The following is a 54,663-nucleotide window of genomic DNA, read 5'->3' on the forward strand; positions in this document are numbered from 1 at the left end:
CCGGGGGGGGGTGGGTTGGGGTGTGGTGTTTTTATCTGGTGGGGGGTGTTGTGGGGGGGGGGGGGGGGGGGGGGGGGGGGGGGGGCCGCGCGGGGGGGGGGGGGGGGGCGCCCCCCCACGGGCGCGGGATCAGCGCTGCGCGGCCGACCTGCGGCGCAGGACATAGGCGCCGCCGGCGAGCGCCGCCACTCCCGCCACCGTGCCGTACAGCGCGGTGTCGCCGGTGCCTCCGGACGCGCGCTCCCCCGCGTCGACGCCGCCACGCGGCATCGTGCCCGGGGGCACGGACTCGGCCGGTACCGGAGTGGCCGCCTCGGAGGGCTCCGACACCGTAGGGGCGGGGGTGGCGGTGCGCTCGGCGGGCACCGGCGTGGGGGTGCCGTCGGCGACAGCCGCGGCGGCCGGGAGGAGGACGGCTCCCAGGGTGACCGCGCTGAGCAGCGCGGTGCGCAGGGTGGGACGAAGGGACATGACTGACTCCGATTCCAGCTCGGCGTTGGTGGTGCCCGCGCACGGATGCGCGTCGGGCGCCGGGCATGCCCTCAGCCTGGAGTGGAGTTGTGAGGAAGCTGTCAGACCGCTGTGTCCATCGCATCAGGGCCCGCCGGGGGGAGCCGCAGGGTGAACACCGAGCCCCGCCCCACCGTGCTGGCCACGGCGGTCGTCCCGCCGTGCGCCTCGACGAGTTTGCGGACGATCGCCAGCCCGAGGCCACTGCCCCCGGTGCGGCGGCTGCGCGACTTCTCGGCGCGCCAGAAGCGGTCGAACACGTGCGGCAGGTCCTCCGGCGCTATTCCGGTGCCGGTGTCCTCGACCTCCACCACGACTTCGTCGCCCCCTGCCGCGGTCCGGGCCCCGTGAGCGCGCAGCGTCACCCGTCCGCCCGCCGGGGTGTGGCGGACGGCGTTGGCCACCAGGTTGCCGACCGCCTGACGCAGCCTCACCGGGTCGGCGTCGAGTGCGGGGGCCGGATGCCCGTCCGCGGAGACCTCGACCGCGAGGCCGACCCCCGCCGCGTCGGCCTGCGCCTGGTGGGCCGCCGCGACGTGTGCGAGCAGTTCTCCGATCCGTACCGGCTCGGGGTGCAGTCGCAGGGCTCCCGCGTCGGCGGCCGACAGGTCCTGGAGGTCGTCGATGATGTGCTGGAGCTGCACCGCCTCCTCCAGGAGCGAGGAGACGAAGGTGGCGTCCGCCTCGGCGACGCCGTCCTGCGCCCCTTCGAGCCAGCCCCGGATGTTGCTCAGCGGTGTGCGCAGTTCGTGCGCGACGTCACTGACCATCACCTTGCGCTGTTCCTCCAGCCGGGCGCGGTGGGCCGACATGTCGTTGAAGGCCGCGGCGAGCCGGCCGATCTCGTTGTCCGCGGCCACCACCACCTCCGAGGGGTCGGCGCCGTCGCGCATGCGCTGGGCCGCTCCCGTGAGCGCGTGCAGCGGCCGTACTAGCCGGACCCCGGCCAGGACCGAGGCGCCTACGGTGAGCGCGAGGACGAGGGCCGCGACACCGATGATCTTCGCCGTGTTCGCGGAGGACAGTTCGAAGCCGGGGACGGCGCCGCCGCCCGGGTCACCGATGAACAGCAGTGCGGGTGAGGCGACGTACGAACTCAGCTGTTCCTGGCGGGCGATGCCGACGCAGGACGCGATGTCGCGGTCGTTCTCGCTGTCCAGCGGCGAGGGGGTGGCGAAGGGCGTCGGCACGGCCTCCTGGGGGACGCTGATGCTCGGCTCGGGCACGGCCACGGGCTCGGGGACGGCGGTGGCACCGGGCTCCTGGGATGTGCTCCACGAGAGGTCGAGGTCGAGCCGTACGGCTTCGCGCCCCTGGCGGTCGAGGCACGCGTTGACGAGTTCGTCGAGCGCCTTCAGCGCCTTCTGCTCGGTCGCGGTGGGGCTGTCCAGCGCGTCGGTCGAGCAGCGGCTGCCGTGCAGCCGGTCCGGATCGCCCACGACCTGGACGCGGGACCGCCCGCTGGGTGCCTCGACGACGTCCGAGGCGATCCCGGAGCGGCCGAGGCATTCCACCGTCTCCTCCGCCGCTCGCCTCAGGGACGCACGTTCGGCGGCGGGGAGCCGGAAGGGTCCCACGGCCCGTGCGTCGATCCGGTCGTCGCCCGGGCTCCTCGCGCCCTCGGCACCGGGTGCCGCGACGGTCACCGACGCCGGCCCGGACCCCTCGCCCGTACCGGCCTGCACGGCCGTGACGGACAGCGGGTCCACGACGGCGGACGGCTGGGGCGGCAGACCCGGCGGCGGGGTGGCCTCGGACGCGTGCGCCGAGTCGGCGATGATCCGGCGTCCGGGGGTGGTCAGGGTGATGCGCCGCCCGGACGTCTCGGCCAGCTCGTCCACGGTGGCACCCACCTCGTCCCAGGTGGGGTGTTCCGCGGCATGGGCGAGCAGGGTGTCGAGGACCCGGGTGTCGGCGGCGAGGTTGCGGCCCTGCTCCTGCTCGATCGCACCGGACGTGGTCTGTACGGCCAGCCAGGCGGTCGCTGCGACCGAACACGCGGCGACGAGAGCCGACACGGCGAGCAACCTGCCGAGCAGGCTCTTGCGGAGCGGCAGTCGCTCGGGGGACCGCTCACCGCGCCGGCGCACGCCCGGCCCCCTTCAGCGGGTCCATGAGCTTGTACCCGACACCGAAGACGGTGAGCAGCCGGACCGGGCGGCGGGGGGCGCGCTCGATCTTCTTGCGGAGGTTCATGATGTGTACGTCCACCGTACGACTGCTGATGTACCGGTCGAAGCCGTGCAGTTCGGCGAGCAGTTGCTCGCGCGTGAACACGCGCTCGGGCTCGGCCGCCATCGCCTCCAGGAGCCGGAACTCGCCCGGTGTGCACTCCACCCGCGAACCGTCGACGGCCACCTCGTGCCGCCGGGGGTCGACGACGAGCGTGCCCACCCTCAGGACGGGGCCTTCCTCACGGACCGCGTCCCGCCGGATGCGGCGCAGGAGCGTGCGCACGCGTGCCATCAGTTCGCGAGGGCTGTAGGGCTTGGTCATGTAATCGTCGGCGCCCAGGTCGAGCCCGAGGAGCAGGTCGTCCTCCGTGGCGCGGGCGGTGAGCATGAGCACCGCCGTCTCCCTGCCCTCGGCGCGCAGGACGCGGACGACGTCCAGGCCGTCGGCGCGCGGCATCATCACGTCGAGCACGAGCAGGTCGGGCTCCCCCTGACGGGCCTCCTCCAGCGCGGAGAGGCCGTCCGCCACCACGGTGACGGCGTGACCCTCGCGTTCGAGGTAACGGCGTACCAACTCGGCTTGCTTCGCGTCGTCTTCCGCGACTATGACGTTTGCGCACACAGGGGGAAGCGTAGAGGAGCCCTGGTCGGCGGCCTCCCTCCCACCCGACCACGCGGAGCGAGGACCCGGGGAGGTTGTTGCCGAGGCCGCACCCCACGCCGGCCCGGATGCGCGTACCCGTCAAGGGTTGCGGGCGGATCGTCCCTGCGGGTTCGCCCGCAACGGGCGGACCGGCCCTGCGGGTTCGCGAGCGGGTGCGGGTGCGTCCCGGCAACCGAACGCCCGGGCCGGCCGCGCCGTCGGGGGCGCGACCGACCCGGGCGGGCCGTCCGTCCGGCGCGCGTGCCGGACGGGTTCAGCAGACGCCGTCACCCGGCTTCGGGTTGCCCAGGCCGAACAGCGGGCGCAGCTTGAGGCCCACCCAGGTGCCGGCCAGGGCGAAGGCGCCCCACACCCAGCCGCTGAGGCTGCCGGAGGCGATTCCAGCGAGGTAGGCGCCGATGTTGCAGCCGCCGGCCAGCCGGGCACCGATGCCCATCAGTACGCCGCCGAGCACGGACGCGGCGGCGGTGCGCCAGGGGATGCCCCGGTGGAGGGCCCAGGTGCCGCCGAGCGCCGCGGCCACCGCAGCGCCGATCATGATGCCGATGTCGGTCAGGCTGTTCTTGTCGGCCAGTACCGGGCCCGCCAGCATCTCGGCGTTGCCGGGCTGCTTCCACCAGGTCCAGTTCTCCGGGGTGCCACCGAGCGCGCCCACCAGTTCCGAGCCCCACAGGCTGAACGCACTCGTGATCCCCCAGGCGCCCCCGGAGACGAGCAGCACGGCCGCCCCGAGCACGGCCAGCACCAGCGCGCCGGCGGCCAGGGGCCAGGAGCCCCGCAGAGCGCGGACGGCAGCGGTGCGGGCCGAGGGAACCGCCCCGAGGGGCGGCGGGTTGCGTCGGGCCTGGACGCGACGCGTGACCACGACCACCACGAGCAGCACGGCGATGGTCACGGCCCATGAGCCGAACCAGCCGATGTGATCGGACAGGACGACCGGTTCCCAGGCGGGAAGGTCCTTCCACAGGTCGAACTGCCAGGCGGCGAGCGTGGCCCCCGCGATGAACCCGCCCAGCGTCAGGAGCACCGAACTCTGCCCCGAACCGACGGCGAAGAGCGTGCCCGAGGCGCAGGCGCCGCCGAGCTGCATGCCGACGGCGAAGAGCAGGGAGCCGAGGACCAGGCCGGTCCCGAGCGGCCCGGCCGAGGGCGCGGGCTGGGAGCCGAACAGGCCGGTGCCCGTGCCGATGATCAGGGCGAACAAGGTCGCCGTGGTGCCGAGCAGCAGGGCGTGCGCGCGCAGCCCCGTTCCGTTGCCGACCGCCATGAGCTGCCGCCAGGCGGACGTGAAGCCGAACCGGGAGTGGAACAGGGCCACACCCAGGCCGAGCCCCACGAGGAGCAGGACGCCCGGCTCGGCACCGTGCGCGCTCCATACGTAGGCGGTCAGAGCCACGGCGAGCAGCCCGGACACGATGAGAGGTGTCCGGCGCACAGGGGGCAGCGGCGGGGCCTCGGGCCTCGGCACGGATGTGGGAGAGGGGACGAACAGGGCGGGCAACGCACGCGGCGGTGCGGCGGGCCCGGCAGGGGGCGCGGTGGTCACGAAGGTCTCCGGGGTGATGCACGACGGACGGTGGCACTGGCTGTCGACGGCGCGGAAACGCGCGCCGGACGGGGACTCAGCGGCAACAGAGACCGTCGTCGACACACCACGCCGACTGCGCGAACAGCGCGTGGCACAACGACGGAACCGATACAGACATGCGTGCGAATATACGGACGGGCTTGCTCCGCTTGCCGATCCGTCTCGCCATGCGGATGCGTTCCCGAGACGCCTACCCCTTCCACCGGGGCGCCGCACCGAGGCCGCCGCCGGGAAGACGGCGGCGAGAACCGGCCCCGAACGGGAGTTGCCGAACGGGAGTTGTTCCCCTTCCTCGCAGCGCTCGGGAACCGCACGGCGGCGCGCAGCGTGACACGAGAATCATGCGACCATCAGATGAATCGCGTTGCGCCCAGGGGGCGCGCGAGCACGAGTTCGACGCCTTCTACGCCGCGAGCGTCGGCCGGCTCATCGGCCAGCTGTACGCGATGACGGGCGACCTGGCGGAGGCCCAGGACGTGGTCCAGGAGGCCTTCGTCAGGGCGTGGGAGCGCCGGGCGGAACTGGATCTGGACGGCGCCCCCGAGGCATGGGTGCGCACGGTGGCCTGGCGGCTCGCGGTCAGCCGGTGGCGACGGGTACGCACCGCGCTCGCGTTCGACCGGCGCCAGGGGCCGCCACCCCCGGTACCACCACCCGAACCGCACCACGTGCTCCTGGTCCAGGCGCTGCGGCGGATTCCCGAGGCTCAGCGACGGGCCGTGGTGCTCCACCATCTCTGCGACCTGACGGTCGAGCAGGTGGCTGCCGAGGCCGACTGCCCCATCGGTACGGTGAAGGCGCACCTGAGCCGGGGCCGTGCCGCGCTGGCACGGCTGCTCGCCGACACCGAGCTGGATCGCCGGACGACCCGCCTGCCGGAGGTACGTCATGGCTGACGAGACCGTGCTCGAAACCCGCCTGGCCGACCTCGCCGCGTCAGGACGGCGGCTGGCGGCGCCGATGGCAGCGGACCGCATCCGGGCGCGTGGCGAGCGGCGCGTGCGCCGCAGACGCGCGGTCCTGGTGTCCGGTGGCGCGCTGCTGGCGGTCGCGGTGGGCGTGGGCGGCCTGTCGCTGACCGGCGTCCCCCGGGGACCGGAGCCGCCCGCGGTCGTCCCGACCTCCACCGCTTCGCCGTTCGCCCCACCGGCACCCGCTGCCGGTGAGGAGTACGCCGCCGAACTGGGCCATGTGTACGGCGCGGTGGTGAAGGGGGACGCGGTGCAGGTCACCGTCGAGCAGCTCCGCTCCGAGGGGGGAACCGCGGCCCCCACCGGCGTGGTGCACACGCTGACCCTGCCCCGGGGGACGCTGGTGGAGACCCGGCGGCTCCTCGACGGCAAGCCCGAGGACGTGGAGTTGGGCGCACTGGTGGACCGACTGGCCTCGAGGCCCCGGTGGGCTTTCGCGATCGACTACGACAGCGAGGGCCGGGTGCACTCGCTGCGGGAGGCGTACTGGCTCACCGGCTGATTTCACTCGGGAGCTCGCGAACCTCCGTGCGGACGGGCGAAATCGGTGCGCCGGTGGTGCAACCCGCAGGGTGGGGCGGCGCGTAGAGGTCATGTATCCGGAACACACCTGATCCGTGGGGGACCTTGACCATGCACGTCACACACCGCCGGACCGCCGTACGCGGGCTCACCGCTCTCGCCCTCAGCCTCGCCACCCTGACCGGGTGCGGCGGTGGAGGTGACGGGCGGACGGACGCCACCGCTCCGGCGGCATCGGCGACGCCCTCCGCCGCCGAGGCGTCGCCGGTCGCCACGCGGAGCGGGGACGCGGCCCCCGACGGCACGCCGTCCCCGGCCGGCGCGGCCTCGGCGTCCTCGTCCCCGGCCGCTGCCGCCCCCTGGGCCGGCACCAAGCAGTTCGTGCAGATCGACGACGCCCGGACCAGCGGCGGAGTGACCGTCCTGTCGGTGCGGCCCGCCCAGAAGAAGGCGCACCCCCAGTTCGAGGCATGGGTCATCGTCCCGGGCGAGGGGCCTTACACCGAGGTGCCCATGGCCGAGGACGCGACGGTGCTGCTGTCCGTCCCGCTCGGCGACGCGAAGCATCCCGCGTCGTACACCCAGGCCGAGTTCGTCGAGCGCCTGGAGACCCGGGCGCCCTCCGCCCCCGCACTCTTCGGGTTCGACCTGAGCTTCGACGGAGAGGGGCGGGTGACCCGGCTGCAGTCGCTGTACACGCCCTGACGAGGGGAGGGTCCCGCCCCGGGTGGCCCGCGACGGCAGCACGGGCGCTCGGCGACGATCGCGCCCGGCCTGTCCGGTCGCCCGGTGCGGCGGCGTGCACCCGCCCGGGCCGAGCCCGCGCACGCCGGCCGCGCTGCGGTCCGCCGCGACGCGGGCCTCCGGCACTCGGCCGGGGAACGAACGCGCACCTGTCACGACCGCCGGGTGGGGCCCCCGCCCCTCCGGCTCAGCCCGCCGGGGGACTCCTGACCGTCGGCCCCTACGACCGCGCCCTGCCTCAGTCGCGGCTCAGGTAGTGCACGGCCACCTGGTCGGCGTGCGGAGCGAGGAGGTCCTGGAGCTCGTGCGCGGCGGTCTCGAGGAGGCCGCCGTCGCGCGTGGCGTGGAGGGTTTCGAGGAGGAAGGCGACACGGGTGGAGTCCTCGGTGACGCGGGTGCGGTGGGCGTCGCGGTGGTTCCAATGGCGGGTCAGGACACCGGCTGCGTCCGTGTAGACGATCTCGCCGGGCTTGGGGTTCTCGATGCTGCCGGGTTCGCCGAGCGGGGTGAACTCCTCCGTGCCGTCGGCGTACCGGATGTCGACGTCCCCGCTGACGTGGTCCAGGTCGAACGCGCCGGCGGGCAGCCCGTGCCGCACGGAGACGGCGTTGTACGAGTCGACGGCCGGGCTGATCCGCGGCATGGCCCCCTTCTTCGCGAACCGGCGGCCGAGAGCGTCGACGCTGGGGCGGATCCGGCGGGGGTTCGTGCCGAAGGACCGGTAGGCGGTGTGCCACGCCTCGATCCTCGCGTCGGTCTCGTCGGCGGGCTGCCAGGAGCCGTCGGCGAGCTGCCGCTCCATGGCCTCCAGGGCACTGACGGTCTCCGGCCAGGGCTCGTGACCGCGCAGACCGATGGCGGTGACCACGGCGATCAGGGTGTCCGGGAAGGCGTCGGCGACGTCAGGGGAGATGCGGAAGGTGGTCATGAAGGGTTTCGCTCCTCGATGGTGCGTACAAGAGGTGGGGGTCAGAGGTCGGGGCCGATGCGGCCCAGGGGACGGGGCCACCGGGCGGCGGGGGACGTCGAGGCCCTGCCGTGAGCGGTCAGGCGGGCGGCGGCACCGGCACGCCGGCCGAGCGGCCGGGCCGTCGCCGTACGTGCATGTGGCCCCCGCCACGGAGAGGGGGCAGGCGCAGCGGTCCGGCCTTCGGCGGCCCAGCCCTTCCGTACGCCTGTGCCCTGGGGCGGGACGAACGTGCTTCACGGTCGAGATCCTCAGGTCAGGGCGAGAAGGCTGACGGCCGCGGCTGCGGTGCCGAGCCCGACGAGCTGGCCCCGTCCGATGCGTTCGGCGAGCACGCCGCGGGCGAGCAGGACCGTGCCGGCCGGATAGAGGGCGGTGATCACGGCGACGACCGCGAGGTCCCCGCTGCGGACCGCGAGCAGGAACAGCAGGTTCGCCACCGAGTCCAGCACTCCGGCAGCCGCCGACATCGCGTACGCGGGCCTCTCCGCGCCCAGCCGGCGATACATCAGGCCCGCCGCGGTCAGGGTGACCAACGAGGAGACCGCCCTGCCGACGATCAACGGGCCGACACCGCTCCCGGACGGCGCCTGATGCAGGAAGATCAGCTGGAGGGCGATCGCCGCGCCGGCGCCGAAGGCCAGCAGCAGCGCCGTACGGGAGGGGCGTCCGCCGGCGCCGTGCCCGGCGCTGACCAGCACCACGGCGGCCAGGGCGAGTGGCAGGCCGATCACCCCGGCGGTTCCCAGGTGCTCACCCTGGAGCAGGCCCACCCCGACGGGGAGCACGGCGGAGACCAGCGCGGTCACCGGGGAGAGCACGTTCATGGGGCCGATGGCCAGGGTCCTGTAGAGCAGGGCGAACGCGGCGGCCGACGCGACTCCCGAAGCCGCTCCCCAGGCGAGCGTCCGAGCGTCGAAGGAGGCACCGAGGAACGGCCACAGCAGCAGCTCGACCGCGAGAGAGGCCGGGGCGGCGATCATCACGGTGCGCAGGACATGGGCCTTGCGGGAGCCGAGTCCACCGAGGAAGTCGGCGCACCCGTAGGCCAGAGAGCTGCCCAGGGCAAGCAGCAGAGCGATCACGGTACATCCCTTACTATGCAATGGAGCGACTGAACAGTACAGTGAACCGACCGGTACTTTCAACCGACCGACCGAACGGTGCATTGCACTGGTCCGCTCGTGAGGGGTGCGGGGCCCCGATCGGGAGGAAGGATGAGGGAATGACCGAGACAGACGCTGCGCTGCGGGCGCTCGCACACAACGTGAGGGGAGCACGCACCCGCGCCGGTCTCTCCCTGGACGAGCTCGGCCGCCGGGCCAAGGTCAGCAAGGGCGCCCTGGTCGCCCTGGAGAAGGCGCAGGGGAATCCGAACTTCGCGACGCTGGTCCGGCTCGCGGACACCCTGGGCGTCTCCGTGTCCGCCCTCATGGAGGGCCGGGCCGAAGGCCGCGTCCGCGTCGTGTCCGCCGAGAGGGTGATGCCCCTGTGGACCGGGGAGCAGGGCAGCGAGGCCCGGCTCATGCTCACCACCTCGGGTGCGGCGCCCACCGAGATCTGGCGCTGGCGGCTGGAGCCCGGCGAGGAGTATCCGAGCCATCCCCACCAGGCGGGCGTCGTCGAGACCGTCAGCGTGACCGCGGGCCGGATGACGCTGGTCGTCGACGGCTCGGAGCACCCCGTCGAGGCCGGCCAGACCGCGACCTTCGACGGGGACTCCTCCCACACCTACCGTGGCGAGGGCACCGGCACCTGCCACCTGATCATGACGGTGCACCTCCCGCCCGGTCCCTCCTCCGCCCCCTGAGCCCTGCGATCCGCGGGTCCGGCCCGTCGGCTCGGCCTGCCGCCGAGGGGCGAACTCGCACATCGGCCTGGCCGACGGATCGTCACCGGGGCGCCTGCGTCGTCCGTCCTCCCGTAGAGGTGCCGTGGTGACCGACGGACGGTGCACCGCACGGAGCATCACCGCCGGACCCGGCATGCGGCGCGCCAGCCCTGCCGGCACCCGGCGCGCGGGTCCTCGGTACCCGTCGGGGACCCGGCGGGGACCCGGCGGGGTCCGGACACGAGGTGCGGCTGCGGCGTTTGACCGTCCCGGAGGCGATCGCGCCACGATCCGCACGGCCGGACGAGACACTCACTCGATGGTGACTTCCTGCGATCCCGTGTCCCGCGCGACGCGATCCTGAGCAGGACGGCGCTCGACCGACGCCGTCCGGATGCGCGTGGGGTGCGGGGAGACGGCATGACGCAGGAGTCACGAAGGCCCGGGGGCCCGGACGGGCAGGCGGTGCTGCTGGTGGCGGGGCTGGCGGATCTCGCGGTGAGCACCGCGGGTTCGGCACTGGGCGCGGTGCGGGGGTTCCTTCGCCGCTCGGACGCCGCCGAGCTGGCGACGGAGGCGGAACGGGACCTGATGGCGCGGGGGCGCCTGGCCCTCGACCGGTACGCCGCGCCTCCCCCGGCCCATCTGGAGATCCTCGCCCGGGCAGCCGTGGAGCGGCGGGCAGCCGATGGGGCCTGACCGCTGGGAGCCGGCCGCGTTCAAGGCGCGCGTCGACGACGTACTGCATGGATTCGTCTCCCAGGAGGCCCGGCGGTTCACCGAGATCGACGCGGCTCTGGGGCCCGTCGCCGAGCAGCTGGAGGCCACGGTCGCGGACGGGAAACGGCTGCGGGCGGCCTTCTGCTACTGGGGCTGGCGCGCGGCGGGACAGCCGGACAGCCACGCGCTGGTACGCGCGGCAGCCTCGATGGAACTGGTGCACGCCGCCGCGGTGGTGCACGACGACCTCATCGACGACAGCCCGTTGCGGCACGGCAGGCCCACGGCACACGTCGCGCTGCGCGAAGCCGTACGCCGGCGGCCACGGGCCGCGGCTGCCGCCGGGTCGCTGGCCATGCTGGTCGGGGACCTGCTGATCGGCCTCGCCGGGGAACTGTTCGCCACCAGCGGACTGCCCGCGGCCTATCTCTCCCGGGCCCGCCCGCTGTGGTCGGTGCTGACACGGGAGCTGATCGCGGGTGAGTGTCTGGAGATCCTGCGCACCGGCAGGAACCCAGACACCGCGGACTCGCTGAAGGTGATCCGGTACAAGACCGCCAAGTACACCGTCGAGCAGCCGTTGTTGATCGGTGGCGCCCTGGCCGGCGCGGGAGAAAGGCTGCGCGGCGGTTTCTCGGCGTACGGAGTCCCGCTGGGGGAGGCCTTCCAGCTGCGGGACGATCTCCTCGGCCTGTTCGGAAGTCCCGAACGCACCGGCAAGGCCAACACCGACGATCTGCGCGGCCACCGGCCCACAGCGCTGCTCGCCGAGACCTGGCGGGCGGCCGACGCGGGCGAGCGACGGCAGTTGCGCGCCCTGCTGGGCCGGCGCGACCTGGGCGAGGAGGGTCTGCACGCGGTACGCGAGGTGATGCTCCGCCTCGACGCCCCCGGCCGCATCGAGGACATGATCGCCGAGCGGACCGAGGAGGCCCTCGGCGTGCTGCACGGGCTGGATGTCCCCTCGCACGCCTCCGACGCCCTGACCACGCTGGCGCACTCCGTGACGGCCCGCAGGTCCTGACCGCAGGAGCATGTGCGTACCCCGGCCTGCCCTCGTCCCGTCGGTGCCCGGACACGTCAACGGGCGCATCCCGCCTGCCCGGCCCGCCCTCACCCGATCGCGATCCCGACGCCGGTCCCGTACCGCTCCCGATCCCCCTCCCGAACAGCACGAGGAGTCCACCATGACCAGTCCCGATGAGGAGTCCGCGAACGCCCTGCGCCGCGTCGGCGACGAGCTCGCGGACGCGACCGTCGCCACGCTCTTCGAGCGAGGGGAGGTGGGAAAGTTCAACACCCTGATGCGCTACGTCTCCACCGTCGGCGCTCCCCTGCCGGACGGACTGCCCGATGTCGCGCGCGAGTACCTGGAAGCCACGGCGGCACCGCCGGACTGGGTGGACTGGGACGAGATGGAGAGGGCCCGGCTGTTCTTCACCGACAACAACGTGCACATCGCCACCGCCCTGTCCTTCGCCTCCATGCCCGCCTGCTACGTCGTGCCCCACGTGGCGAAGTTGCTCTCGGCCTCCCACGGGCTCTCGTACCCCTCCAAACGGATGGCGGAGACCGGCCAGTTCACCGTCTACCTGATGCAGCCGGACGCTTTCGAGGCCGGCAGCCGTTTCGTCCCCGCCGCGCAGAAGGTGCGCCTTCTCCACGCCTCCATCCGCCACCATCTGAAGCGCGGGGGCCACTGGGACTCCGACGCGCTCGGTACGCCGATCTGCCAGGAGGACATGATCGGCGGCCAGATGTTCTTCTCCCTGCTCGTGCTGGACAGTCTGCATCGCCTCGGTGTCCACATGTCGTCGGAGGGCGCCGACGCCTACTACTACGCCTGGCGCGTGGTCGGCGCGATGCTCGGTGTCGACCAGGACGCGGTGCCGAAGACCCTCGACGAGGCCAGGCAGTTCCTCGACCTCTACATGGTCCGGCACATGGGGCCCTCCCCCGAGGGCGCGCATCTGACCCGGCAGCTCATCGACCTCTACGAGGAGGTCGTCCCCGGGACGCTCTTCGACCCGCTGGTGTCCGCGCTGATCCGCCATCTCGTCGGCGACACCTGCGCCGACTGGCTCCAGGTCCCCCGCACCTCGTGGGACACCGCCGTCCGTGCCGTGCCGCACCTGCTCGGTGTACTGGAGTCCATCGAGGACCACTCGCCCCTGGGCGCCTGGGCGTTGGACCGGATCGGCCATCTGACCACCCTCTTCGAGCTGTCCTCGCTCACCCGCGGACGCGTCATGCACTACGCCGTCCCCGAACAGCTCAGGAAGGAGTACGACGTCTCCACCACGGTGCGCCGCACGAGCCGCTGGGTTCCACCGGCCGCGACCATCCCCCGGCGGCCTTCCCACGGGTCCGGATGACTCTCCGCCGTACGCACGTGATCGGCGGTTTCCCCGACGGAACCGCGCGGTTCGCGGTTAAGGTCTCCTGGCCGCTGCATCGCGGCCGGCGGCACCTGCGCGGAGCGGGCCGGGTACGGGGCGACCGGCCGGGGCAAGGCTCCCCCGTCGTGGCGGGACAGGGGGCGGACCATGCGGTGGGAGAAGGCCGAGACGATACGTCCTGGACAGCGGGTGGGCCGCTTCACCGTGCTGGCCGAATTGGCGAGCGGCGGTATGGGCCGGGTGTACCTGGCGCGTTCACCGGGGGGACGCACCGTCGCGCTCAAGACGCTGATCACGGACAGCGCGGACGACCGCAGACGCTTCGCGCGCGAGGTCGAGTGCGCGCGGCGGGTGCACGGGGTGTACACGGCGAGTGTCGTGGACGCGGACCCCGGCGCCGCTGTGCCGTGGATGGCGCAGGAGTACGTACCCGCACCCTCTCTCCGGGATCTCGTGGAGGCCTGCGGCGTACTGGACTCCGACGCGCTGCACTGGGTGGCCGCCGGAATGGCGGAGGCGCTCGCCTCGCTGCACACCGCGGGTCTCGTCCACCGGGACATCAAGCCCTCCAACGTGCTGTTGCCCGTCGAAGGGCCGAGGCTGATCGATTTCGGCATCTCGCAGGCGCACGACCTCACCAGGACCCAGTCCGCCCTGGGCACCGTCGCGTACGCCTCACCCGAGCAGGCCCGGGGCGAGCCGACCGCGGAGGCGTCGGACGTGTTCTCCCTCGGGGCGACGCTCTTCTACCTGGCGGCGGGCCGGCCCCCGTACGCGGACATCGAGCAGCTGTCGGCCATCGAGCTGCTGATGCGGGCGGCCTCCGGCCGGACGGACGTCTCCGGTCTGGACCCGGAACTCCACGGTCTGATCCACCCTTGCCTCGAACCCAACCCGGGGATGCGGCCCACACCGGCCGAGCTCGTCTCGTACTGTGCCGGGCACCTCGGGACGGGTCCGGCCGGCCGGGCGGGTGGCGGTGTGCTGGACGCCCGGTGGACCGCCGCCATCGAAAGGCATCGTGCCGAGCGGACCGACGCGCTGCGGGCCGCGATCCTTCACCTGGGCGAGGACGGCCCGGCCGCGTCCGCTTCTGCTGAGGCGGGGCGGGAGGAAAGGACCCGGCCGGCACCCTCACCGCCCCCCACCGCCCGCCTCACCGGCCCCGCGCGCACGGGCGTGCTCGGGCGCGTGCGACGGCCACGGGTGCTCGCGGGCGTGTCGGCCGTGGTCGCCGCGCTGGTCGCGTTGCTGGTGTTCCGCCCTTGGGAGGATGCGGGGAGCACGGGCCGGGCGGGCACCCCCGATCTGCCGGTGCGCATCCTCGAAGTGGAGAGCGAGCAGCCCGGGGTCTGCCCCGACGGCGAGGCGACGTCGGCCGACGGCTTCGCTACGCCGCGGCCCGCGGTGCCGTCCGGCCGGGGCTTCACCTCCGACGACCGCAAACTGTGCGTCGTCGTCTCCACCGCGCCGGGAATGACGGTGAACAGGTTCCGGAACGTCACGGCCTTCGAGGACACGGAGGCGGGCGGTCAGGGCGGATGGTCGGTGCGGGTCGAGTTCGGGGACCGCGACGCCGAAGCCTTCGCCGAACTGACCGGCAGGGTGGCGGGCCGGTCCGGGGACTCGGACTCGCTGGCGGTCGTCCAGGGGGACGACCGTCTGCTGGTGAAGGTCAGGATCATCGGTTCCATCACAGGCGGCGAGGCCGTGATCGCGACGCGACTCGGGCGCAATCAGGCCGCGTTCCTCGCCAGTGCCCTCGGCGCCGAGTGAGCGGTCAGGTCACGACACACCCGGTCCGGAGGGCTACGGCGTGCGGGCCGATGACACCCGCACCCTCGGCGCGGGCCACCGGCAGAGCCTGATCCGTGTCGGCGGGTCCGCGAGGAAGCGAGCAGACGCGGTCCGGTCGACCGGTCCACGGCGGGTCCGGTGAGCAGGAGTACGACCCTCACGCGCAAGCGGTCCCGCTCGGGCGTTGCGGTGGGGATCGACGGCGGACCACGGGAGCCGGGCCGGCGCGGGATCATGGTGCTCAGCCGTGGCGTCCCTCCGGTGCAGAACGGGGGGTGCAGGGCGGCCGGGCGATGACGCCAAGGCTTGTCATCCCGTCACACGGATTTCCGCCGATGCACCGCCGGACCACCCCGGCCCCCGCCTTCCGCCGTCGGCCTCCCGAACGGCCGCTTTCAACCCATGCGCCACGTCGCACCCGTGCCCCTCCCGCCGCTCCACCGAAAACCCTGCGGGGGGTGCCGCGCCGGAGGCGGTCGCCGTTCGGAACCGGCACCGCAGACAGAGCGCCGCGCCGCGACGCGCCACGGACCGACATTGTTGAAGTTTCACGCAGATGATACGTTCGACTAATAGCTTGAACATTCAAGCTTTCCTTGTCCGCAACAGAGAGACCAGCGCGCATGTCTGCCACCCTCCGCACGACCGACTCGCCCTCCGGCACCGCACAGCTCAACGGCACCTCGCCCCACGCCTACGACGGCGGACTGCTCCTGCTGCGTCTGGCGCTCGGCCTGACCGTTGCCGCGCACGGGGTGCAGAAGCTCTTCGGCTGGTTCGGTGGCGGTGGACTCGAGGGCACCGGCCAGTTCTTCGAAATGAGCGGCTACCCGGCCGGCGAGACGATGGCTCTGATCGCGGGCCTCAGCGAGACCCTCGGCGGACTCGCCCTCGCTCTCGGGCTGCTCACACCTCTCGCCGGCGCCGCCGTCTTCGGCACGATGATCAACGCGCTCGCCGTGAAGTGGGGCGGCGGCTTCTTCGCACCGCAAGGCGTCGAGTACGAGCTCCTTCTCGCCGTGGGTGCGGCCGGGCTGGCGCTCACCGGGCCCGGACGGCTCGCGGTGGACCGTTTCCTCCCTGGTCTGCGTGCACACCGTCTCGGATACGGGGTGGCCGCCGTGGCGCTCGGCGCGGTCTCGGCCGGGCTCGTCCTTCTCATCCGCAACTGAGCCCTGGCCTCTCCGCGACCGGACACCGGACCGTCCGGATCCGGCAGGATGCCCACCGAGCCGCCCCTCGCCCTCGGAGCGGCGCGAGGGAGGGGCGGCGCAGGCGCTTGCCCCTACGGGCGCGAACTCAGCCCCGGAGGAGGAGGCGAGGACCCGCCCCCGGCCCGCCTGCGAAAGTGGCGCGCCCTCCGCGCCTACCTCCGGGGTCCGGAGCGGGTCCGCCACAGGTCACGGAGCAGAGCGATCTCGGCCATGTGGTGGATGAATTCGAGGTTGGCCCCCGCGAGCACGGTGATGAAGGGGTCGTCGGGGTCGGAGCCGTACGGATACTGCGAGAACCCGACCGTGTCGAGCTGTTCCTCGGTGACGACGGCCACGCTCTCGCGCCAGCGGTCGATCAGGGCCCAGAACCGGTCGAGCCCCACGGCGGCGGAGGGGGTGAAGTCGACCAGGAAGTTCGGATCCTGCCGTCGTTCGCCGAACGTCCACTCCCACTGACCGGCGAAACAGGAGTGCAGGTGCCCCAGCCGCCAGGCGATGGTGGTGAGGGGCACGTCGTCGGGCTCCGGCTCGCCCACGTGCGCGAGCACCTCCTCGACCCGCTCGACGCCGACGCTCCAGTCCTCGGCGATCTTGGCGACCGTCATGCCACTCGCGGCCTGCCGGGCGATCTCGGCGTACTCGTTCGCCGGGATGTCCGGAGCCCCCTTGTCCAGCACCCACTCCCCCGGACCGTACGCCCTGGGCGTGGGCGCCTCGCCCCGGCGGCGGACGGACCAGGAACCGGGCGCCGGCTCCCAGAGGTACTCCTCGTCACCGAGCCCCGTGAGCCTCACCTGAGCCATTTCCCTGGCCTGGTCGAACTGGTCGAGCAACAGGCCCAGACGGTCGGTCCGCGGTCCCTCGGTCTCCATACGTGCCCTTCCCGTCACGATCCACCTCGCCGCGCCGCACTCCGTCTCGCGGCGCCCGGAGGGAAGTTAACCGCTCACTGGGTGGGGCGCGAACGAATTCCTCGCGTACGAGGCGGAGTCCACGCAAGGACGGCGTCCGGGACCACGCCGCACCGGCCGGGCGTGACCGGCGGCAGCCGCCCGTCGGTGGGGTGCGGGCGAGTGGGCCACGCGCTCGCCGGCACCCCCCACCGGGGGCATCAGGCGTTCTGCCCGCTGATGTTGACCATCCAGGCGATGCCGAACGTGTCCGTGCACATGCCGAACACATCACCCCACATCTGCTTCTCCAGCGGCACGGAGACGTTGCCGCCCGTACTCAGCTTCTCCCAGTAGCCACGCAGCTCGTCCGGGTCGTCGCCACTCAGACTGACGGCGAAGTTGTTCCCGGCCTGGTGTTCCGTCCCCGGGGGATTGTCCGCGCCCATCAGCGTGAAGCCGGCGGGCGTCTCGAGTGTGCCGTGCATGATCTTGTCGCTCTGCCCGGCGCCCCCGCCCATGTCACCGAAGGTGTGGAGTGTCAGGTCGCCGCCCAAGACGCTCTTGTAGAACTCCATGGCCTGCCGTGCGTCGCCGGCAAAGCTGATATACGGGTTGAGGCGAGATGCCACGATTTTTCCCCTTTCATGACGGATGGTCAGCGTCGGCAGCCTACGCGCGCGAGGGGAGAATTCGGACGAGCCGCAGGCCCTCGGTCGCCCGGCCGGTCGATCCCCGCCCTGGGACGGTTTCGACCTGGTGCACGTCGTCGAGCGCGCCGCGGCGTCCCATGTGCCAGGCGCTCCGCCCCGGCGGCGTACCGCTCCTGAAAACGCCGACCCGGGCCTTCAGCTGTGCCCGGACGAGTCGGGACCCGAGCCGCGGCCGGCCAACCGTCTGCGAGGGGATCCGTGAACACGTGCCAGGTGGCCCGGTCCCGGATGCCGGGTGGCGCCGGTCAGGGCGCCGGAAGGGGCCCCCCGGGCCGGAAGCGCTCGACGCCCACGATGTGCCGCACCTTCGTCGGGCGCACGATCACCCCGATCCGCCGCTCGCCCGGCATGGTCCACTCGAACCGCTCGCTGCCCAGGTACTTCCGGGCCAGCCGGTCCATCCGGTCGTGAGCTTCCGCACCTTCGACGAAGCGGACCACCTCTCCCCTGATCTGTACGCGATCGAAGGGATTGCCCGCGTCCGCGTGCGAGAGGTAGACGCGAGGATCTCTGCGCAGGTTCTCCTCCTTCACCCGGCCTGCCGAGGTGTTGAACGACAGCTCGTTCTCGCCCTCCAAGTCGACCCACATCGGGCTGACTTGCGGCGCACCGTCGGCGAGCACGGTGGCGACGTACCAGATGTGCGCAGCTCGCAACCGAGCACGAACCGCTTCGTCGAAGCTCACAGTCATCTTGGGAGGCTACCCATCATGAGCGACGCAAACGGCGCAGTGGGGCCCACCGCTGCCCGGCCCGGTGAGGCCCCTCCTCCGGTGGCCGGCCGCGATCGGAGGGCGTAGCCGGTCATGCGGTTCCCGTGTCAGCGCACCGCGTCCCGCAGCCGGCGATGAGGCCCGGTCGGCCCGCGGTCCGTTCCAGCAGGGCGAGGGCGGTCTCGCCCTCACGCCCGGCTTCCGCTTCTCCCCCGACGGCACGCTGGACCGCTACCTGCGGCTTCCCTTCACCCTCCCACCCGAAGCCCTCGGCACCGCGGTCGACCGACTCACCGAAGCGCACGCGGCCCTGCGGAACACCGCCTGACCAGCCCGCTCGTCGGGAGTCGTCCAGGACCTCGCCTATCCCTGCGGAACGCGCCTGCCCTCGGATGTCTTCAGCGACCACGGTCAAGGACAGACCCCGAGCCGCACTCCGACCGAACACGGCCGTGCGCTGCGGACCGGCCCGACGCGCCCTCCTTCGACCGGCCGTCGCGTGGGCACCGGGAGGTGAGAGGAACCCCGGCCGCCGGACGGCCGGGGTTCCTCGAGGTGGTGCCGGTCAGCAGGTGGAAGGGGCCCCGCGGTGCGCCGCTCGGCACCCGCCTACCGCCCGCACCCCACCACGGTCACCGTGCATCGGGAAGGTCAGCGTTGCAGGGTGAGCACGCCCGGCCGCCAGGGCAGCCGGTTGTATTCGCCGCCCGCGTTGGGGTCCTTGCCCTGGTAGAGGAACTGGAGGTTGCAGGGGTCGATGGTCATGGTCTGGTCGGGGTTGTTGCGGACCAGGTCACCGTGGCTGATGTCGTTGGTCCAGGTGGCGCCGCTGTTGGCCTTGCCCGCGAAGGGGTTGCTCTCGCTGGTGGCCTGCGGTGTCCAGGACCCGTTCAGGCTGGAGGCCGTGAAGGAACGGAAGTAGCGCCCGTTCGCGCCCATCGCCTCGACGATCATGAGGTACTGGTTCTGGCCCTGGACCTTGTAGACCTGGACGCCCTCGAAGAGGTTGGCCTTCGTGTCGCTCATGATCGTCGTGTACGACGATCCGAAGTTGCCCGGGAAGTTCCCGATCGGCATGCTGGCCCGGTAGATCTTGCCGTTGTCACCGGCGAAGAACAGGTACATGTTCTGGCCGTCGGCGATCAGGGTCTGGTCGATCGGGCCGGTGTCCGAACCGGAGATGCTCCCGGTGAACAGGGACTGCGGGGAGGACCAGCCGTTGGGGTTCGTGGGGTCGCTCGACGTGCGGTACATGAAGGGGGACGCACCCCACTGGTACGCCAGCACCCAGATGTTCTTGGGCGCGAAGTAGAACAGCGTGGGGGCCACCGCGGCCTGGTTCATTCCGGTCTGGCCGGCCGATGCCATGTCCGACCAGTTCGTGAAGGGACTGAACACCATCGAGCCGTACGACGATCCCGACACGTTCGAGGCATAGACCAGGTGCTTGCCGTTGTGCGTGACGGTGGTGAAGTCCTTCACCGCGGCCCACCCGTTCGCAGGCTGGGCCAGCACGCCCGTCGACGTCCAGCGGTACGTCGAGGGAAGAGCACACGTGCCCCCCGTCGGCGGCGTCCCGGTCAGACCGGACCACTTCTGGTTGCTGCCGCCGTTGCACGTCCCCAGCTGCACGGCCGTGCCGTTGGCCGTGCCGCCGCCCGCGGTCTCCAGGCACAGCCCGGACTCCACTCCGACGACCGTGCCGTCGGTGTTCACCCGCCACTGCTGGTTCGCGCCGCCTGAGCAGCCCCAGATCTGCACCCGGGTGCCGGCTGTGGTGGCGTGACCTGGCACGTCCAGGCACTTGTTGCCGTACACGGTCAGCTGGTTGGCGTCCGTGAACGTCCACTGCTGGTTGGTTCCGTTCCAGCAGTCGTAGATCTGCAGGTACGTGCCGTCGGTCTGAACGGCGCCCGGTACGTCGAGACACCGGCCCGAAGCAGCGCGCAACGCACCACTGGCAGCCGCCTGAGCCGGGTGGGCGACGAGCATCGCCGCCAAGGCGGCCAGGGCCGCGACGACGGCCGCGAGCGCCGCGGACGGATGCCTGCGGCGGAAACTTCCTCTGTGCATGGGCTACCTCAACCTTGATCAGGCGACTCCGGTTGGCCTCGTCGGAGGTTGCCCGGACTGTCGGTGTGGGGCGATGTGCAGTGGTGTGTGAGCACCGCGGCACACCGCTTGTGTCCCCCGGCCCTTCTCGTACGTCCGGAAGCCCGGCGTCGCCCGGCGCCTCCGGGCGACCTACGTGCGGAGGGGGAGGCGCGGACGACCGAGCGCCCTGATGGCAGGGGGCGAAGAGAGCGATGTCTGGGCATTGTCGAGGTCATGACATAGAAGCGGACAACTCCTCGCGTCATCACGTTCGGACGGCGTGACCCGGCATCACCCTGCTGTGCGGTGGAGCGATTCGAAGTGTTCGTTATTTCGAACAGCTGTCGAAGTATCGAGCGACCCTAATGATAGGGAGCCGGTGAACCACGTCAATACTTCTCGCAAGTGTCGCTTTGAATACCGAAACATGTACGGGGAACCCATGGACCGGAGGCCGCCCGCCCCACGGACCGACGGTCGCGTCGCGCCCGGGAGGGCACAGAAGCGGAGGCAGGGGGTGCCACCCACACGCCACAGGGCTCACGCCGGCACCGCACCGCGATGCGGCTCCCGGGCCTGCGGCACGGACCGGCGTACCACTTCCCCCCGCGCGGCGACGGGCGGAACCCGTCCCCGGCACGGGCACCGCCGACCTGCTCGTCGAGGCCGGCGCACGCCCTGCGGGCCGCACGGCGCAGACCTGGCGGGCTCCGCCACGTTCCGGGCGGAGCGCCGACGCACGAGGTTACGCATGCAGGCACCCCTCGACCCGATCGAGGAAACGCCAGGTCACAGGCTGCGAAGAAACAGCAGCTACCGGCAGTCGGATCTCCCGGCCACCCGTACCCAGGCTCACCGCCCACCCCGCGAACACTCCCCCCTCCCCGGATGGCCGACGCATCGAGCCGGCCGGAACAACTTCGGAGTTCGCAGCACCGCACGCCGGCCCGACCGCGCCGCAGGGAGGACGAAAGCTTCGGGAGAGGCGTCCGGACATCCGCCCTGGACCCAGCTCCACGGCGTCGGACGGCGACGGCACCGGCGGCGGAATTCGACTCCTGAAGATTCGAAAGTTTCGGAGTAGGGACAAAAACTTTTCTTGTGCGGAGCATTGACGATGCATCGTCAATGCCTCAATCATTCCTGTCGAGAAACCGGCCACAGTTCGACACTCCGAACCACACGCCGTCAGGAATTGATGCTGTCCAGGCGCAGGTCCGCCCCGTGTGCTGTGCGCCTGCCGGTCCGCCCGCCTGTCCATCCGTCCGCCGCACAGGAGAGAACGACGTAATCCCCCGCGCTTCAGTCCTTCCGTGATGTCCACCTTGGAGGCACAGTCATGGGCTCGTACGCCCTTCCCGGATCCTCACTCCGCCGGAGAACCCGCAGCCTGCTGCTGGCGTTGCTCGTCAGTGCACTCGGTGCGGTCGCCGCACTGGCCGTACCCCCGAGCGCACACGCCGCCGAAAGCACGCTCGGCGCCGCAGCGGCGCAGAGCGGCCGCTACTTCGGTACCGCCATCGCCTCGGGCAAGCTGGGCGACTCGACGTACACGACGATCGCGAACCGCGAGTTCAACTCGGTGACGGCCGAGAACGAGATGAAGATCGACGCCACCGAACCGCAGCGGGGGCAGTTCAACTTCACCGCCGCCGATCGCGTCTACAACTGGGCGGTGCAGAACGGCAAGCAGGTGCGTGGCCACACCCTGGCCTGGCACTCCCAGCAGCCGGGCTGGATGCAGAGCCTGAGCGGGAGCACACTGCGCCAGGCGATGGTCGACCACATCAACGGCGTGATGGCCCACTACAAGGGCAAGATCGCTCAGTGGGACGTCGTGAACGAGGCCTTCGCCGACGGCAGTTCAGGAGCCCGGCGTGACTCCAACCTGCAGCGGTCCGGCAACGACTGGATCGAGGTCGCCTTCCGTGCCGCCCGCGCAGCCGACCCGGCCGCGAAGCTCTGTTACAACGACTACAACGTCGAGGACTGGACCTGGGCCAAGACCCAGGCCATGTACAACATGGTCCGGGACTTCAAGCAGCGCGGCGTCCCGATCGACTGCGTCGGCTTCCAGTCGCACTTCAACAGCGGCAGCCCGTACAACAGCAACTTCCGCACCACCCTTCAGAACTTCGCCGCACTCGGCGTCGACGTGGCCGTCACCGAGCTCGACATCCAGGGCGCCCCGGCCTCGACCTACGCCAACGTGACCAACGACTGCCTGGCCGTCCCGCGCTGTCTCGGCATCACCGTCTGGGGCGTGCGCGACACCGACTCATGGCGCTCGGACCAGACACCGCTGCTGTTCAACGGCGACGGCAGCAAGAAGTCGGCCTACACCGCCGTCCTCAACGCGCTCAACGGCGGTACCACGACGCCCCCCGCGGGTTCCGGACAGATCAAGGGCGTCGGTTCGGGCCGCTGCCTGGACGTGCCCAGCTCCAGCACCACCGACGGCACCCAGCTCCAGCTCTGGGACTGCCACAGTGGCACCAACCAGCAGTGGGCGTACACCGACGCAGGAGAGCTCAGGGTCTACGGCAACAAGTGCCTGGACGCCGCCGGCACCGCCAACGGCTCCAAAGTCCAGATCTACAGCTGCTGGGGTGGCGACACCCAGAAGTGGCGCCTCAACTCCGACGGAACCATCGTCGGCGTCCAGTCCGGCCTCTGCCTCGACGCCGTAGGGACCGGCACCGCCAACGGAACCCTGATCCAGCTCTACTCCTGCTCGAACGGCAGCAACCAACGCTGGACCCGCACCTGACCGGGGCCTGCCACCGAGCAGAGACCGAGATCCCGTCGGTCTCCTGACGCCGCCGGCGAGGATCGCCCGGCAGAACTCTCCCTGGAGCGAGTCGCACGGCCCCACCGTGCGGGAGATCGGTCCCCCGATCCCGACTCGCCCCAGACCTGATGGCCGGCCGCCGCAGCTGCCGGCCATCAGCTGCGGCATCCCACACCTGCCGGTCGTCCGCCGGCGCGAGGACATGCCCGCCCACAGCCTCGGCTGCGGTGAGGACGTCCTCGCGCCGCGGCGCCCGGGGAGGATGCCGCAGCCGGCATCCGGGAGGAACGGCGGACGCCGATCAGCAGCGTCCGCACCGGCCGCAGGCACGCGCCCGGACCGCACCAGCTCTCTCCTCAGCCGCGGTACGTCTCCAGCAGCCGGAGCCACACCTCACTGATCGTCGGGTACGCGGGCACGGCGTGCCAGAGGCGTTCGATCGGCACCTCGCCCGCGACAGCGACCGTCGCGGAGTGCAGCAGTTCCCCGATGCCCGGGCCGACGAAGGTGACGCCCAGCAGGATGTCGCGGTCCAGGTCGACGACCATCCTCGCCCGGCCCGTGTATCCCTGCGCGTACAGGCCGGACCCGGCGACGGACGCCAGGTCGTAGTCGACGGCGCGCACCCGGTGGCCGGCCGCTTCCGCCTCGGCGAGTGTCAGGCCGACCGAGGCCGCCTCCGGGTCCGTGAACACCACCTGCGGGACCGCCGCGTGGTCGGCCGTGGCCGCGTGCGCGCCCCAGCGGTCCGTCTCCAGCAGAGGGGTCTCCTGCGCGCGGGCCGCGATGGCGGCGCCCGCGATCCGGGCCTGGTACTTGCCCTGGTGGGTCAGCAGCGCGCGGTGGTTGACGTCGCCGACCGCGTACAGCCAGTCGCTGCCCTCCACCAGGCAGCTGTCATCCACGGCGAGCCAGGAGCCGGGGGTGAGTCCCACCGTGTCGAGGCCGAGGTCGTCCGTGCGGGGAGCCCGGCCGGTGGCGAAGAGGATCTCGTCGGTCTCCAGGCTCTCCCCGTTGTCCAGCTCGACGGTGACCGGGCCGTCGGCTCCCGCCCTGCGTACGCTCTTGGCCGAGACCCCCGTGAGGATCCGGGCGCCCGCCTCGGTGAGGGCCTCGGCGACCAGGTCGCCGGCGAACGGCTCCATCTTGGGAAGCAGCCGCTTGCCCCGGACGAGCATCGTCACCTCGGCGCCGAGCCCCTGCCAGACGGTGGCCATCTCCACGCCCACCACTCCACCGCCCACGACGACGAGCCGGCCGGGCACCTCCTTGGCGCTGGTCGCCTCGCGGCTGGTCCACGGGCGTACGTCCGCGAGGCCCGGCAGCGCGGGCACGACGGCCCGGCTGCCCGTGCAGACGGCGACGGCGTGCCGCGCGGTGAGGTGCCGCTCCGACCCGTCCTCGGCGGTCACCGACACCTGGCGCGTTCCGGTCAGCCGGCCCTTGCCGCGGAAGATGTCCGCGCCGATGCTGTCCAGCCAGGCGACCTGGCCGTCGTCCTTCCAGTGGGAGGTCTGCTCGTCGCGGTGGGCGAGGACGGCGTCCGCGTCGAGGGGTCCGCCCACCGCGCCGCTCAGCCCCGGCACCCGGCGCGCGTCGGCGCGCGCCACGACCGGGCGCAGCAGCGCCTTGCTGGGCATGCACGCCCAGTACGAGCACTCACCACCGATGAGCTCCGACTCGATCACGGCTGTGCTCAGTCCGGCGGCCCGAGCCCGGTCCGCCACGTTCTCTCCCACCGGGCCCGCCCCGATGACCACCACGTCGTATTCGTCGTTCTGTGCACGATCAGCATCAGTCATGGGAACAGTGTGGGCATGGGTGTGCCCCCCGGCCACATGGGCAGGCGGAATAGCGCAAGAGACGTCACCGTTGTGCCGGACAGGTCCGAACGGTCCCAGGGAGAGGTAACAGAGTATGAGCACCGTAGAGCTCACCAAGGAAAACTTCGATCAGGTCGTCAGCGACAACGAATTCCTCCTGATCGACTTCTGGGCTTCCTGGTGCGGTCCGTGCCGGCAGTTCGCCCCGGTCTACGACGCGGCGTCCGAGCGCCACCCCGACCTGGTCTTCGCCAAGGTCGACACGGAGGCGCAGCAGGAACTGGCGGCGGCCTTCGAGATCCGGTCCATCCCCACGCTGATGATCGTCCGTGACAACGTGGCGGTCTTCTCGCAGCCCGGAGCGCTCCCCGAGGCAGCGCTCGAGGACGTCATCGGTCAGGCGCGCAACCTCGACATGGACGAGGTACGCAAGTCGGTCGAGGAGCAGAAGCAGGCGCAGCAGGCACAGCAGGAGCAGCAGTAGTCCCTGTACACCTGCGGCACAGGTGACGAGGGCCCGGCCGATCGGCCGGGCCCTTCGTATGTACGGGCACGGCCCCCGGCACCGGCCGGCACGAGCCGCTCACGGCGCGCCGTCACGCACGGCGCCGGCCCACGCTCCCCGCAGCGCGCGCCGGCTCAGCTGCTCCCGGGCCGGTCGCCGGGGTCCGCTCCGCGCTCCGCTCCCGGCTCCCCTCCCGCGTCGGTCCGCTCCGCCTCCGGGTCCCCGCCTCCGCCTGTCCGCGCCGGCTGCCCCGCCCCGCCGTCCTGCTCCGGTTCCTCCCTGCCGCCGATGCGCTCGGCGATCCTCACCGTGAGGCCGTAGTCCAGCTCGCGTCCGTCCACGAGCAGGGCCTCCACCGTGTGCGAGGCGGGGTCGATGTCCGCCTCCAGGCCTTCGCCGGCATAGCGCGGGTAGCCCGACCTGCCGGTCCTGCCGGTGGCCGCCACGACCGCGGAGCGGATGGCGGTGACCGGGTCGGGAGCTCCGGCGTCGGGGTCCTCGGGCTCCGGGAACAGCAGGATCTCGTAGCTCTGCGGATGACTCATGCCGACGACGCTAGACAGCCGCCGCCGGTGGCGCACGTCGTGAGGCCCGGCCCCGCCCGCTCAGGTGGACTCGCGCCCCACCGCCGCCGCCCGCAGCAGGTCGTGCCGCTCGGGAGCCCCGCCCGGGTTCTGCACCAGCCGGTCGATCATCTCGGCCAGTGGCTGAGCCGTCGCCAGTTCGGTACGGACACTGCTGAGCCTGGGCCGCAGGAGCCTGCACAGCATCAGGTCGCCGGCGCCGATGACGGCCGTCTCGGCGGGGATCGCGACCCGGGCGTCCTGCAGCGCCCGCATCAGGAGCATGGCGTACTCGTCGTCGTACGCGAACACCGCGTCCACGCCGAGCCCGCGCCAGCGGCCCGCGAGGTCCTGGGCCGATGCCTCGTCGAAACGCAGCGGCAGCGGCTGGACCCGTGCGCCGGAGCTCGACTCCTCCACCGCGCGCACCGCCCCGGCCAGACGCGGTGCGGCGTACGGGGCGAGGCCGGGCTCCTGGGGTATGACCACGCCGATCCGGCGCCGTCCGCGGGACAGCAGGTGCCGGACCGCGCAGCCGCCGATCTCCTCCTGGTCCATGACGAGGGCGTGCGCGCCGTCGACCGGCTGCGGGCCCAGGGTGATCACCGCCTTGGCGCCGGAGCGGGTGAGGACGCCTATGCCCTTCGGGGTGAGGGTGATGCCGCTGGGCGAGACGACGGCGACGGGGCGCAGTTCCGCCCATGCCCTGGCCGCCTCGTCGGCGCCGAGGCCGACGCTTCCGTACCGCACGACGGTGTAGTCGAGGCGGCGCAGGTCCGCCTCCAGGCCGGTGAAGAACCTCTCGTGCGGGCGGCCTGCCGGGGTGGGCGCGGCGGGCAGCAGCACCATTCTGGTGTGTCCGGCGCGCAGGCTCCGTGCCGCCGCGTGCGGGACGTAGCCGAGATCGGCCGCGGCCTCCCTGACCCGGACCCGGGTCGATTCGCTGATGCGTACGGTCGTGTTGTTGTTCAGTACGTAGGACACGGTGGCCCGGGAGACTCCGGCGAGCCGCGCCACGTCGGCGCTGGTCGGTACGGAGGTGCCGGCGGGCTGCTCGGGTAACTGGCTCATGGCGTGCGGCAGTCTTCCAGACACGCCGGTGGTGCCCACGGCCCGGGGCCCGTTGCGGTGGTGTCGGCGCCCGGCGAGTACCGGCCAGATCTTCGGGTCCCCGAAGCCGGGCCGGGAGCACGGTGAGGGTCACGCCGTGCTCCCGTGCAGGAGGTCGTCGTACCGGCGGGTGCCCGCGAGCGTAAGGCAGCCGGGCCGGCACCGTATGGGAACCGGCGGCGGACCTGAACCTCTGGCCGAGGTCGAGAGCCGCCCCCGGCGCGGAGCTGACGCCGCACCAGGGACCGTGGCCGGCAGGGTGGCCAGGAGGCGTGCGGCGGCCGTGGGGGTCCGGGAGAGCCGGGTGGCCAGGAGGACCTGATCATGAGGTGGAGCCTGAGGGCCGTTGCACCGACCCGCTCCGCGGACGGCGCCGTACAGGTTCTACGGTGATGTGATGACGTTCCAGCACATGAACCACAGCAGTGACAGTTCGACCGACTTTCCCGGCCGCAGCGGTCCGACCGCGACCGCTCAGGCGGAGCCCCGTGAGGTGGGGCGCGTCCGGACCTCGTACGCCCCCGACCGGGACGGCGATCCCGACCCGGGCGAGATCGTCTGGACCTGGGTGCCGTTCGAGGAGAACGACGGGCGTGGCAAGGACCGGCCGGTTCTCGTCGTGGCCCGGGAGGAGACGGGCACACTCCTGGCCGTGCAGTTGTCCAGCAAGCAGCACGCCGGGGACCACGAGTGGGTGGCGCTGGGGGCGGGCCCCTGGGACAGCTCGGGACGGCAGTCGTGGGTGGATCTGGACCGGGTGCTGCGGGTGCACGAGGACGGCATGCGACGCGAGGCGTGCGCGCTGGACCGGGACAGGTTCGACCTGGTCGTGGGGCGGCTGCGGGAGCGTTACGACTGGAGCTGACCGGCGAAGGCGGCGGTGAAGGCCGCCCGGGTGGCGGACCGGGGGTCACGGTCCGGGACGCCGAAGACGATCTGCTCGAAGTGGCCCGCGAAGCGCCCGCCGTCGGTGAGCAGGGCGCGGAAGGCGCCCGCCACCTCGGCCGGGTCGTTCATGAAGACCCCGCAGCCCCAGGCACCCAGCACGAGACGGCGGTACCCACGGACGGCGGCGACTTCGAGGACGCGTTCGGCCCGGCTCGCCAGGGCGGCCGGTATGCGGTGGGCCAGCTCCGGTTCCCGGCTGCGGACGACCCCGGCGTTGGGCGCGGGCGAGGTGAGGAATCCGACCGTGTACGGACTGTCCAGGAGCCGTCCCCGGTCGTCGCGGAAGACCGGCACACCGGGTGAGTGGATCACCCGGTCGCTGTAGAAGGCGCTGCGCTCGGCGCGGTGGTGCGCGTAGTACTCCGGGGCCCTCAGCAACGTGGCGTGGAGCGCGGAGCCGCGGCAGAGCGACTCCTCCTGGGCCTGCGCGCCGTTCAGATAGCCCCCGCCGGGATTGCGGGCCGAGGCGTAGTTCAGCACCGCCGTCCTGGCGGCCGAAGCGCCGGCCATCCGGTGTGCGGCCGCGAGGCTCGTCTCGTCCGTCACCTCGATCGTGAGGTCGCGGGTGGTGTCCAGGGCGGCGACGGCCACCGGCTCGGGCCCGTACAGCCGGGTGCCGGACAGGGCGGCGGCCAGGGCGCGCTCGATGCTCACCTCCCGCCCCTCGGGCGTTCGGTACCGCCCGGCCAGGACGATGGCTTCCGTCTCACGCGCGATGCCGCGCAGTCGTGCGCTCATGGGCGCGCCCCCGTGTGGTGCATACGGGGCATGCTGGACGCCCCGGCGGCATGGACGCAAGCGGTTTTCTGTGGCTCAGGGGCACCCTTGTGCGAAGTCGCAGTACGGGTTTGGGTGGGAGGGAAGCACCCGAAGAGGAGGCCCAGCATGCCCCCGGACACACTCGGCCAGCACGGCCCGCACGCAGAGGCGGCGCCCCTCGGCGAGGAGGAGGCGGAGGATCTACTGCGCGGCATATGTTTCAAGACGGGACCGCCCCGGACGGTCGGCGTCGAGCTCGAATGGCTCATCCACGACCGTGAACATCCCGAGGTCGCCGTCTCCCACGACCGCCTCCGCGCCGCGGCCGACGCCGTGCGCGCGACCCCGCTGGACGCTGCCCTGACCTTCGAGCCCGGAGGCCAGCTGGAGCTGAGCTCCCAGCCCGCGGGCTCCCTGATGGCGTGCGTGGACAGCATGACCAGCGATCTCGCCGCCGTGCGCGACACCCTCGGCCGCGCCGGGCTCACGCCCGCCGGTCTCGGTGTCGATCCGTGGCAGTCCCCGCGCCGTCTGCTGCGGGAGCCCCGTTACGCCGCCATGGAAGCCGCGCTGGACCGCTCGGGTCCCGCGGGCCGAGCCATGATGTGCACCTCCGCCTCCGTCCAGGTCTGCCTGGACGCGGGTGAGGAGGAGCCGGGTCCGCTGGGCTACGGGCGGCGCTGGCAGCTCGGGCATCTGCTGGGGGCGGTACTGGTCGCCTCGTTCGCCAATTCGCCGTACCGGCAGGGGCGGCGCACGGGCTGGCGCTCGACGCGGCAGGCCCTGTGGACGCATCTCGATCCGGCCAGGGCGCTCGCGCCGCGGAGCCGGCTGTCGCCCCGCGAGGACTGGGCCGCGCACGCCCTGGACACGTCCGTCATGTGCATCCGGAACGGGGACGCCCCCTGGGCCGCGCCCGTGGGCCTGACGTTCCGGGACTGGATCCGCGGTGGCGGGCCCCGGCCCGCGGTGCGGGCCGATCTCGACTACCACGTCACCACGCTGTTCCCGCCCGTGCGCCCGCGCGGGCATCTGGAGCTGCGCATGATCGACGCCCAGTCCGGCACCGACGGCTGGCTCGTGCCGCTGGCCGTCACCACCGCTCTGTTCGACGACCCGGAGGCAGCAGAGACCGTGTACCGCACCGTGAAGCCGCTGGCCGAGACCGCGGGCCTGCCGCCCGCGCCCCGTAACCCGCTCTGGACGGCCGCCGCCCGGGACGGACTGAGCGATCCGGAGCTGGCCGCCGCCGCGGCGGCCTGCTTCACGATCGCGCTGGAGGCGCTGCCCAGGATCGGGGCGAGCAGCCATGTCCTGGACACGGTCGCCGCCTTCCATGACCGGTACGTGGCCCGTGGCCGATGTCCCGCCGATGATCTGCCCGGCCCGGAAACGGCGCCGCTGCACGGAAAGGGCCTGGTCCGATGACCGAGACTCCCACTCCGCACGCCGAAGGGGAGCACGACCCCGAGGCGCTGCGCGAGCGCGCCCTCGCCGCTCTCGTCGCCGCTCGCGCACGCACCGCGCTGCTCACCGACAGCGTGGACGACCGCGACCTGACCGCACAGCACTCCCCCTTGATGTCGCCCCTGGTCTGGGACCTCGCGCACATCGGCAACCAGGAGGAGCTGTGGCTGCTGAGGGCGGTCGGCGGCCACGAGGCGCTGCGCCCGGAGATCGACGGGCTGTACGACGCCTTCGAGCACTCCCGGGCCAGCCGGCCCTCGCTGCCCCTGCTGGCCCCCGCCGAGGCACGGGCGTACGCCTCCGACGTGCGTGGCCGGGCCCTGGACGTCCTCGGCGGCGCTCCGCTGCGCGGCGACGGCCGGCCGCTCGAACGCTCCGGCTTCGCCTTCGGCATGGTCGCCCAGCACGAACAGCAGCACGACGAGACAATGCTGATCACCCATCAGCTGCGGTCGGGGCCGGCCGTCCTCACCGCGCCGGAACCTCCTGAGCCCGAGGGCGGCGTGCGGATGCCCGCCGAGGTCCTCGTCCCGGGAGGGCCCTTCACCATGGGAACCTCCACCGAGCCGTGGGCCCTGGACAACGAACGGCCCGCGCACCGGCGCGACGTGGCCTCCTTCCACATCGACACCGCCCCGGTCACGTGTGGCGCCTACGCGCGCTTCATCGAGGACGGCGGCTACACCGACGAACGCTGGTGGGCGCCCGAGGGCTGGGCGATGGTCCGCGAACACGACCTGACCGCACCGCTGTTCTGGCACCGGGACGCCGGTCAATGGCTCCGGCGGCGCTTCGGGGTGACCGAGCCCGTACGGGCGGACGAACCGGTGCTGCACGTCAGCTGGTACGAGGCGGACGCGTACGCCCGGTGGTCGGGGCGGCGTCTTCCGACCGAGCCCGAGTGGGAGAAGGCCGCCCGCCACGATCCCTCGTCAGGGCGTTCGCTGCGCTACCCCTGGGGCGACGAGGACCCGTCGCCCGAACACGCCAACCTCGGGCAGCGTCATCTGCGGCCGGCCGCCGCGGGAGCGTACGCCGCGGGCCGGTCCCCGGCGGGCGCGGGCCAGATGATCGGCGACGTCTGGGAGTGGACGTCGAGCGACTTCCTGCCCTACCCCGGTTTCGTCGCGTTCCCGTACCGTGAGTACTCGGAGGTGTTCTTCGGCTCCGCGCACAAGGTGCTGCGCGGGGGTTCGTTCGCCGTGGATCCGGTGGCCTGCCGGGGCACGTTCCGCAACTGGGACCTGCCCGTGCGACGTCAGATCTTCTCCGGCTTCCGCACGGCGAGGGATGCCTGATGTGCCGTCATATCGCTTATCTGGGACCGTCCGTGGCCCTGGGTGAACTGCTCGTCGCTCCCCCGCACGGTCTCGTCCGCCAGTCATGGGAGCCCCGGCGCCAGCGGTACGGCACGGTGAACGCCGACGGGTTCGGCGTCGGCTGGTACGCGGAGGGGGATCCCGTACCTGGCCGCTACCGACGGAGCGGACCCGTGTGGGGCGACGAGACCTTCGCCGACCTCGCCCGCGTGGTGCACAGCACGGCGCTGCTCGCCGCGGTCCGTGACGCGACCTTCGCCGGCGCGGACGGGGAGGCCGCCGCCGCTCCGTTCGCCGAGGGCCCAGTGCTCTTCAGCCACAACGGGGCGGTGCGCGGCTGGCCGGGCTCCCTGGCCCCCCTGGCCGGTTCCCTGCCGCCCGAGCGGATGCTCACCCTGGCGGCGCGCAGCGACTCGGCGCTGATCTGGGCGCTCGTGCTGCACCGGCTGGCCGAGGGTGACGAGATAGCGCAGGCGGTCGCCGACACGGTGGTCGACGTCGGCGCCGCCGCTCCTGGTTCCCGCCTCAATCTGCTGCTCACGGACGGTTCCACCATCGTGGCGACCACCTGGGGCGACTCGCTCTGGTATCTCCACGAACCGGGCCGCCGCACGGTGGTGGCCTCCGAGCCGTACGACGACGATCCGTACTGGCGCGAGGTCCCGGACCGCACCCTGCTGGCCGCCACGCGCACCGATCTTCTGCTGACCCCGCTCAAGGAGCCCACAGCGTGAGTCCCTTCCTGCTGACCCGCACCCTGCCGGTGGACGCGACGGACGCGGCGCTGCGCGCCGACGTGCGGAGCGGTCTGACCGCGCGACCCAAGACGCTGCCGCCGAAGTGGTTCTACGACGCGCACGGCAGCGACCTGTTCGAGGAGATCACCCGGCTGGCCGAGTACTACCCGACGCGTGCGGAACGGGAGATCCTGATCGCCCGCGCGGGTGAGATCGCGGCGGCGTCGACCGCGAAGACGCTGATCGAGCTGGGATCGGGGTCCTCGGAGAAGACCAGGCATCTGCTGGACGCGCTGCCGGGGCTGCACACCTATGTGCCGGTCGACGTGAGTGAGAGCGCCCTCGCGGGGGCAGCCGAGGCCCTGCTCGCCGAGCGGCCGGAACTCTCGGTGCACGCGCTCGTCGCCGACTTCACGCATGTGCTGGAGCTCCCGGACAGTCCGGGCCCGCGGCTGGTGGCGTTCCTCGGCGGGACGCTGGGCAATCTGCTGCCGGAGGAACGCGCGGAGTTCCTGGCGTCCGTGCGGGCACGGCTCTCTCCCGGCGACGCACTGCTGCTCGGCACGGACCTGGTGAAGGACGAGGCCACCCTCGTCGCGGCGTACGACGACGCGGCCGGTGTCACGGCCGCGTTCGACAAGAACGTGCTGACGGTGGTCAACCGTGAGCTGGGAGCCGACTTCCCGCCGGACGACTTCGAGCACGTGGCCCTGTGGGACGCGGACAACGAGTGGATCGAGATGCGGCTGCGGGCCCGCCGGGCGCTGACGGTCAAGATCCGGGAGCTGGATCTCGTGGTCCAGTTCGAGGAGGGCGAGGAACTGCGTACGGAGATCTCCGCGAAGTTCCGCGAGGAGAAGGTGCGCGAGGAACTGGCCGCGGCGGGCCTGCGGCTGGATCAGTGGTGGACGGACACGGCGGGCCGGTTCGCGCTGTCGCTGGCGACGGCGCACTGAGCGGCCCGCGCCAGAGCACGCCTGTCGGGCTCGCTGCCGGCGGGGATCGGCGGCAGGACGCGGATCTCGGCGGTGAGCCCGGCGGCGGAGACCACCCGCCACAGTGATGCGGCGAGCGGGTCGTCCCCCACGAAGGCGGCGGCCCCCGCGGCGTCCGTCTCCGTCGTGCGGTAGCCGATGCGGACCGGACGCACGGGGGCGCCGGCGTCGATCGCCGCCTGGAAGGCGGCGGGCCGGAAACGGCCGCCGCTGCTCCGGCCGCACCAGGTGCTGCCCTGCGGGAAGACCGCCACGCTCGATCCGGCGGCCAGGGCATCCGAGAGCGCCCGGACCGCGCCCGGGAGGGCACGGAGCCGGTCCCGCTCGATGAACAGCGTCCCGCCGAGCGCGGCCATCCGTCCGATCAGCGGCCAGCCGCGTATCTCGCTCTTGGCGACCATCCGGGCCGGGCGCACGACCGCGATGAGGGGGATGTCCAGCCACGAGACGTGGTTGGCGACGACGAGTTCGCCCGAGGGCGGGTCGCCCGGCTCCACCGGGCGTCCGGTGACGCGTATCCGTACGCCGAAGGCCCGCACCACGGCATACGCCCAGACCCGTGTCAGCCGGTCGCGCCGGGCGGGCGCCAGGAGGCGCACGACGGGCACGCACAGCACCCCGAGGAGGGTGAGCGCGCACCCGGCGAGGAGCAGGGCGGCGGCCACCGGTGGCATGCGGCCGGCGCCCTCGTGTCCGGCGCAGTCGCGCGGGGTGCAGGGTGCGGTGGGCAGCCAGGCACTCATCGCAGCGGCGCCAGCGAGAGGAAGTGGCGCAGGTAGCGGGGGTCGGTACGGCGCATGGACAGCAGGACGTAGAGGTCGGCGACGCCGAAGTCCGGGTCGTGGGCGGGGGCACCGCACACCCAGGCGCCGAGCCGCAGGTAGCCGCGCAGCAGGGGCGGCAGGCCGGCCCTGCCGGCCGCGCCCCCCTCGGGGTGACCCGAGGTGTCCCAGAGGCGGTGCGGGGTGACCCAGTACTCCTCGGGTGCGAGGTTGTGGGTGCGTACGGTGTCCCAGGTCCTGGCCGCCAGCGCGCCGCCGTCGGCGAGGGGCACGGAGCAGCAGCCCGCCAGCCAGTTGTGGCCGGTGCGCTCCATGTAGCGGGCCAGTCCGGCCCAGATGAGGGCGATGACGGCCCCGTCGCGGTGGGCGGGGTGGACGCACGACCTGCCGACCTCGACGAGGTCGTGGCGGATCGGGCCCAGCCGGCCGAGGTCGAACTCGCTCTCCGCGTAGAGTCCGCCGGCGAGCCGGGCGCCTTCGGGCGGCAGCAGGCGGTAGGTGGCGACGACCTCGCCGGTGGCCTCCTCACGCACCAGGAGGTGGTCGCAGAACGCGTCGAAGGCGTCGCTGTCCAGGCCGGGTTCGGTACTCCGCAGCCGGGCGCCGAGCTCTCCGGCGAACACGAGGTGCCGCAGGCGCTGCGCGGCGCGTACGTCGTCCTGGCAGGTGGCGAGCGAGACCCGGTAGCCCGAGGGAGCGGGGGCAGCGGCCTTCCGCCCGGCGGGTACGCCGGTGGCCGGGGAGGTGGGAGAGGCGAGGGGCAGCACGGTCATGGCGGTCTCCGGGGACGGATCAGCGAGGGCGGCTGCCGGGCTGTCGCGGAGCGCGAAGCCCGGCCCCCTACTTCTTCCGTGACCGGCTGGATTCGACGTGACCGCTGTGGAGCGCGGGGATGTGCGACGGCTGAATCCCCGGCTCTCGGTGGCGCCGCCCGCGCCTCAGCCGGTGATCAGCTTGGCGGTGATGCGGTCCGAGGCCTTGCGTGCCTCCTCGGCCGGATCGCCGCCCTCCAGGACCGCCGTCATGTACGCCTTGATCGGGTTGTCCGCCTCGACGGCGGGCCAGAAGGGCGAATTGGGGGTGGCCCGGCCCTCGGTGGCGCCCTGAGCCATGGCGGAGGTGCCCTCCTGGCCCTCCACCACGCTCGCGAGGGAGGGCTTGTTGGGTACGTAGCTCATGGCCCGGGCGAGCTCCGTCTGCCACTTCTCGCCTGCGAGCGCCTTGACGACCTCGATGCCTTCGCCGCGCTGGTCCGCGCCTTCGGGAACGATCAGGTCGGAGCCTCCGGTGAAGACGGCGCCCGGCGTCTTCGCGGTCTTGCCGGGGATGGGGAAGTAGCCCAGCTTCCCCTTGAGTTCGGGGTTCTGCTGCTCGATGAGCGCCGCGCTGCCGGGCACGGAGACGATCTGGGCGACGTTTCCCTCGGCGAAGACGTCGGTCTCCGGGGGCGACTGCTCGTCGGCGTCCTTGGGGCCGTTGCCGAGGGCCTGGAGCTTCTTGTAGAAGTCCATGCCCCGCAGCGCTGCGGGCGAGTCCAGGGCGCCCTCCCACTCGCCGCCGCCCTCCTCGGCCAGTTCTCCGCCCTCGTCCCAGATGAAGCCGGCGAGTACGTACCAGTTCTGCCCCGCGAGGTAGATGCCCTGCTGGTCGGCGGCGTTCAGCCGCTCGGTGATCTCCACCCACTCCTCACGTGTCTTGGGGAGTTCGGTGATCCCGGCCTGGGCGAAGAGGTCCTTGTTGTAGATCACGACACGGTTGGCCGCGTACCAGGGAATCCCGTACTGCGCTCCGTTGACCTTGCCCGGCTCCGCGAGACCCGGCAGCCAGTCCTCGCCGCCCAGGTCGCGGATCGATTCCAGGGTGAGGTCGCGCAGTTCGCCGCTCTCCGCGTACTGGGCGACCTGGGTGTTGCCGACCTCGATGACGTCCGGCGCGTCGGAGCCTTCCAGCGCCTTCAGCACCTTGGGGCCGATGCCGCCCCACTCCTGGAGGATGAACTCCAGTTCGACCGAGGGGTGCTCCGCCTCGTACGACTCCTTGAAGCGGTCGAGGAAGCTCTCGGAGGCGCTGCCCTTCATGAGCCACACCGTGACCTTGCTGCTGTCGGCGCCCGAGCCGGGGAGATGGCCGCAGCCGCTCAGCGCGACGGAGGAAACGAGCGCGACGGCTCCGGCCAGTATGCGGATGTTCACGGGGTCACCTTCTGCGAAACGGCACGACGACATGACAGGACCCGGGTGGGGGGACTGCGGGCGGCGCTCGCACGGGTGTGTGGATCGGAGTTTGGTATGGACCAATGAGCAGGTCAAGCCCGCGGCCGGCGCCGGATGCACGTCCGACACCTCGCGGTCCTTCACGGAGTAGGGCACCGTGGAATGACGAAAGGAGACATTAGATGTCCAATCACACCTACCGGGTCACCGAGATCGTAGGAACCTCCGAGCAGGGGCTGGACGCGGCGATCCGGAACGGCGTCGCGAGAGCAGCCGAAACGTTGCACAATCTCGACTGGTTCGAAATGACCGAGGTCCGCGGGCACATCGAGGACGGCCGCGTCGCCCACTACCAGGTGGGGCTCAAGGTCGGCTTCCGGCTCGACGAGAAGGCCTGACCGGGGGCCGGTGATCCGGGCCGGGCCGCCGCGCCCGGTGGGACGCCGCTGCCGGGCGCGTCGCAGGGACCTCGAAGACGCGGCCCCGCCGTCAGCCGGCCCGGCCGGCCCCGGTCACGTGCGTCCCTCGCGCTCCTGTGCGTGCTTCATCGCCGGCCGGGTGACGGCCCAGCGCGCGCGTACGACGGTGAATCCGGCGCGTTCGGCCGCGTCGCACACCAGCTCGTCGTCGTCGACGAGGACCCGCACCTCGCGGGTCCGGCCCAGCCGTTCCAGGACCTCCAGCTTGGTGCGGCGGGCCGGGCGCCGGTCGTCGTCGCGGCGCATGTGGACGGTGCCTTTGGGCAGCCCCTGCGCGTCCAGCCAGGCGAGGGTGTCCCGCCGGCACCGCTCGGGCCTGCCGGTCAGATACACGACCTCGCACTCCTTCGCGCTGTCCAGGGCGAGGCGCACCCCTTCCGCCAGCGGAGGGTCATCGGGAGCCGCGGCGAAGAACCGCGCCCAGTCCCGCCGCCGGCCTTCGAGGAAGTGCTGCCGGTGACCACTGTCGGCGAGAGTGCCGTCGAGATCGAATACGGCCAGCGGCCGGGTGTCGTCGCTCACGGCGCCAGCCTAGAAGACGGCGCCCGGCGGGCCGGTCCCGGGATTCAGCGCCCGAGGGCCTTGCGCAGCTCTTCCTTGTTCATGGACGAGCGGCCCTCGACGTTCCGCTTCTTCGCCTCCTCGTACAGCTGGTCCTTCGTGGGCCCCTGGGCGCCGCTGTGGGAACGCTGCCCACCGCGCTCGGAAGCCGACTTGGGATCCTTCAGGGACGTCCGGCTCGCGGTGCGGGACTCCCCGGAGCGTGCCCGCTCCTTGTTGACCGTGCGCGCCGCGATCTCCTTGGCGCGCTTCGTGGAGGTGCCGCGCTGCTCGGCGCTCTCCTTGATGTGCTCGTACTGGCGCTCGCGCTTGGAGCTGGATCCTGCGGGCATGACGCCTCTCCTCACTGTCGGACGGCGGTGCTGCACCGCCGCACCCACTACCCCACACCCTCGCACCTACACGTGCCGGACGGGCGGTCCGAACGGGGCACCGTGTGCACGCCGCCCGCAGCCGCTCGAGATGCAGCCGGACCGGTGCGCTGCTTCGCTGATCCTGTCCCGCTCCCCCACAGATCCAGGAGTGATCATGAGCGTTGCAGGTGAGTCCGGTGGCCGAGCCCAGCAGCTGCGTGCCAAGGCGCAGGAACTGAACGAGGCGGCGGAACGCGCCACCGACCCGGAGCAGCGGCAGCGCCTCCAGGACAAGGCCCGCCGCCTGCGGGAGCAGAGCGAGCAGGAGAGCGCCATGCGCGACCGCGGCATGGACCCGATGGTCTAGCTCCGGCGGCCCCGCACTGCCGGTGGCCCTCCCGCGCGGGCCCGTGCGCGAGGATCACCGGCAGGACCATGACCAGCGACCCACGGAGCCGTACGAGCGATGCCGACCCCTCACGATCCCTACGTCCGGGTGCGCGGCGCCCGCGAGCACAACCTCCGCGACGTGGACGTCGACATCCCACGCGACACCCTGGCCGTCTTCACGGGCGTCTCGGGTTCCGGGAAGTCCTCCCTCGCCTTCGGGACGATCTACGCGGAGGCGCAGCGCCGCTACTTCGAGTCGGTCGCCCCGTACGCCCGCCGGCTCATCCATCAGGTCGGGGCCCCGGTCGTCGGCGAGATCACCGGCCTGCCGCCCGCGGTCTCGCTGGAGCAGCGCCGCTCGGCACCCGGTTCGCGCTCCTCCGTGGGCACGGTCACCACGCTGTCCAACTCGCTGCGCATGCTCTTCTCGCGGGCCGGCTCGTACCCTCCGGGCGCGGAACGGCTCGACTCGGACGCGTTCTCGCCGAACACCGCGGCCGGGGCCTGCCCCGAGTGTCAGGGACTGGGCCGGGTGCACGGAACGACCGAGGAACTGCTCGTCCCCGACCCGTCGTTGTCGATCCGGGACGGGGCGATCGCCGCCTGGCCCGGTGCCTGGCAGGGCAAGAACCTGCGCGATGTGCTCGACGCCCTGGGGTACGACATCGAGCGCCCGTGGCGGGAGCTGGAGCCGGCGGAGCGGGAGTGGATCCTGTTCACCGACGAGCAGCCGGTGGTGACGGTCCACCCGGTGCGCGACGCGGGCCGCATCCAACGCCCGTACCAGGGCACGTACATGAGCGCGCGCCGCTATGTGATGCACACGTTCGCGGATTCCAGGAGCCGTACGCTGCGGGCGAAGGCCGAGCGCTTCCTGACCAGTTCGCCGTGCCCGGTGTGCGGGGGCAGCAGGCTGCGCCCGGAGGCCATGGCGGTCACCTTCGCCGGCCGCACGATCGCGGATCTGGTCGCGCTCCCGCTCACCACCCTGACCGAGGTGCTGCTGGAGGCGGGTGGCGGGAGTGACACGGCGCGGGTGCTGACGGCCGACCTGCTGGCCAGGATCGAGCCGGTGACCGAGCTCGGCCTCGGCTATCTCAGCCTCGACCGTACGGCGCCGACCCTCTCGTCCGGCGAGCTCCAGCGGCTGCGGCTCGCCACCCAGCTGCGCTCGGGACTGTTCGGCGTGGTCTACGTGCTCGACGAGCCCTCGGCGGGCCTGCACCCCGCCGACACCGAGTCGCTGCTGGACGTACTGGGACGGCTCAAGGACGCGGGGAACTCGGTGTTCGTGGTGGAGCACCAGATGGACGTGGTCCGGCGGGCCGACTGGCTGGTGGACGTGGGTCCGCTGGCCGGTGAGCACGGGGGCCGGGTGCTGCACAGCGGACCTCCGGCGGAGCTGGCCGGGGTCACCGGGTCCGCGACGCGGCGCTTCCTCTTCGGAGAGGACCCGGCGCCGGCGCGGGAGCCCCGCACCCCGTCGGGGTGGATCACGCTGCACGGGGTGGATCTGCACAACGTGCGGGGCGTCGACGCCGCGTTCCCGCTCGGCGTGCTGACGGCGGTGACCGGTGTGTCGGGATCGGGGAAGTCGACCCTCGTCGGCCAGGTCCTCGCGGGGGCGCTCGCGGACCGGCGGCAGGCCGGGAGCGCGGAGGAGGATTCCGCGCCGGTGGCGCGTGGCTGTGCGTCGGCGGAGGGCCTGCGGGCGGTGGACCGGCTCGTCCAGGTCGACCAGCGGCCCATCGGGCGTACGCCCCGCTCCAACCTGGCGACGTACACGGGGCTGTTCGACGTCGTACGCAAGTTGTTCGCCGCAACGGACACGGCACGCGCCCGGGGGTACCGAGCGGGGCGGTTCTCGTTCAACGTGGCGGGCGGGCGGTGCGAGACCTGCCAGGGCGAGGGGTTCGTCTCGGTCGAGCTGCTCTTCCTCCCCAGTACGTACGCTCCCTGCCCGGACTGCCACGGCGCGCGCTACAACCCGGCGACCCTGGAGGTCACCTTGCGCGGTCTCACCATCGCCGAGGTCCTGGACCTCACGGTGGAGGCGGCGGCGGACTTCCTCGCCGGGAGTCCGGCGGCCGAGCGCAGCCTGCGGGCGCTGCTGGACGTGGGGCTCGGCTATCTGCGCCTGGGTCAGCCGGCGACGGAGCTGTCGGGGGGCGAGGCGCAGCGGATCAAGCTCGCCGCCGAGCTCCAGCGCGCACGGCGCGGGCACACGCTCTATCTGCTGGACGAGCCGACGACGGGGCTGCATCCCGCCGATGTGGAGGTGCTGATGCGGCAGTTGCACGGCCTGGTGGACGCGGGCGGCACCGTCGTGGTCGTGGAGCACGACATGACCGTGGTGGCCGGTGCGGACCGGGTGATCGATCTGGGACCCGGTGGCGGTGACCGGGGCGGCCGGATCGTGGCCACCGGCACGCCGGCGGAGGTCGCCCGCGCGGCGGGGAGCCGTACGGCCGCGTACCTGGCGAAGGCACTGCGGACCGGCTGACTCCCCGCGCGGGCGTGGTTCAGCGGCGCACCCTGCGGTTGGCCCGGAGCCACTCCTTGTTCATCGCGGTGATCGAGGGCAGCGGGATGCCCTTGGGGCAGGCCGTGGCGCACTCCCCGGTGAGGGTGCAGCCGCCGAAACCCTCCTCGTCCATGGTGGCGACCATGTCGAGGACCCGGGTCTCGCGCTCGGGTGCCCCCTGCGGGAGCACGTTGAGGTGGTTGATCTTCGCCGAGGTGAAGAGCATCGCCGAACCGTTCGGGCAGGCGGCCACGCAGGCGCCGCACCCGATGCACTCGGCGTGCTCGAAGGCGGAGTCCGCGTCCGGCTTGGGTACCGGGGTGGCGTGCGCGTCGGGCGCCGTACCGGTGGGCGCGGAGATGTACCCGCCGGCCTGGATGATCCGGTCGAAGGAGGAGCGGTCGACGACGAGGTCCTTGACGACCGGGAAGGCGGAGGCGCGCCACGGCTCGATGTCGATCGTGTCGCCGTCGTCGAACGCGCGCATGTGCAGCTGGCAGGTGGTCGTGCGCTCGGGGCCGTGGGCGTCGCCGTTGATGACGAGGCTGCACGCGCCGCAGATGCCCTCGCGGCAGTCGTGGTCGAAGGCGACGGGGTCGTCCCCGCTGAGGATGAGCTCCTCGTTGAGGGTGTCGAGCATCTCCAGGAACGACATGTCCTTGGAGATGCCGTCGACCTCGTAGGTCGCCATGGCGCCGGGCGCCTCGGCGTTCTGCTGGCGCCAGACGCGCAGGGTGAGCTTCATGCGTAGCTCCGCTGGGTGGGGTGGACGTACTCGAAGACGAGGTCTTCCTTGTGCAGGACGGGGGCGGCGCCGGTCTGGCTGAACTCCCAGGCGGCGGCGTAGGAGAACTCCTCGTCGCGACGGGCCGCTTCGCCGTCCGGGGTCTGCGACTCCTCGCGGAAGTGGCCGCCGCAGGACTCGGCGCGGTGCAGGGCGTCGAGGCACATCAGCTCGGCGAGCTCCAGGTAGTCGACGACCCGGTTGGCCTTCTCCAGCGACTGGTTGAACTGCTCGCCGGTGCCAGGGACCTTGATCCGGCGCCAGAACTCCTCGCGGATCTGCGGGATACGGTCCAGCGCCTTGCGCAGCCCTTCCTCGGTGCGCGCCATTCCGCAGAACTCCCACATCAGTTCACCGATCTCACGGTGGAAGGAGTCCGGGGTCCGGTCCCCGTCGACCGCGAGGAGCAGGTTGAGCCTGTCCTCGGTCTCGGCGACGGCCTCGGCGACCGCGGGGTGTCCGGCGTCGACCTCCTCCGCGTGCGGGTTGCGGGCGAGGTAGTCGTTGATGGTGGCCGGCAGGACGAAGTAGCCGTCGGCGAGGCCCTGCATCAGCGCGGAGGCGCCGAGGCGGTTGGCACCGTGGTCGGAGAAGTTGGCCTCACCGATGGCGAAGAGCCCGGGGATCGTGGTCTGGAGGTCGTAGTCGACCCAGAGGCCGCCCATCGTGTAGTGCACGGCGGGGTAGATCCGCATGGGGGTCTCGTACGGGTTCTCCGCGGTGATGCGGGCGTACATGTCGAAGAGGTTGCCGTACTTCTCCTCGACCTTCTTCCTGCCCATGCGGGCGATGGCCTCGGCGAAGTCGAGGTAGACACCCTGGCCGCCCGGCCCCACACCGCGGCCCTCGTCGCAGACGTTCTTGGCGGCGCGGGAGGCGATGTCGCGGGGGACGAGGTTGCCGAAGGCGGGGTAGATGCGTTCCAGGTAGTAGTCCCGCTCCTCTTCGGGGATCTGGGCGGCGGGGCGGTCGTCGCCCTTGGCCTTCGGGACCCAGATGCGTCCGTCGTTGCGCAGCGACTCACTCATCAGCGTCAGCTTCGACTGGTGGTCGCCGGTGCGCGGGATGCAGGTGGGGTGGATCTGGGTGAAGCAGGGGTTCGCGAACCAGGCGCCGCGGCGGTGGGCACGCCAGATCGCCGTGGCGTTGGAGTTCATGGCGTTGGTCGACAGGTAGAAGACGTTGCCGTAGCCGCCGCTGGCCAGGACGACCGCGTCGGCGAAGTACGTGTCGATCTTCCCGGTGACGAGGTCGCGGGCCACGATGCCGCGTGCTTTCCCGTCGACGACGATCAGGTCGAGCATCTCGGTGCGGGAGTGCAGTTCGACGTTGCCCGCGGCGATCTGGCGGGAGAGCGCCTGGTAGGCCCCGAGGAGGAGTTGCTGCCCCGTCTGGCCGCGCGCGTAGAAGGTGCGGGAGACCTGGACCCCGCCGAAGGAGCGGTTGTCGAGCAGACCGCCGTACTCGCGGGCGAAGGGGACGCCCTGGGCGACGCACTGGTCGATGATCTCCACGGAGATCTCGGCCAGGCGGTGGACGTTGGACTCGCGGGCGCGGAAGTCCCCGCCCTTCACCGTGTCGTAGAAGAGCCGGTGGACGGAGTCACCGTCGTTGCGGTAGTTCTTCGCCGCGTTGATCCCGCCCTGCGCGGCGACGGAGTGCGCGCGCCGGGGCGAGTCCTGGAAGCAGAACTGGACGACGTGGTAACCCTGTTCGGCGAGTGTCGCCCCCGCCGACCCGCCGGCCAGCCCGGTGCCCACGACGATGACGGTGTGCTTGCGGCGGTTGGCGGGGTTGACCAGCTTCGCCTGGAAGCGGCGGGTGTCCCAGCGGTCGGCGACGGGTCCCGTGGGCGCCTTGGCGTCGACGACGGGCTCACCGGTCCGGTAGTTCGTGTAGTCGCTCATGGTCAGGTCACCACTCCGGTCATCACGGCGACGGGCACGGAGACGAAACCGGCCGTCAGTACGACTGCGAGGACGTTGGCCAGCGTCTTCAGGACGCGGTCCCGGGCCGCGCTGCCCACTCCGAGGGTCTGGGCCGCACTCCAGAACCCGTGCTGGACGTGCAGGCCGAGGGCGAGCACGGCGACGATGTAGATGACGTTGCCGTACCAGGTCGAGAAGGTGTCGAGCACGTTCTGGTACGGGCGCCCCGCCTGGAAGCCGCCGGTGTGCACGGTGCCGGTCGTGAGGTCCAGGATGTGCCACACGATGAACAGCGCGAGGATGACGCCGCCGTAGCGCATGGTGCGCGTGGCATAGCTGGAGCGCGCCTTCTTGTGCACGTACGCCGTCGGGCGGGCCCTGAGGTCACGGCGGCTCAGCTGGTACGCGGAGACGGCGTGCAGGACGACCGCCGCGACGAGGACCACCCGGACCAGCCACAGCGCCCACTCGTGGTGCAGGAAGGGCTCGCCGAGCGTACGGAGCCAGTGCGCGTAGTGGTTGAACTCGTCGGATCCGAAGAAGATCTTCAGGTTGCCCAGCATGTGGACCACCAGATAACCGAGCATGATCAGGCCACTCACAGCCATGATCGTCTTCTTGCCGACGGACGAGTCCCAGAGCGTACGCGTCATGGACGGCCGTCGGTCCGTCCGCGTTGCCAATGCCATGGACACGACGCTAGAGGCGAAAGGCATCATCAGTCCAAGACATGAAATGACTCATCTCCATAGGCATGCGCTATGGAGCTCGTTAGGCTCGCGCCATGCACTTCCAGCAGCTCACCTATTTCGTGGCCGTGGCGGAGGCCAGGCACTTCACCCGGGCCGCCGAGCAGGTGCACGTCTCGCAGCCCTCCCTCTCCCAGCAGATCAAGGCGCTGGAGAGCGAGCTGGGCGCCGAGCTCTTCAGCCGGGCCCGGGGCAACATCGCGCTCACCGACGCGGGCGAGGCACTCCTGCCGCTGGCGCGCCGGATCCTGGCGGACGCCGACACCGCGCGCCACGAGGTGCAGGAACTGGTGCAGCTGCGCAGGGGCAGGGTCAGGCTCGGCGCCACCCCGAGCGTCTGCACCGGCCTGCTGCCCGACGTGCTGCGCGCCTTCCACGGTGCCCACCCGGGGATCCAGCTCCTGATCGAGGAGGGCGGCTCCCTCGACCTCGTACGGCAGCTGGCCAGGGGTGCGCTGGATCTGGCCCTGCTGGTGCTGCCCCTCCCGGCCGCCTCGCCGGCGCTGACCACGGTGGAGCTGCTGCACGAAGACCTGGTGGTCGTGTCGTCGGCCTCGCGGCCCGCACCCGGCCGCAAGGGCTCGGTGCACATCGCCGATCTGGAGAACGAGCCACTGGTGATGTTCCGGCACGGCTACGACCTGCGGGAACTCACCGTGGCCGCGTGCCGCGCCGAGGGCTTCGAGCCGGCCTTCACGGTCGAGGGCGGCGAGATGGACGCCGTCCTCGGCTTCGTACGGGCGGGCCTCGGGGTCGCCGTGGTGCCCAGCATGGTCGCCGTGCGCGCGGGCCAGGACCTGCGGACGACACCACTGGCCTCGCCGGGCCTGCGCCGCACGATCGCGCTCGCGCACCGCAGCGACGTCGAGCCGCCGCGCGCGGCACGCGAGCTGCAGCGCATGCTCCTGGGGTCGGGGCCGCACGTGATGCCCCCGGCCGCCGGCGGGACGGGCCCGTCCGGCGGCTGAGACCTCCTCCTCAGATCGCGTCCGCCAGCACCAGCGCGTGGATGCGGTCCGGGGCTCCCGGCCGCGCGTAGTACCAGCCCTGCGCGGTGTCGCAGCCGAGCTGCCTCAGCTGCTCGGCCTGCGCCCCCGTCTCCACTCCCTCGACCGTGACCGCGAGGTCGAGGCTGTGGGCCAGCGAGACGATGCCCTCGACGATCTTCAGATCGACCGGGTCGGCCGGGTGGTGCTGCATGCCCTGGGTGAAGGAACGGTCCAGCTTGAGGACGCTCACCGGAAGCCGGCGCAGGTTCGCCAGGTTCGAGTAGCCCGTGCCGAAGTCGTCGAGCGCGATGTCGACGCCCATCTCCGCCAGTTGACGCAACGGCTTGAGCAGGTCGTCGTCCGCGCCGATCAGCGCGGACTCGGTGACCTCCAGGCAGAGCGCACCGGGTTCGAGGCCGGAACGTTCCAGTACGTCGACCGTCTCGGCCACCAGGTTCGGGTGGTGCAGCTGGGTCGGGGAGAGATTCACGTTGATCCGCAGCGGACCGCCGTCGGTGTGGCGTTCCTGCCAGAAGTTCGCCTGGCGCACGGACTCCTCGAGCACCCAGCGGCCCAGCGGCACTATCAGCCCCGTGTGTTCCGCGAGCGGGATGAAGCGGTCCGGGCCGAGCACCCCGTGCTGCGGGTGGCACCAGCGCACCAGCGCCTCGGCACCGTGCACGCTGCCGTCCCCGAGGTGGACCAGCGGCTGGTACTCGATGAAGAACTCTCCGCGGTCCAGGGCCGTCGGCAGCGCCGTGGTCAGTCCGTGCCGGGTGATGGCCCGGGCGTCCGCCTCCGCGTCCGCGAGCGCGAAGCGGTTGCCTCCGGCCGCCTTCGCCCGGTACATCGTGATGTCCGCGCTGCGCAGCACCTCGGCGGCGGAGCGCTCGCCGGACGGGCCTTCGACGATGCCGACCGATCCGCGTACGGTCAGCTCCCGGCCGTCCAGCCGCACCGGCGTGGCGAGCGCCGAGAGGATGCGTCCGGCCAGCTCGTGGACCTCGTCCTGGGTGGCCGGTCCCGTCGTGAGGGCCACGAACTCGTCACCGCCGAGCCGCGCGACCATCTCGCCGGGCGCCGTGGCGCAGCTCTGCAGCCGGTCGGCGACCTCCACCAGGAGCCGGTCCCCCGCCGCATGGCCGAGGCTGTCGTTGATCGCCTTGAAGCCGTCCAGGTCCAGGTAGCAGAGGCCGAAGCGCATGCCCTCCCTCGGCGCGAGGGCCTTCTCCAGCCGTTCGAAGAAGAGCGTGCGGTTGGGCAGGCCCGTGAGCGCGTCGTGGGTCGCCTCGTAGCGCAGCCGCAGGTTGAGCAGCCGCCGTTCGGTGGTGTCCTCCATGAGGGCGAGCTGGTATTCGGGATTGCCCTCCGGGTCCCGGAGCAGCGACACGGTGAGGTTGGTCCAGAGCACGGTGCCGTCGTTGCGGTAGTACGGCTTCTCGACGCTGTAGTGCTCGCGTTCCCCGCGCACCAGCTCGTCGTAGTACTTCCACACGTGAGGTGAGTCCTCGGGATGGACCCATTCGTTCACCTTGTGGCTGCGGACGTGGTTCTCCAGGCCGCCGAACATCCGGGTGAGCGTGTCGTTGATCTCCAGGATGTTGCCTTCGAGGTCGGCGATCCCGATCCCGATGGCGGCGTCCTTGAAGACGGCGCGAAAGCGTGCCTCGGTGGCGTGCAGGGCCTGCTCGGCGTTCGAGCGCGCCGTGAGGGCCGAGCGGGCGATGGCCTCCTGCTCGGCGAGCGTCCGCTCGCGCAGCGCCTGGGTGAACCCCCCGGCGAGCATGTGCTGGATGCGCGCACACCGCGCCCTGCTGTCCTCCGTGGACAGGTCCACCGGGCCGTTGCCACCGCAGTAGAGCACCAGGTAGGAGTCGACGACGCCGAGGGTGGAGCTCAGGGCGTCGGGGTCGGTGCAGTGCGCCGCCACCAGGGCCGCACCGACGCGGTGCGCGGGCGCGGCGTCGAAGACCCGCGCGTGCAGGATGGCGCTGAGTTCGCGGGCCAGCGGCAGCAGGTGTTCCTCGAACTCGGGGCGGGTCATGGAGGTGGCCGTGGAGGGGAAGATCGCCCGGCTCCAGATGGTGGCGAATCTCCGGAGCCGGCCCTCGGGGCCGTCGGGTTCCGCGTCCGGCGCGCCGGACGACTGGACGGGAATGCTCACGCCGTGCGCCCAACCCCGGCGAAGCCCGAGTAGGCGAAGGGGTCTTCCTGGGCGAGCGCCTCCGGGGACTCCGGACGCCACTCGGGCATGGAAACGAGCCCGGGCTCGACCATCTCGTACCCCTCGAAGAAGCGGCTGATCTCCGCGCGCGAACGCATGATCAGCGGATTGCGGATGGTGCGGTAGACGTCGACCGTCCCCCCCGCCACCTCCTCCGTGAGCGGAATCCCCTCGTACGAGGCGTGCGTCAGGATCAGCAGGCTGCCGGGCGCCATCGCCTCGCGCAGCTCGGCCACCGCGGCGTACGGATCGTCGGCGTCCTCGATGAAGTGGAGGACCGCGACCAGGAGCAGCGCCACCGGCCTGTCCAGGTCGAGGAGGCCCGTGACCTCGGGGTGCTCCAGGATCTCCTGCGGCTTGCGCAGATCGGCGGCGGCGATGACCGCGCGCTCGTTGCCTTCGAGGACCACCTGACTGTGTGCGACCGCGACCGGGTCGTGGTCGACGTAGGCGATCCGGGCCTCCGGGTCGGCCGCCTGGGCGACTTCATGGACATTTCCGAATGTCGGTATGCCGGACCCTATGTCCAGGAACTGAGTGACGCCCGAAGCGACGGCGTACTGCACCGCCCGCCGCATGAATGCCCGATTGGCCTGCATGACCTTGGGCAGACCCGGCATGAACTCCATGGCCTTGCGGGCCGCTTCCCTGTCCACCTCGAAATTGTGCGATCCGCCCAGATAGAAGTCGTACATGCGAGACACGCTCGGCATCGAGATGTCTATGCCCTGCGGTGCCCAGGCGGGACGCTCCATCGATGTCTCCAACAAGTCGCCACGGTGATCCGGCCATGTTCATGGTCAGTGTGGACCAGAGGCTACTGATCGGCCGCCAGGAGAGCGAGTGGAAACGGAAATTAGAGATCCGTTATTGGTCACACGCCGGAGGCAAGTGCGACTGATCCGTCGCTGCGTGTGAACATGCAGCGACGGACCGGTACCACGGTCTCTTCTGTTCCTACTTGGGCACTCCGGCAAGCTTCGCCTCGGGGGTGACGGCGTACCATGTGCCCCCGACACCCTGGCCGTTGGTGTCCCCCGGCTTCGCGTCACCGGAGAAGGTGTAGAGGGGCCAGCAGTCGAGCGACTGCTGATCGATACCGTCGGGCCGGTTGAACGTGACGAATCCCTTCGTGGTGACGCCCTCGACGTCATTCTTCGCCACGGGGCTGACGACGGGCCACTTCTTGAGGCAGTCCCCCGTGCACGCGGACTTCATCGGCCAGGCCGAGTCCTTCTTGAAGCGGTAAACCGTCATGCCGCGCTTGTCGACGACGATCTCACCGAGTTCCGGATCCTTACGGACCGAAAGTCCGGCGGCGTCGGCCTGCCCTCCCCCGGCGGGGGCGTCGGCCTTCGGGGCCGCTTTCTTTCCGTCCGGAGCGGCGGCGAACCAGGTTCCTCCGACCCCCTGCCCCTTGGCGTCACCGGGGGCCGTGTCCGCGGCATAGCGATACACCGGCCAGCCCCCGACCGTCAGCTGTTCGGTGCCGTCGTCGCGGGTGATCTTGCCGATCAGCGAGGCGTCGGTACCCGCCGCCGCCGTGGCGTTGCGCGCGGACACCACAGGCCACGTCTTCGCGCAGTCGCCCTCGCAATGGGAGGCGGGCGGGTCGGCGGTGTCCTTGTCGAACCGGTAGAGCGTGAAGCCCTCGCCGTCGGTCAGCACCTCGCCCAGTTCCTTGCTGTCCCACACCGCGAGCTGTCCGGCCTCCGCGGGGGCCTCGCTCGCGCCGGCGCCCGATCCGTAGCCTCCGTCCGAGCCGTATCCCTCGGCCTGCTGCTGCGCGGGGGCGGCGTTGCCCACGGCCTGACCGGTGGTGGACGAGGGGTCCTTCTCCTGACCGCACGCCGCCGTCAGTGCCACCAGGGTCAGCGCCGTCACCACGAGCGAGGCGTTCCGCCAGGTATTCATGTCGACTCCCGTTGTCCTGCTGCCGTTCGTGACGCGGGCCCACGTCTCTGTCGGCCCTAGGTACGGGCGACGGGTACCGGGGCGTTCAAGCGGGTGGCGACAAGTTTCGGCGGGCGCAAACGTGAATCGCCGAATGTCCCACCATCAGGGGAATCGGCTCATCCGTCCGCGTGTGGGGCTGCCGGGGGGTACATGCTCCCCGGCGTGTACGGATCACGCATATGGCGGATGACGGCCGCCACCCTCCTCCTGCTGCTCACCGTCCCGCTGCCCGCCGCGGCCGGTGACGACTGCGCCGTCGCCTCCATCGGGCAGGGGGACGGCGGCTCGTCCATCGCCGTGGCGGGCGAGGGACGGTGCGGGGCGGTCATCGCCGAGCCCGAACCACCGCCCGAGCCACCACCGCCACCACCGCCACCACCGCCCGAGCCACTACCGCCTCCACCACCACCGCCTCCGCCACCTCCACCACCTCCACCTCCTCCCCCACCTCCGCCCCCACCCGCCCCCGCACCACCCCTTCCTGAGCCAGAGCCGGAACCCTCGCCGCCGCCCACCACCGCGCGCCCCGCGCCACCGGCCCCGTCACCCGTGGCGCGCCCTGCCTACCGGAAGCCGCCGCGCAAGACACCCAGGAGCGGACCGTCGCTGGTCTCGCTCACCCTCCTGATCACCGCACCCGCCGTCTTCGCCGTGGCTGTGCTGCGGCCCCGCTCCTCCCGCTGACCGACGAGATGAAGGGAACTCATGTCCGAATGGCTTGTACTCACGATCGCGATGGCATCGGCCTGCGCCGTCGTCCTGACGATCGCGGTCCTCAGCAACCGCCGCATCGCGGAGGACGACGACCCGTCCGAAACCCCCGACGTCATCGAGTACATGACGATGATGATCGGCGTGGTGTACGCGATCGTGCTCGGCCTGGCCATCGCCGGCGTCTGGGAGGCGCGCGGCGCCGCCCAGGAGTCCGTACGCCTGGAGGCCCAGGCCCTGCACGAGGTGAGCGCGCGGTCGGCCGTCTATCCGGCCGAGGTCCGCGACCGCATCCGCTCGGACGTGGACGCGTACGTGGCGCATGTGGTGGACGACGAGTGGAGGTGGATGACGGATCACGGCAGCCTCACGGAGGAGGGCACGAGACTCCTCGACCGGGTACGCGCCGATGTCACGGAGTACGTACCGCGGACGGACCACGAAGGGCAGGCCTACCAGCCGCTGGTGGACCAGGTGGCCGCCGTCGACGACGCGCGAGGGGCCCGGGGACAGAACGCGGGGGCGACCATGCCGGGGGTGGTGTGGTTCGGCCTGATCACGGGGGCGGTCGTCACCGTCGGGCTGATCTTCACGCTCCAGATCCGCAGAACGTTCCGTGAACTGCTGCTGGCGGGCCTCTTCAGCGTGCTGATCGCCTTCCTGCTCTTCCTGATCTGGGACTTCGACGCGCCCTTCGGCCGCGGCATCTCGGCGACCACGGCCCCGTTCGTCGACCTGTTCCCGCACGCCGCGAAGGGGTAGCCGGCCCCCGGAAGCAGCCGCCTCGTACCCCCGGCCGGTGCGCCGGCCGGGGGACAAGGCTGCCCCATTCGCCTGACCCCGATCGCGGGTGATATGCGGCACTTCTAGCGTTTCGGTCATCGAGGCGCATGTCTCGTCCCTCGCGGAAAACCGTTCCGCGGCTGCGCCTCGGGACCCGGAGGATTCACCATGCGCGCGATACGTGTCGCACCCGTCGCCCTGCTGGGCGCCGCCGCCTGCCTTCTGATTGCTCCCACCGCGTCGGCCCTTGCACCCACCGGCGGCACGTCCACCTCGTTCACACCGACCATCACTCCGTCGACGGTCGCGCCGGGCGGTCAGGTCACCCTCGGCGCCGTGGGGTGCACGAGCGACGCGACCGCGTTCTCGGGCGTGTTCGACACCACCACCATCCCCAGCGGCCGTTCGGCCACCGCCACGGTCGACTGGGACGCCCGCCGGGGGGCGGTCTACGAGGTGACCTTCCGCTGCGGCACCACCACACGGTCGGCGAACCTGACCATCACGAGTGCCGCCACCAGCTCCCCCACCACGGCGCCCACGACCAGTTCCACGGCCTCCCCCAGCGGGGTGCTGGGCGGCCTCGGCGGCAGCGTCGACACGATGGACCCCGCGGAGATCGCGGCCGGCTCCGCGCTCGTGGCGGTCGCCGCGGCCGGCTCCGTCTACTTCCTGCGCCGACGGCGTACCGGCCGTCAGCACTGAAAGCCGGTCACCACCTGCCGGCACGGCAGTCGCCCCGGGTCCTGATCCAGGACTCGGGGCGACGGGCGTATCGGGCCGGACGGGAGGCTGGACGCGTCAGATCGCCGCATTGCTCATCCGGCGACGGACGACGAAGACCGCACCACCGACGGCAGCCGCCGCCACGAGGCCGCCCCCGACCTGCATCTCGACGGAGCTGGGGCCCATCGAGCCGCCGAGGCCACCCTGCGCACCCCGGGAGGGCAGCACGGTGAAGCGGGCCGTGGCGACCGGGTCCCCGTTGCCACCGTTGCCGCCTTGGCCGCCGTTACCGCCCTGGCCACCATTGCCGCCCTGGCCGCCGTTGCCACCCTGGTTGCCCTGGCCGCGGTCGCCGCCGTTGCCGCCCTGGCCTCCGTCACCTCCGTTGCCGCCGCCGAAGTTGTTGCCACTGTCGTTGCACCGCACGGACAGGCTGTACTGCCCGGGCGTCGCGTCGTCCCTGATGTGCGCCGTGGCGTAGCCGACCCGGCCGGGCGAGAGGTTCACCGTCGGGAAGGCGTTCGACCACACCTTGCCGCCGGAACGGCCACAGCCCTCTGCGCTGACCTGCATCGTGGCGCCCTGGTGGACCGAGGACGGGTTGACGGTGACATTGGTCGGTACGTTGGTCGGGTTGCTGCCCGGACCGCCGCCTGCGGCGGCCAGCGGTGCGGCGAGCCCGACCGCGGCGAACGCGGTCGCGGTCACCGCGAGAGTGCGTGAACCACGCATCGTTGAACCTCCAGCGGGAAGCGCCCCGGAGTCCTGTCCTCCGGAATCATTCGACGAATACGCGTCCCATGACGAACCCTCACCAGATATGCGATTCGTCGCACTTCGGCACTGCTCCACCCCGGTGAGCCGACACGCCGTGACGCCTCCTCAGGAACTGACGGATCCGCAGGTCACGGACCGTCAGAACTTTTATCCGCTCATTACTCCGAAATGAAGCCGCCGTCATCCGCACCCGGTCGGCGGCCACCCGTTCGCTCCTCCCTGATCGCCGCCGCGCGGACGCGCCCCTAGCGTGTGCGATGTCGCGACGAAGGGAGAACCATGAGCCGGGACCAGTGGGGCGCGGAGCGGAGAAGACACACACCGTGGGGCGCGATCGCCCTGGTCATGCTGACCGGGCTCGCTCTCATGCGGAACGGCGTGGAGACATCCCCCGGGCCGCCCCAGCCCGCCGCAGCCGCCTCCGTGGCGGGCCCGCGCGATTCGGCGGTGACGGTGCCCGCCGACGGCGACCCGGTGCAGCCGCTCGCCTACGCCCCCGCCTCCCGCGTGCAGATCCCGTCGATCCAGGTCGACGCGCCCATTGTCGACGTGAACCTGGATCCGGCGGGCTGGATCGAGGCGCCCCCCGCCCAGGACCCGAATCTCGCCGGCTGGTACCAGAACGGCATCGCCCCCGGCCAGCGCGGCACCGCTGTGGTGGTCGGCCACGTGGACAATCTGTCCGGCCCGGCGGTCTTCTACGGCCTGGGCTCCCTGACGAAGGGCCATCAGATCGAGGTGTCGCGCTTCGACGGCCGGACCGCCGTGTTCGAGATCTACGGCGTCGAGGTCTTCGACAAGAACGACTTCCCCGGCCCGCTGGTGTACGGCGACACCGGCCACGCCGAACTGCGGGTCATCACCTGCGGCGGGGGCTACACGAAGGCCGGCGGATACGACGGGAACGTCGTGGTCTTCGCCCGGCTGGCCGAGACCCGGTGAGCGGTGCGGGAAGCCCGCACCGCCGTCAGCTGCGGTTCGGGACGGTCGGGCGGTAGCCCTTCTCGATGAGCGCGGGCAGATATCTCCGCAGCGCCGCCACGCTCTGGGACCGGTTGCCGCCCGCGTCGTGCGACAGCACCACCACACCGGGCGCCGCGCCCTTCTTCACCCTGCGGACGATGGTGTCGGTGCCCGGAGTGGTCCAGTCCAGGGTGTCCACGGTCCAGGCCATCGGTTCCATCCCCATCGCGGCACCGATCTCGAAGGAGTTGCGGTTCCAGGCACCGTAGGGGGCGCGGTACCAGAGCGGCGGAGTGCCCAGCGTCTTCTCGATCACCTCGCTGGTGCTGCCCAGTTCGTCGCGGACCTCCGCCCGGGAGAGCTTGGGGATCAGGGGGTGCGACCAGGTGTGGTTGCCGACCACGTGCCCGTCGTCCGCCATCTCGCGCAGCAGGTCAGGGTTGTCGGCCGCCATCTCGCCGCAGACGAAGAACATCGCCCTGACGTCGTACGCCCGCAGCGTGGCAAGGATGTCGGGTGTGTACCGCGGATCGGGGCCGTCGTCGAAGCTGAGCACCATCGCGTCACGGCCCAGCTCCGGCAGTTCCTCGAAGGGACGCGTGCGGACGGGTGGCGGGGCCGGCCGGAAGCGGGAGGGGGCGGTCGAGGTCATGGGGCGCAGCCGGTAGGCGCCGGGACCCGCCTGGGCTCTCGCCGGGGGTCCGGAGGCCGGTGCGGGTGGCTCCCCACCGGGCCGCGCCGGCGTGCCGGCCGGATCCGCGGCGACCACGTGCACCGCGGTGACAGCCCCCAGGGCGAAGCTGAGGCGCAGCAGCGTGCGGCGGTCGGGAGAAATCTGATCATGCTTCATGACCAACTGCTCGCACAAACTTCCGCTCGCGTCGGCGCTCGACACCCGGGATGTCCTGAGGTGCACCCGATGGAACGAGCGGCGGGGGCGCTTGGCGCGGGCGCGGCGGACGACAGGGAGGCTGCCAGGGGCGCGCGCGAGGGGAACGGCTACGCTCAGGGCCGTGAGTGATCAGCAACGCCACCGGTTCGAGCGCGGCACCGACGGCCCCAAGGTGATCGTCGCCGGCATCGACGGCTCGGAGTCCTCGATGCGGGCCGCGGCGTACGCGGCGGGGCTCGCCCGCCGGCAGGGGGCGATGCTCGCCCTCGTCTACGTCCAGCCGGTGATGTCGGCCGGTGTCGCCCTGGGAGCCCCGGTCGCCGACACGACCGGCGAGGTCGCGGAGGGGCT

52 protein-coding genes (1 of these 52 cut by a window edge) are annotated in these 54,663 nt (G+C 71.9%); 24 read left to right on the forward strand and 28 right to left on the reverse strand.

What is annotated here, in order from left to right; all coding sequences use genetic code 11:
- Positions 1–129: 129 nt before the first annotated feature.
- The 4 genes from ACFY8O_RS13435 to ACFY8O_RS13450 form a co-directional block, all read right to left on the reverse strand.
- Positions 130–471 (reverse strand): hypothetical protein, encoded by a 342-nt coding sequence (locus ACFY8O_RS13435; protein WP_145805188.1) that lies wholly within the window; start codon positions 469–471, stop codon positions 130–132.
- A gap of 101 nt (positions 472–572) precedes the next feature.
- A complete protein-coding gene (locus ACFY8O_RS13440) occupies positions 573–2,600 on the reverse strand; it encodes a sensor histidine kinase (protein WP_387901502.1) in 2,028 nt (675 codons plus the stop codon).
- The gene (locus ACFY8O_RS13445) at positions 2,584–3,306 is read right to left on the reverse strand and encodes a response regulator transcription factor (protein ID WP_387901505.1); all 723 of its coding nucleotides are present in this window, start codon (positions 3,304–3,306) and stop codon (positions 2,584–2,586) included. Before ACFY8O_RS13445 ends, ACFY8O_RS13440 begins: the two co-directional genes overlap by 17 nt.
- A 295-nt stretch (positions 3,307–3,601) precedes the next feature.
- Positions 3,602–4,894 carry a YeeE/YedE family protein gene (locus ACFY8O_RS13450; protein ID WP_387901507.1) on the reverse strand — a complete coding sequence of 431 codons (1,293 nt, stop codon included), beginning with the start codon at positions 4,892–4,894 and terminating at the stop codon, positions 3,602–3,604.
- Between the two features lie 383 nt (positions 4,895–5,277).
- Here ACFY8O_RS13450 and ACFY8O_RS13455 point away from each other — a divergent pair, with 383 nt between their 5' ends.
- From ACFY8O_RS13455 to ACFY8O_RS13465, 3 genes are all read left to right on the forward strand, one after another.
- Entirely contained in the window at positions 5,278–5,832 is a 555-nt protein-coding gene (locus ACFY8O_RS13455; protein ID WP_387901510.1) for a SigE family RNA polymerase sigma factor, read from the forward strand.
- On the forward strand, positions 5,825–6,409 hold the full coding sequence (locus ACFY8O_RS13460; protein WP_387901512.1) for a hypothetical protein: 585 nt from the start codon (positions 5,825–5,827) through the stop codon (positions 6,407–6,409). The genes ACFY8O_RS13455 and ACFY8O_RS13460 overlap by 8 nt, the downstream gene beginning before the upstream one ends.
- 131 nt (positions 6,410–6,540) lie before the next feature.
- Positions 6,541–7,134 (forward strand): hypothetical protein, encoded by a 594-nt coding sequence (locus tag ACFY8O_RS13465; RefSeq protein WP_387901515.1) that lies wholly within the window; start codon positions 6,541–6,543, stop codon positions 7,132–7,134.
- Positions 7,135–7,411: 277 nt separating this feature from the next.
- Here ACFY8O_RS13465 and ACFY8O_RS13470 read toward each other — a convergent pair whose 3' ends face one another.
- Positions 7,412–8,101 carry a B3/B4 domain-containing protein gene (locus ACFY8O_RS13470; RefSeq protein ID WP_387901517.1) on the reverse strand — a complete coding sequence of 230 codons (690 nt, stop codon included), beginning with the start codon at positions 8,099–8,101 and terminating at the stop codon, positions 7,412–7,414.
- Between the two features lie 290 nt (positions 8,102–8,391).
- On the reverse strand, positions 8,392–9,225 hold the full coding sequence (locus tag ACFY8O_RS13475; protein WP_387901520.1) for an EamA family transporter: 834 nt from the start codon (positions 9,223–9,225) through the stop codon (positions 8,392–8,394).
- Between the two features lie 140 nt (positions 9,226–9,365).
- On the opposite strand from ACFY8O_RS13475, the gene ACFY8O_RS13480 reads away from it, so the two are divergent.
- The 6 genes from ACFY8O_RS13480 to ACFY8O_RS13505 all read left to right on the forward strand — a co-directional run bounded on the left by ACFY8O_RS13480 (position 9,366) and on the right by ACFY8O_RS13505 (position 16,059).
- On the forward strand, positions 9,366–9,950 hold the full coding sequence (locus ACFY8O_RS13480) for a helix-turn-helix domain-containing protein (RefSeq protein WP_387901523.1): 585 nt from the start codon (positions 9,366–9,368) through the stop codon (positions 9,948–9,950).
- 441 nt (positions 9,951–10,391) lie between these two features.
- Positions 10,392–10,670, forward strand: a complete 279-nt coding sequence (locus tag ACFY8O_RS13485) for a polyprenyl synthetase (RefSeq protein WP_387901524.1) — start codon at positions 10,392–10,394, stop codon at positions 10,668–10,670.
- Positions 10,660–11,715: a polyprenyl synthetase family protein gene (locus tag ACFY8O_RS13490; protein ID WP_387901526.1), complete on the forward strand. Its 1,056-nt coding sequence runs from the start codon at positions 10,660–10,662 to the stop codon at positions 11,713–11,715. The genes ACFY8O_RS13485 and ACFY8O_RS13490 overlap by 11 nt, the downstream gene beginning before the upstream one ends.
- A 163-nt stretch (positions 11,716–11,878) precedes the next feature.
- Entirely contained in the window at positions 11,879–13,066 is a 1,188-nt protein-coding gene (locus tag ACFY8O_RS13495) for an oxygenase MpaB family protein (protein WP_145805212.1), read from the forward strand.
- A gap of 171 nt (positions 13,067–13,237) precedes the next feature.
- A complete protein-coding gene (locus ACFY8O_RS13500; RefSeq protein ID WP_387901529.1) occupies positions 13,238–14,866 on the forward strand; it encodes a protein kinase domain-containing protein in 1,629 nt (542 codons plus the stop codon).
- A gap of 644 nt (positions 14,867–15,510) precedes the next feature.
- Positions 15,511–16,059 (forward strand): DoxX family protein, encoded by a 549-nt coding sequence (locus ACFY8O_RS13505; RefSeq protein ID WP_387901531.1) that lies wholly within the window; start codon positions 15,511–15,513, stop codon positions 16,057–16,059.
- A 194-nt stretch (positions 16,060–16,253) separates the two neighbouring features.
- On the opposite strand, the gene ACFY8O_RS13510 is transcribed toward ACFY8O_RS13505, so the two are convergent.
- From ACFY8O_RS13510 to ACFY8O_RS13525, 4 genes are all read right to left on the reverse strand, one after another.
- Positions 16,254–16,973 (reverse strand): DinB family protein, encoded by a 720-nt coding sequence (locus tag ACFY8O_RS13510; protein ID WP_145805218.1) that lies wholly within the window; start codon positions 16,971–16,973, stop codon positions 16,254–16,256.
- A 239-nt stretch (positions 16,974–17,212) separates the two neighbouring features.
- Positions 17,213–17,623 carry a VOC family protein gene (locus ACFY8O_RS13515; RefSeq protein WP_387901533.1) on the reverse strand — a complete coding sequence of 137 codons (411 nt, stop codon included), beginning with the start codon at positions 17,621–17,623 and terminating at the stop codon, positions 17,213–17,215.
- Positions 17,624–17,949: 326 nt separating this feature from the next.
- Positions 17,950–18,396 carry a PPOX class F420-dependent oxidoreductase gene (locus tag ACFY8O_RS13520; RefSeq protein WP_145805221.1) on the reverse strand — a complete coding sequence of 149 codons (447 nt, stop codon included), beginning with the start codon at positions 18,394–18,396 and terminating at the stop codon, positions 17,950–17,952.
- A 672-nt stretch (positions 18,397–19,068) separates the two neighbouring features.
- Positions 19,069–20,490: a non-reducing end alpha-L-arabinofuranosidase family hydrolase gene (locus tag ACFY8O_RS13525; protein ID WP_145805224.1), complete on the reverse strand. Its 1,422-nt coding sequence runs from the start codon at positions 20,488–20,490 to the stop codon at positions 19,069–19,071.
- Positions 20,491–21,850: 1,360 nt separating this feature from the next.
- Here ACFY8O_RS13525 and ACFY8O_RS13530 point away from each other — a divergent pair.
- On the forward strand, positions 21,851–23,281 hold the full coding sequence (locus tag ACFY8O_RS13530) for an endo-1,4-beta-xylanase (RefSeq protein WP_387901536.1): 1,431 nt from the start codon (positions 21,851–21,853) through the stop codon (positions 23,279–23,281).
- A gap of 377 nt (positions 23,282–23,658) precedes the next feature.
- Here the strand turns inward: ACFY8O_RS13530 and ACFY8O_RS13535 are convergent, their stop codons facing one another.
- Positions 23,659–25,104: a dihydrolipoyl dehydrogenase family protein gene (locus ACFY8O_RS13535; RefSeq protein WP_387901539.1), complete on the reverse strand. Its 1,446-nt coding sequence runs from the start codon at positions 25,102–25,104 to the stop codon at positions 23,659–23,661.
- 115 nt (positions 25,105–25,219) lie between these two features.
- Here ACFY8O_RS13535 and trxA point away from each other — a divergent pair, with 115 nt between their 5' ends.
- Entirely contained in the window at positions 25,220–25,609 is a 390-nt protein-coding gene (gene trxA, locus ACFY8O_RS13540) for a thioredoxin (protein WP_145805228.1), read from the forward strand.
- A 155-nt stretch (positions 25,610–25,764) separates the two neighbouring features.
- On the opposite strand, the gene ACFY8O_RS13545 is transcribed toward trxA, so the two are convergent.
- Together ACFY8O_RS13545 and ACFY8O_RS13550 are read right to left on the reverse strand one after the other, a co-directional pair.
- Positions 25,765–26,175 carry a hypothetical protein gene (locus tag ACFY8O_RS13545; RefSeq protein WP_387901542.1) on the reverse strand — a complete coding sequence of 137 codons (411 nt, stop codon included), beginning with the start codon at positions 26,173–26,175 and terminating at the stop codon, positions 25,765–25,767.
- 60 nt (positions 26,176–26,235) lie between these two features.
- Positions 26,236–27,264 carry a LacI family DNA-binding transcriptional regulator gene (locus ACFY8O_RS13550; RefSeq protein WP_387901544.1) on the reverse strand — a complete coding sequence of 343 codons (1,029 nt, stop codon included), beginning with the start codon at positions 27,262–27,264 and terminating at the stop codon, positions 26,236–26,238.
- 436 nt (positions 27,265–27,700) lie between these two features.
- Between ACFY8O_RS13550 and ACFY8O_RS13555 the strand changes: the two genes are divergently transcribed.
- A complete protein-coding gene (locus ACFY8O_RS13555) occupies positions 27,701–28,168 on the forward strand; it encodes a type II toxin-antitoxin system PemK/MazF family toxin (protein WP_387901546.1) in 468 nt (155 codons plus the stop codon).
- On the opposite strand, the gene ACFY8O_RS13560 is transcribed toward ACFY8O_RS13555, so the two are convergent.
- Positions 28,153–28,989, reverse strand: coding sequence for a TIGR02452 family protein (locus tag ACFY8O_RS13560; RefSeq protein WP_387901549.1), 837 nt, complete (start codon positions 28,987–28,989; stop codon positions 28,153–28,155). The genes ACFY8O_RS13555 and ACFY8O_RS13560 overlap by 16 nt on opposite strands.
- 147 nt (positions 28,990–29,136) lie before the next feature.
- On the opposite strand from ACFY8O_RS13560, the gene egtA reads away from it, so the two are divergent.
- Genes egtA through egtD form a run of 4 tightly spaced genes read left to right on the forward strand, consistent with a single transcriptional unit; the run spans position 29,137 to position 33,489 of the window.
- Positions 29,137–30,438: an ergothioneine biosynthesis glutamate--cysteine ligase EgtA gene (gene egtA / locus ACFY8O_RS13565; RefSeq protein WP_387901551.1), complete on the forward strand. Its 1,302-nt coding sequence runs from the start codon at positions 29,137–29,139 to the stop codon at positions 30,436–30,438.
- Complete coding sequence (gene egtB, locus ACFY8O_RS13570) at positions 30,435–31,775, forward strand: ergothioneine biosynthesis protein EgtB (protein WP_387901554.1); 1,341 nt, start codon at positions 30,435–30,437, stop codon at positions 31,773–31,775. Before egtA ends, egtB begins: the two co-directional genes overlap by 4 nt.
- Entirely contained in the window at positions 31,775–32,530 is a 756-nt protein-coding gene (egtC, locus tag ACFY8O_RS13575; protein WP_387901557.1) for an ergothioneine biosynthesis protein EgtC, read from the forward strand. The genes egtB and egtC overlap by 1 nt, the downstream gene beginning before the upstream one ends.
- Positions 32,527–33,489: an L-histidine N(alpha)-methyltransferase gene (gene egtD / locus ACFY8O_RS13580; RefSeq protein WP_387901559.1), complete on the forward strand. Its 963-nt coding sequence runs from the start codon at positions 32,527–32,529 to the stop codon at positions 33,487–33,489. The genes egtC and egtD overlap by 4 nt, the downstream gene beginning before the upstream one ends.
- Here egtD and ACFY8O_RS13585 read toward each other — a convergent pair.
- The 3 genes from ACFY8O_RS13585 to ACFY8O_RS13595 form a co-directional block, all read right to left on the reverse strand.
- On the reverse strand, positions 33,432–34,271 hold the full coding sequence (locus ACFY8O_RS13585; RefSeq protein ID WP_387901561.1) for a lysophospholipid acyltransferase family protein: 840 nt from the start codon (positions 34,269–34,271) through the stop codon (positions 33,432–33,434). The two genes, egtD and ACFY8O_RS13585, sit on opposite strands and share 58 nt — an antisense overlap.
- Positions 34,268–35,083, reverse strand: a complete 816-nt coding sequence (locus ACFY8O_RS13590) for a GNAT family N-acetyltransferase (protein WP_387901563.1) — start codon at positions 35,081–35,083, stop codon at positions 34,268–34,270. The genes ACFY8O_RS13585 and ACFY8O_RS13590 overlap by 4 nt, the downstream gene beginning before the upstream one ends.
- A gap of 165 nt (positions 35,084–35,248) precedes the next feature.
- Complete coding sequence (locus ACFY8O_RS13595) at positions 35,249–36,502, reverse strand: extracellular solute-binding protein (RefSeq protein ID WP_145805247.1); 1,254 nt, start codon at positions 36,500–36,502, stop codon at positions 35,249–35,251.
- Positions 36,503–36,705: 203 nt separating this feature from the next.
- Here ACFY8O_RS13595 and ACFY8O_RS13600 point away from each other — a divergent pair, with 203 nt between their 5' ends.
- The gene (locus ACFY8O_RS13600; protein WP_387901566.1) at positions 36,706–36,921 is read left to right on the forward strand and encodes a dodecin; all 216 of its coding nucleotides are present in this window, start codon (positions 36,706–36,708) and stop codon (positions 36,919–36,921) included.
- A gap of 114 nt (positions 36,922–37,035) precedes the next feature.
- Here the strand turns inward: ACFY8O_RS13600 and ACFY8O_RS13605 are convergent, their stop codons facing one another.
- Together ACFY8O_RS13605 and ACFY8O_RS13610 are read right to left on the reverse strand one after the other, a co-directional pair.
- The gene (locus ACFY8O_RS13605; protein WP_387901569.1) at positions 37,036–37,524 is read right to left on the reverse strand and encodes a phosphatase domain-containing protein; all 489 of its coding nucleotides are present in this window, start codon (positions 37,522–37,524) and stop codon (positions 37,036–37,038) included.
- 44 nt (positions 37,525–37,568) lie between these two features.
- Complete coding sequence (locus tag ACFY8O_RS13610; protein WP_145805253.1) at positions 37,569–37,895, reverse strand: plasmid stabilization protein; 327 nt, start codon at positions 37,893–37,895, stop codon at positions 37,569–37,571.
- Positions 37,896–38,091: 196 nt separating this feature from the next.
- Here ACFY8O_RS13610 and ACFY8O_RS13615 point away from each other — a divergent pair, with 196 nt between their 5' ends.
- Complete coding sequence (locus ACFY8O_RS13615; RefSeq protein ID WP_145805255.1) at positions 38,092–38,283, forward strand: DUF6381 family protein; 192 nt, start codon at positions 38,092–38,094, stop codon at positions 38,281–38,283.
- Positions 38,284–38,382: 99 nt separating this feature from the next.
- Complete coding sequence (locus tag ACFY8O_RS13620) at positions 38,383–40,809, forward strand: ABC transporter (protein WP_387901571.1); 2,427 nt, start codon at positions 38,383–38,385, stop codon at positions 40,807–40,809.
- Between the two features lie 19 nt (positions 40,810–40,828).
- On the opposite strand, the gene ACFY8O_RS13625 is transcribed toward ACFY8O_RS13620, so the two are convergent.
- From ACFY8O_RS13625 to ACFY8O_RS13635, 3 genes are read right to left on the reverse strand one after another with little or no spacing between them, the layout of a single operon-like run.
- Positions 40,829–41,575, reverse strand: coding sequence for a succinate dehydrogenase/fumarate reductase iron-sulfur subunit (locus ACFY8O_RS13625; protein ID WP_145805259.1), 747 nt, complete (start codon positions 41,573–41,575; stop codon positions 40,829–40,831).
- A complete protein-coding gene (locus tag ACFY8O_RS13630) occupies positions 41,572–43,521 on the reverse strand; it encodes a fumarate reductase/succinate dehydrogenase flavoprotein subunit (protein WP_387901574.1) in 1,950 nt (649 codons plus the stop codon). Before ACFY8O_RS13630 ends, ACFY8O_RS13625 begins: the two co-directional genes overlap by 4 nt.
- A 2-nt stretch (positions 43,522–43,523) precedes the next feature.
- Positions 43,524–44,231, reverse strand: coding sequence for a succinate dehydrogenase (locus ACFY8O_RS13635; RefSeq protein ID WP_387901577.1), 708 nt, complete (start codon positions 44,229–44,231; stop codon positions 43,524–43,526).
- A gap of 95 nt (positions 44,232–44,326) precedes the next feature.
- Between ACFY8O_RS13635 and ACFY8O_RS13640 the strand changes: the two genes are divergently transcribed.
- The gene (locus ACFY8O_RS13640) at positions 44,327–45,259 is read left to right on the forward strand and encodes a LysR family transcriptional regulator (protein WP_387901580.1); all 933 of its coding nucleotides are present in this window, start codon (positions 44,327–44,329) and stop codon (positions 45,257–45,259) included.
- A gap of 10 nt (positions 45,260–45,269) precedes the next feature.
- On the opposite strand, the gene ACFY8O_RS13645 is transcribed toward ACFY8O_RS13640, so the two are convergent.
- The 4 genes from ACFY8O_RS13645 to ACFY8O_RS13660 form a co-directional block, all read right to left on the reverse strand.
- Positions 45,270–47,444: a putative bifunctional diguanylate cyclase/phosphodiesterase gene (locus tag ACFY8O_RS13645; protein ID WP_145805266.1), complete on the reverse strand. Its 2,175-nt coding sequence runs from the start codon at positions 47,442–47,444 to the stop codon at positions 45,270–45,272.
- Complete coding sequence (locus tag ACFY8O_RS13650) at positions 47,441–48,259, reverse strand: SAM-dependent methyltransferase (RefSeq protein ID WP_145806093.1); 819 nt, start codon at positions 48,257–48,259, stop codon at positions 47,441–47,443. The genes ACFY8O_RS13645 and ACFY8O_RS13650 overlap by 4 nt, the downstream gene beginning before the upstream one ends.
- A gap of 202 nt (positions 48,260–48,461) precedes the next feature.
- Entirely contained in the window at positions 48,462–49,418 is a 957-nt protein-coding gene (locus ACFY8O_RS13655) for an SCO0930 family lipoprotein (protein WP_387901582.1), read from the reverse strand.
- 605 nt (positions 49,419–50,023) lie between these two features.
- Positions 50,024–50,167 carry a hypothetical protein gene (locus ACFY8O_RS13660; protein WP_167526162.1) on the reverse strand — a complete coding sequence of 48 codons (144 nt, stop codon included), beginning with the start codon at positions 50,165–50,167 and terminating at the stop codon, positions 50,024–50,026.
- Here ACFY8O_RS13660 and ACFY8O_RS13665 point away from each other — a divergent pair.
- Positions 50,166–50,933, forward strand: coding sequence for a bestrophin-like domain (locus tag ACFY8O_RS13665; protein WP_145805270.1), 768 nt, complete (start codon positions 50,166–50,168; stop codon positions 50,931–50,933). The genes ACFY8O_RS13660 and ACFY8O_RS13665 overlap by 2 nt on opposite strands.
- Before the next feature lie 189 nt (positions 50,934–51,122).
- A complete protein-coding gene (locus tag ACFY8O_RS13670) occupies positions 51,123–51,659 on the forward strand; it encodes a hypothetical protein (RefSeq protein ID WP_145805271.1) in 537 nt (178 codons plus the stop codon).
- Positions 51,660–51,755: 96 nt separating this feature from the next.
- Here the strand turns inward: ACFY8O_RS13670 and ACFY8O_RS13675 are convergent, their stop codons facing one another.
- On the reverse strand, positions 51,756–52,412 hold the full coding sequence (locus ACFY8O_RS13675) for a hypothetical protein (protein WP_387901586.1): 657 nt from the start codon (positions 52,410–52,412) through the stop codon (positions 51,756–51,758).
- Positions 52,413–52,736: 324 nt separating this feature from the next.
- Between ACFY8O_RS13675 and ACFY8O_RS13680 the strand changes: the two genes are divergently transcribed.
- Complete coding sequence (locus tag ACFY8O_RS13680) at positions 52,737–53,399, forward strand: class F sortase (RefSeq protein WP_387901589.1); 663 nt, start codon at positions 52,737–52,739, stop codon at positions 53,397–53,399.
- Between the two features lie 25 nt (positions 53,400–53,424).
- Here ACFY8O_RS13680 and ACFY8O_RS13685 read toward each other — a convergent pair whose 3' ends face one another.
- Positions 53,425–54,270, reverse strand: a complete 846-nt coding sequence (locus ACFY8O_RS13685; protein WP_387901592.1) for a polysaccharide deacetylase family protein — start codon at positions 54,268–54,270, stop codon at positions 53,425–53,427.
- 163 nt (positions 54,271–54,433) lie between these two features.
- Here ACFY8O_RS13685 and ACFY8O_RS13690 point away from each other — a divergent pair, with 163 nt between their 5' ends.
- A protein-coding gene (locus tag ACFY8O_RS13690; protein ID WP_145805280.1) for a universal stress protein crosses the window boundary here: on the forward strand, positions 54,434–54,663 show its beginning. Its footprint extends 232 nt past the window's final position; the window shows 230 of its 462 coding nt (coding positions 1–230); the start codon lies at positions 54,434–54,436; its stop codon lies off the right edge, out of view.

It is taken from the genome of Streptomyces argenteolus, from assembly GCF_042902585.1.
GTDB lineage: Bacteria > Actinomycetota > Actinomycetes > Streptomycetales > Streptomycetaceae > Streptomyces > Streptomyces argenteolus.

What these genes read in the sequence shown, in the direction of transcription:
- ACFY8O_RS13435 (WP_145805188.1), bottom strand. Translation starts at nt 471, where the DNA reads ATGTCCCTTCGTCCCACCCTGCGCACCGCGCTGCTCAGCGCGGTCACC.
- ACFY8O_RS13455 (WP_387901510.1), top strand. Translation starts at nt 5,278, where the DNA reads ATGCGACCATCAGATGAATCGCGTTGCGCCCAGGGGGCGCGCGAGCAC.
- ACFY8O_RS13460 (WP_387901512.1), top strand. Translation starts at nt 5,825, where the DNA reads ATGGCTGACGAGACCGTGCTCGAAACCCGCCTGGCCGACCTCGCCGCG.
- ACFY8O_RS13465 (WP_387901515.1), top strand. Translation starts at nt 6,541, where the DNA reads ATGCACGTCACACACCGCCGGACCGCCGTACGCGGGCTCACCGCTCTC.
- ACFY8O_RS13470 (WP_387901517.1), bottom strand. Translation starts at nt 8,101, where the DNA reads ATGACCACCTTCCGCATCTCCCCTGACGTCGCCGACGCCTTCCCGGAC.
- ACFY8O_RS13480 (WP_387901523.1), top strand. Translation starts at nt 9,366, where the DNA reads ATGACCGAGACAGACGCTGCGCTGCGGGCGCTCGCACACAACGTGAGG.
- ACFY8O_RS13485 (WP_387901524.1), top strand. Translation starts at nt 10,392, where the DNA reads ATGACGCAGGAGTCACGAAGGCCCGGGGGCCCGGACGGGCAGGCGGTG.
- ACFY8O_RS13490 (WP_387901526.1), top strand. Translation starts at nt 10,660, where the DNA reads ATGGGGCCTGACCGCTGGGAGCCGGCCGCGTTCAAGGCGCGCGTCGAC.
- ACFY8O_RS13495 (WP_145805212.1), top strand. Translation starts at nt 11,879, where the DNA reads ATGACCAGTCCCGATGAGGAGTCCGCGAACGCCCTGCGCCGCGTCGGC.
- ACFY8O_RS13500 (WP_387901529.1), top strand. Translation starts at nt 13,238, where the DNA reads ATGCGGTGGGAGAAGGCCGAGACGATACGTCCTGGACAGCGGGTGGGC.
- ACFY8O_RS13505 (WP_387901531.1), top strand. Translation starts at nt 15,511, where the DNA reads ATGTCTGCCACCCTCCGCACGACCGACTCGCCCTCCGGCACCGCACAG.
- ACFY8O_RS13510 (WP_145805218.1), bottom strand. Translation starts at nt 16,973, where the DNA reads ATGGAGACCGAGGGACCGCGGACCGACCGTCTGGGCCTGTTGCTCGAC.
- ACFY8O_RS13520 (WP_145805221.1), bottom strand. Translation starts at nt 18,396, where the DNA reads ATGACTGTGAGCTTCGACGAAGCGGTTCGTGCTCGGTTGCGAGCTGCG.
- ACFY8O_RS13525 (WP_145805224.1), bottom strand. Translation starts at nt 20,490, where the DNA reads ATGCACAGAGGAAGTTTCCGCCGCAGGCATCCGTCCGCGGCGCTCGCG.
- ACFY8O_RS13530 (WP_387901536.1), top strand. Translation starts at nt 21,851, where the DNA reads ATGGGCTCGTACGCCCTTCCCGGATCCTCACTCCGCCGGAGAACCCGC.
- ACFY8O_RS13535 (WP_387901539.1), bottom strand. Translation starts at nt 25,104, where the DNA reads ATGACTGATGCTGATCGTGCACAGAACGACGAATACGACGTGGTGGTC.
- trxA (WP_145805228.1), top strand. Translation starts at nt 25,220, where the DNA reads ATGAGCACCGTAGAGCTCACCAAGGAAAACTTCGATCAGGTCGTCAGC.
- ACFY8O_RS13545 (WP_387901542.1), bottom strand. Translation starts at nt 26,175, where the DNA reads ATGAGTCATCCGCAGAGCTACGAGATCCTGCTGTTCCCGGAGCCCGAG.
- ACFY8O_RS13550 (WP_387901544.1), bottom strand. Translation starts at nt 27,264, where the DNA reads ATGAGCCAGTTACCCGAGCAGCCCGCCGGCACCTCCGTACCGACCAGC.
- ACFY8O_RS13555 (WP_387901546.1), top strand. Translation starts at nt 27,701, where the DNA reads ATGACGTTCCAGCACATGAACCACAGCAGTGACAGTTCGACCGACTTT.
- ACFY8O_RS13560 (WP_387901549.1), bottom strand. Translation starts at nt 28,989, where the DNA reads ATGAGCGCACGACTGCGCGGCATCGCGCGTGAGACGGAAGCCATCGTC.
- egtA (WP_387901551.1), top strand. Translation starts at nt 29,137, where the DNA reads ATGCCCCCGGACACACTCGGCCAGCACGGCCCGCACGCAGAGGCGGCG.
- egtB (WP_387901554.1), top strand. Translation starts at nt 30,435, where the DNA reads ATGACCGAGACTCCCACTCCGCACGCCGAAGGGGAGCACGACCCCGAG.
- egtC (WP_387901557.1), top strand. Translation starts at nt 31,775, where the DNA reads ATGTGCCGTCATATCGCTTATCTGGGACCGTCCGTGGCCCTGGGTGAA.
- ACFY8O_RS13585 (WP_387901561.1), bottom strand. Translation starts at nt 34,271, where the DNA reads ATGAGTGCCTGGCTGCCCACCGCACCCTGCACCCCGCGCGACTGCGCC.
- ACFY8O_RS13590 (WP_387901563.1), bottom strand. Translation starts at nt 35,083, where the DNA reads ATGACCGTGCTGCCCCTCGCCTCTCCCACCTCCCCGGCCACCGGCGTA.
- ACFY8O_RS13600 (WP_387901566.1), top strand. Translation starts at nt 36,706, where the DNA reads ATGTCCAATCACACCTACCGGGTCACCGAGATCGTAGGAACCTCCGAG.
- ACFY8O_RS13610 (WP_145805253.1), bottom strand. Translation starts at nt 37,895, where the DNA reads ATGCCCGCAGGATCCAGCTCCAAGCGCGAGCGCCAGTACGAGCACATC.
- ACFY8O_RS13615 (WP_145805255.1), top strand. Translation starts at nt 38,092, where the DNA reads ATGAGCGTTGCAGGTGAGTCCGGTGGCCGAGCCCAGCAGCTGCGTGCC.
- ACFY8O_RS13620 (WP_387901571.1), top strand. Translation starts at nt 38,383, where the DNA reads ATGCCGACCCCTCACGATCCCTACGTCCGGGTGCGCGGCGCCCGCGAG.
- ACFY8O_RS13625 (WP_145805259.1), bottom strand. Translation starts at nt 41,575, where the DNA reads ATGAAGCTCACCCTGCGCGTCTGGCGCCAGCAGAACGCCGAGGCGCCC.
- ACFY8O_RS13630 (WP_387901574.1), bottom strand. Translation starts at nt 43,521, where the DNA reads ATGAGCGACTACACGAACTACCGGACCGGTGAGCCCGTCGTCGACGCC.
- ACFY8O_RS13635 (WP_387901577.1), bottom strand. Translation starts at nt 44,231, where the DNA reads ATGGCATTGGCAACGCGGACGGACCGACGGCCGTCCATGACGCGTACG.
- ACFY8O_RS13640 (WP_387901580.1), top strand. Translation starts at nt 44,327, where the DNA reads ATGCACTTCCAGCAGCTCACCTATTTCGTGGCCGTGGCGGAGGCCAGG.
- ACFY8O_RS13650 (WP_145806093.1), bottom strand. Translation starts at nt 48,259, where the DNA reads ATGGAGCGTCCCGCCTGGGCACCGCAGGGCATAGACATCTCGATGCCG.
- ACFY8O_RS13655 (WP_387901582.1), bottom strand. Translation starts at nt 49,418, where the DNA reads ATGAATACCTGGCGGAACGCCTCGCTCGTGGTGACGGCGCTGACCCTG.
- ACFY8O_RS13665 (WP_145805270.1), top strand. Translation starts at nt 50,166, where the DNA reads ATGTCCGAATGGCTTGTACTCACGATCGCGATGGCATCGGCCTGCGCC.
- ACFY8O_RS13660 (WP_167526162.1), bottom strand. Translation starts at nt 50,167, where the DNA reads ATGAGTTCCCTTCATCTCGTCGGTCAGCGGGAGGAGCGGGGCCGCAGC.
- ACFY8O_RS13670 (WP_145805271.1), top strand. Translation starts at nt 51,123, where the DNA reads ATGCGCGCGATACGTGTCGCACCCGTCGCCCTGCTGGGCGCCGCCGCC.
- ACFY8O_RS13675 (WP_387901586.1), bottom strand. Translation starts at nt 52,412, where the DNA reads ATGCGTGGTTCACGCACTCTCGCGGTGACCGCGACCGCGTTCGCCGCG.
- ACFY8O_RS13680 (WP_387901589.1), top strand. Translation starts at nt 52,737, where the DNA reads ATGAGCCGGGACCAGTGGGGCGCGGAGCGGAGAAGACACACACCGTGG.
- ACFY8O_RS13685 (WP_387901592.1), bottom strand. Translation starts at nt 54,270, where the DNA reads ATGAAGCATGATCAGATTTCTCCCGACCGCCGCACGCTGCTGCGCCTC.